This window comes from Pseudomonas matsuisoli, from assembly GCF_014647635.1.
In the GTDB taxonomy this organism is placed as follows: Bacteria; Pseudomonadota; Gammaproteobacteria; order Pseudomonadales; family Pseudomonadaceae; genus Pseudomonas_P; species Pseudomonas_P matsuisoli.
Genome location: NZ_BMPO01000004.1, coordinates 230687 through 288357, shown reverse-complemented (window position 1 = coordinate 288357; position 57671 = coordinate 230687). Strand labels below are relative to the sequence as shown.

Below are 57671 nucleotides of genomic sequence, written 5' to 3'. Positions count from 1 at the left end.
CATTCGGGCAGGCGATTTTGGTGCGGTACCAGCCAGGTGTTGGGGCCAGGCCAGGTGCTGGAGAGCTTGCTGATCCAGGCGGACGGCAGGTCGTCGAGCAGGAAATCGAACTGGTGAATGGAGTCGGCAACGAGAATGACGCCCTTCGACGGCGAGCGTTCCTTGATCGCCAGCAGCCGATAAACGGCCTCTTCATCCCAGGGATCGCATCCCAGTCCCCAAACGGCTTCGGTGGGATATGCGATGACACCGCCGTTACGAACCACGCCCGCCATTCGACTGATACGCCAGTTCACCATAATGCCGCTCCTGCCAGACTTGGATTGCGAAGCAGTCTACCTTCAACGGGGGCGACTGACCCAGAGTCCGTTCTCGCACGCCACGCGCCCGTCGAGCTCCAGTTCAGTCAATGCCACCAGCACTTCGCTCAGGGGTTTGTCGCTCGCCCGAACGATCGCCTCACTGGAGAGCGGGGCAGCCGTAAGCAAGCGGACGAGATAGTGCTCGCTATCCGTGTCCGTCACAGGCGAAACAGGTACGGCGTGCCATCCCCTGAGTTGCCCGAGAATGTCGTCTACCGACTCGACAAGGGTGGCGCCTTCGCGGATCAACTGATGGCAGCCACGGGCACCAGGGTGGTGTATCGATCCGGGAATCGCATACACCTCGCGCCCTTGCTCGGATGCCAGGCGCGCGGTGATAAGTGAACCACTGGATGGGCTCGCCTCGACTACTAGCGTGCCGACGGATAGCCCGCTGATGATGCGATTGCGGCGGGGAAAATTCGCCGCCTGCGGTGCGGTGTCCAAGGGCAACTCCGACACGACCGCACCACCTTGATCGGCGATGTCCTGGGCAAGCGTCACGTGACGTTTGGGATACAGGCATTGCAAACCTGTTCCCAATACCGCAATCGTGGCGCCTTGCGCATCCAGCGCGCCACGATGCGCTGCGCCATCGATTCCGAGTGCCAAGCCGCTTGTTACACAGAACCCGCCAGCAGCAAGGCTGCGGGCAAACGCGAACGCCGTATCCAATCCCGGTTGGCTCGCGCGACGGCTACCGACCATCGCCAACTGCGGCATTTCCAAAATGGCAGGATTGCCCCAAACGAACAACAGCGGTGGCGCGTCGTTCAACTCGGCCAATAACGCGGGATAGCCATCCTCATCCCACATGACCACCGACTGCCCGCGCTGCTCCAACCAATGCAACGAAGCAGCAGCGCGATCCCTTATCGCAGAGTCGCGCCTGGCTTCGGCGCACACGGTGGGTATACCTAACGAACGCCACGCCGAAGCTGGGGCACTCAGCGCCGAGGAGGCGGTTTCAAAAACGGAGATAAGACGGCGAAAGCGGCGGGGACCTACTTCGGGTAGCAGGTGGAGGCGCAAACGCGCCTCTAATTCAGCAGGGGAGTATTTCGACATTCGATCATCCTTGATCGGTTGGGCGTGCGCTTTACAAAGAACGTAACGTTTAGCGGACCAATGCGTGTATTACTCGTAAAGCCGCTCTTCTAAGGAGCTAGCGCAAGCTGGCGATCCGCCCTTCAACGCACCGCCAGCAACCGGGCTCCAACACGCGTACATCCAGGTTAAGGGTTACGCACCTTGTCCATCACGGCGAGCTGGCGACTTGCCGCGAGGACGAGCCCATAGCTGAGCTTGTCGTACGTACGGAACACCATCAGCAAACCGGAACGCTCGTCCGGAATTTTCACGCGGTCGCCAGTCACGCGATCACGAACGGTTTCTCCGGTTTTGTAGACCGCCAACACGCTGCCTTCGACAAGACCGTCACGCTTACCCTTGTTTAACGTCACGACATCGAATTGGCCAATCTGGCTGACTCCACGTGGAACATCTAGGATCAAACCGTCGATAGGCTCGGACGGTTCGCTTGGCAGAAACGTGGAGTTGATCGAACGTTCCTCGGTGGCGAACAGCCGATCGCCTGGGCGGACTTCCTGGGTGGAACGCGAAAGCGTCAGGGTAGCGATGTCATCTTCATCGGTGACCATCGATGCCGTACCGATGTCATCCGCGTTGATACCGAGAAACTCGTCGGTTTTCGGATCACGGTAGGCTTTGCCCTGGCGGAACAGTCCATACACGGATTGGGCGTCCGAGAAATCGCCACGCGCGTACACGCGATCCCCCTTACCGCTGATGACACGTTCGGCATTGCCGGCCACCACGTAAGGCGCCTGCTCGAATGCTTCGGGGGTATCGACGATCCGGTTGCTGATCAGGAAGGCGTTGATCGCTTCAAGGGGAATCGTAGGGATGGCTTCGGCGATCGGTGTGGCGCGGACTTGCGGGGAGAGCTTCACCGTGCCGCGCGAGCTGCCGCGTTCGAGTTGAATGCGTGGCTGACCGTCGATATACACCAATGACAGAACGTCACCCGGATAGATGAGGTGGGGATTATCGATCTGGGGATTCACTTGCCAGATTTCCGGCCACTGCCAGGGCTTATTTAGGAACCGTCCGGATATTCCCCAAAGTGTGTCGCCTTTGACGACGGTATAGCGCTCCGGATGGCCTTCCTTAAGCCCGACAGCCCCGTGAACAACCCCGCTGGCCGCCAGGAATAGCAGGGCCAGTAGTGATTTCCTCATGGAATGAATCCCTTTATGATGTGTCTTCACATGAAACGCCTGGCGTTCAGGTTTCTATCCTTAGTGGACGCCTGGACGTAAAGCTTTCTTCGTTGGCTGCGAGCGATGTTAGCAGCGCGTTTCGACTTTATCCCACAAGTGCGTCACGAACCCATATGGCTATCCTAAACATCCTCGAATTTCCCGATCCACGGCTGAGAACGATCGCCAAACGGGTGGACGTAGTCGATGACGCGCTACGCCAGCTGATCGACGATATGTTCGAGACGATGTACGACGCCCCTGGAATCGGCCTTGCCGCAACTCAAGTCAACGTGCACAAACGCGTTGTGGTAATGGATCTGTCCGAAGACAAAAGCGAACCGCGGGTCTTCATCAATCCCGAGTTCGAAACCCTCACGGACGAGATGGACCAGTACCAGGAAGGCTGCCTGTCGGTGCCGGGGTTTTATGAGAACGTCGACCGCCCGCAAAAGGTGAAGATCACCGCGCTCGATCGCGATGGCCAGCCTTTCGAACTGATCGCCGAAGGTCTGCTCGCCGTCTGCATCCAGCATGAATGCGATCATCTCAACGGCAAACTGTTCGTTGATTACCTGTCGTCGCTCAAACGCGACCGAATTCGCAAGAAGCTGGAAAAGCAACACCGCCAGCAAGCGTAAATCCCTCCCCAAAGGCTTGCCCCGGCAAGCCTTTTTCTTTTTCAGAACGAGATCCACATGCGCATCGTCTTCGCCGGCACGCCGGAATTTGCCGCCAACCACCTTCAGGCCTTGCTCGATACTCCGCATGAGATCGTCGCGGTCTATACGCAACCTGACCGGCCTGCTGGGCGTGGGCAGAAGCTCGTGGCGAGTGCGGTGAAGCAACTGGCCTTGGCCCGCGGCATTCCTGTTTTGCAGCCGGTAAGTCTGCGCAATCAGGAGGCGCAAGCGGAGTTGGCGGCATTGAAACCCGACCTGATGATCGTGGTGGCCTATGGGCTGATACTGCCTCAGGTGGTCCTGGATATTCCAACCCATAGCTGCATCAATAGCCACGCGTCTCTGCTGCCGCGCTGGCGGGGTGCCGCCCCGATCCAACGTGCCATCGAAGCCGGTGACAGCCATTCCGGGGTTACCGTGATGCGCATGGAAGCGGGTCTGGACACCGGTCCCATGCTGCTGAAGGTGGAGACGCCGATCACCGCGCAAGACACCGGTGGCAGCCTGCATGATCGTCTGGCGTCGCTAGGCGCCAAAGCCGTCGTCAGCGCACTCGTGGGAATCGAAGCGGGAACGATCGAGGCCGAACCTCAGGACGATGCACTTGCAACGTATGCGCATAAGCTAAACAAGGACGAAGCCCGCCTCGCCTGGGAGCGTCCAGCAACGGAACTGGAACGTCAGGTGCGAGCCTTCTTCCCCTGGCCCGTTTCCCACTCCACATTGGCCGGCGACCCGATAAAGGTACTCGCCGCCACAGTGCGCGAGGGCAATGGCGAACCCGGCGAAATTCTGGACGCAACACGCGACGGCTTGACCGTTGCGTGCGGGGAAAAAGCATTACTGATCACCCGTCTGCAGCTGCCGGGCGGTAAGCCGCTTGCCTTCTCCGACCTGTTCAACAGCCGTCGCGAACTCTTCACCCCTGGGCAGGTACTCGGCCGATGAATCCACGTCTGGCTGCCGCACGCGCGCTCACGGCTGTCCTAGAGGGCAAGGCCTCTCTCGCCGGAAGCCTGCCGCCAATGCTCGACCGCGTCGATGCCCGCGACCGTGCGTTGACGCAAGACCTCGCGTTTGGGACGGCTCGCTGGCAACCGCGACTGTCCTTGATTGCCGACGCACTGCTGCAAAAGCCCTTCAAAGCCGGTGACCGCGATATCGAAGCCTTACTGTTGGTTGGCCTCTATCAGCTGTTTCATACCCGGATCCCCTCGCATGCCGCCATCAGCGAAACGGTGGGTTGCGCGGACAAGTTGAAAAAGCCTCAAGCGAAGGGCCTGCTCAACGCCGTCCTTCGAAACGCCTTGCGCCAGCAGGAATCTTTGCTCGCCGGCCTCGACCGCGATCCTGTGCTTCACACGGCGCATCCGCGTTGGCTCCAAAAAAGCCTCAAGGCCCTGTGGCCCGAGCAATGGCAAGCCATCTGCGCGGCCAACAATGAGCACCCGCCAATGACCCTGCGCGTCAATCGACGGCATACGGATCGCGATGCGTATCTTGCAACGTTGTCCGTTGCGGGAATCGAGGCACACGCCACCCCGTTCAGCGAAGACGGCATCACCCTGGAAACCCCAATCGATGTGAACCGGTTACCCGGTTTTCAGCAGGGTCATGTCAGCGTGCAAGATGAAGCCGCTCAGCTCGCAGCGGGTTTGCTCGAACTTCAGCCTGGGCTACGCGTACTGGACGCCTGCGCGGCGCCAGGTGGAAAAACCTGTCACCTCTTGGAGCGCGAAGCGACGCTGGACGTGACCGCGGTCGACCTGGAGCGTACCCGGCTCCAGCGGGTCGAGGAGAATCTGAAGCGCCTTGGTCTCTCGGCGACGCTTATCGCCGCAGATGGACGGGCGACGGCCGAATGGTGGGACGGCAAACCATTCCAGCGAATCCTGCTGGATGCACCCTGTTCTGCAACAGGTGTCATCCGACGGCATCCGGACATCAAGCTGACGCGCAACGCCGATGACATTGACAAACTCGCAGCGCTTCAAGGCGAGCTATTGGACGCCTTGTGGCCGACACTCGATGTCGGCGGCATTTTGCTGTACGCCACCTGTTCGGTAATGCCCCCGGAAAACACAGACATCCTCGGCGCGTTTCTGGCCAGAACCCCAGGGGCGCGCGAACTGGATATCGCTGGTGACTTCGGCGTGCGCCAGGCTCACGGTCGCCAGCTGTTCCCACAACCGGACGGGCATGACGGCTTTTATTATGCCAAGCTCGTCAAAGTCGCGGCTTCAGCAACCTCTCCGTAGCAAGCCGGAGAACAGGATCGCGTCGGTGCTGCGCCCGCAGCATCAATCGATGCCGCTAGCCGTAGTTGACCCCTCGTATACGGAGCTGTTGTGAAAATCATCATCCTTGGCGCCGGTCAGGTTGGCGGCACCCTTGCAGAAAACCTCGCGAGTGAAGCCAACGACATCACCATCGTCGATACAGACGGCGACCGGCTGCGCACGCTGAGTGATCGACTGGACATTCGCACGATTCAAGGAAAAGGCTCGTTTCCCACGGTGTTGCGCCAAGCCGGCGCCGATGACGCCGATATGCTCGTGGCAGTGACCAACAGCGACGAGGTGAACATGATCGCCTGCCAGGTGGCCTACACGCTGTTCTCCACCCCGACACGCATTGCCCGCGTGCGGGAAGCGGCTTACCTGACCCGAGGCGATCTGTTCGCTAACGAAGCGATTCCGGTCGACGTGTTGATCAGCCCCGAGCAAGTTGTCACCAACTACATCAAGCGTCTGATCGAATACCCCGGTGCCCTGCAGGTCATCGATTTTGCCGAAGGCAAGGCTCAACTCGTCGGCGTCAAAGCCTATTACGGCGGCCCGTTGGTAGGCCAGCAGCTACGGCAACTGCGTGAACATATGCCGAAGGTAGATGCGCGGGTCGCCGCCATCTACCGCCGAGATCGCCCGATCATCCCACAGGGCAACACCATCATCGAAGCCGATGACGAAGTGTTCTTCATCGCCGCGAAAGATCACATCCTGTCGGTGATGGGCGAGCTTCGACGGCTGGAAGACAGCAACAAGCGCATCGTCATCGCCGGCGGCGGACATATCGGTGAGCGCCTGGCAGAAGCCATCGAAAGCCGTTACCAGGTCAAGATCATCGAGCTGAGCACTGCACGCTGCCGGCACCTGTCCGAAGCGCTCGACCGGACCATCGTGCTGCAAGGCAGCGCCTCGGACCGCGACCTGCTGGTGGAAGAGGGCATTGGCGACACCGACATCTTTCTCGCGCTGACCAACGACGATGAGGCCAACATCATGTCGTCGCTGCTGGCTAAACGTCTGGGCGCCCGAAAGGTCATGGCGCTGATCAACAACACCGCGTACGTCGATCTCATCCAAGGGGGCGAAATCGACATTGCCATCAGCCCACAGCTCGCGACCATCGGCAGCTTGTTGACGCACGTTCGTCGTGGCGATATCGAAAGCGTGCATTCCCTTAGACGCGGCGCCGCAGAGGCGATCGAAGTCGTCGCCCACGGTGATTCGCGTTCTAGCAAGGTCATCGGCCGTATGATCGGTGAGATCGATTTCCCACCCGGCACGACCATTGGCGCCATCATCCGCGAGGAAGAAGTCCTCATCGCACATGACGACGTCACCATCGAATCCGGCGACCACGCGATTCTCTTTCTGACCGAGAAAAAACATATTCGCGACGTCGAACGGCTATTCCAGGCCGGACTTACGTTCTTTTGATTTCACGAGGATATCCGCATGCTCGAATCCCTGGAAAAGATGCTCGCGAAAGGTACCGACAATCCGATGCTTCGCTTCGGCCTTGGCAAAGGCTATCTCGACGCGAACCAGCCGGAGCCTGCCATCGAGCACCTGCGTCAATGCGTTGCGCAAGACGCCAGCTACTCCGCGGCCTGGAAACTCCTGGGCAAAGCACTGGACCAGACTGGCGCCACTGACGCTGCACGCGATGCCTGGAAAAACGGTATCGTCGCGGCGCAGGGCAAAGGCGACAAACAGGCCGAAAAGGAAATGACCGTCTTCCTGCGCAAGCTGGATAAGAAAACGACCCCGAAGGCATAAACCAAAGGGGCCGTTTAGAAGCACTCTGAGCCGGTAGCCTGAAGTGACTACCGGATCGACGTTATCGGAACAGATCAAACATCCAGGTTCGACACTGCCAGCGCGTTGCTCTCAATGAAGTCGCGGCGTGGCTCGACCGCATCGCCCATCAACGTATTGAAGATTTGATCCGCAGCGATGGCGTCTTCGATGGTCACTTGCAGCATCCGGCGTACGTTCGGATCCATCGTAGTTTCCCACAACTGATCCGGGTTCATCTCACCGAGACCTTTGTAGCGCTGGATGGAGTGACGTTTGGTGCTCTCCGTCATCAACCACTCAAGACCTTCCTTGAACGTGGCGATAGGACGCTTGCGCTCCCCGCGCTGCACGTATGCATCGGTATCCAGGAGGCTATTGAGCTGGTCACCCAGCGCCGTGACGGTCTTGTAGTCATTGCTGGCGAAGAAGTCGCGGTTGAACGTGATGTAGTTCGACAAGCCGTGAGCGATGATCTGAACCTCCGGTACATACATCTGACGTTCCTGATCATGTCTCAGGCTCGCAGCGTAGGTTTGTCCGGACTTTTCGGACGCTTTCAAGCGCGCCTTGAAACCATCAAGCCAAGCATTCATCGCGCTTTCGTCGGACAACTGCTCCACGGTGACGCGGGGAAGGTAGACGAAGTGCTCGGTCAACTCGTAGGGATAGAGACGCGAGAGTCGCTTAAGCGTTTTGGTCACGGTGCGGTAATCGTTGACCAACTTCTCCAGTGACGCACCGGCCAACCCAGGCGCATCGGCATTTACATGCAGGCTGGCATCTTCAAGCGCCGACTGGGTCATGTATTCCTCCATGGCCTCGTCGTCCTTGATGTACTGCTCCTGCTTACCGCGCTTGACCTTGTACAGCGGTGGCTGGGCGATATAGACGTAGCCTCGCTCGACCAGCTCGGGGAGCTGACGGAAGAAGAAGGTCAGTAGCAGCGTCCGAATGTGCGAACCGTCCACATCGGCATCGGTCATGATGATGATGTTGTGGTAACGCAGCTTCTCGACGTTGTATTCCTCGCGCCCGATACCACAGCCCAAGGCCGTAATCAGCGTGCCAACCTCTTGAGACGACAGCATCTTGTCGAAGCGCGCTTTCTCAACGTTGAGGATCTTACCCTTGAGAGGAAGAATCGCCTGGGTCCTGCGGTTACGGCCCTGCTTGGCAGACCCGCCCGCGGAGTCACCCTCCACGATGTACAGTTCGGAAAGGGCAGGGTCCTTTTCCTGGCAGTCAGCGAGTTTTCCGGGCAAGCCTGCGATATCGAGTGCGCCCTTCCGGCGCGTCATTTCCCGTGCCTTACGCGCCGCTTCGCGAGCCCGCGCCGCATCGATCATCTTGCCAACGACGGCCTTTGCCTCGTTTGGATTTTCCAACAAGAAGTCAGCAAAGTGTTTGCCCATTTCTTGCTCGACCGCGGTTTTCACTTCTGAGGAAACCAGCTTGTCCTTGGTCTGGGAAGAGAACTTGGGGTCAGGCACCTTCACCGAAATGATCGCGGTCAGGCCTTCCCGGGCGTCGTCGCCGGTGGTGGCAACCTTGAACTTCTTCGCCAGGCCTTCCTGCTCGATGTAGTTGTTCAGGTTACGCGTCAAGGCGGAGCGGAAGCCGGCGAGGTGAGTGCCGCCGTCGCGCTGAGGAATGTTGTTGGTGAAGCAAAGGATGTTCTCGTTGAAGCTGTCGTTCCACTGCAGGGCAACTTCGACACCCACGCCGTCGTCTTCGCGCTGCATATTGAAGTGAAAGACATCGTTGACGGGCGTTTTGTTGACGTTCAGGTATTCAACGAATGCCTTCAGGCCACCCTCGTACTTGAACAGTTCTTCCTTGCCGGTACGCTCGTCGGAGAGGCGAATACCTACACCGGAATTCAGGAAGGACAATTCCCGCAGGCGCTTGGCCAGAATTTCCCAAACGAACTGGATGTTGTTGAAGGTCTCGGAAGAGGCCTTGAAATGCACCTGTGTGCCCGTGGTATCCGTCTCGCCGATAGGGCTCAGGGGCGCCTGTGGAACGCCGTGGTGATACACCTGTTCCCACACCTGCCCGGCACGGCGAATGGTCAGCCGTAGCTCTTCGGAAAGTGCGTTAACGACGGAAACCCCAACCCCGTGCAAGCCACCGGATACCTTATAGGTGTTGTCGTCGAATTTACCGCCCGCGTGCAGCACGGTCATGATGACCTCGGCTGCGGAAACGCCTTCTTCCTTGTGGATATCCACCGGAATACCGCGCCCGTTGTCTTGGACAGTAATGGATTCATCCATGTGGATCGTGATGCTGATCTCTGAACAGAAACCGGCAAGGGCTTCGTCGATGGAGTTGTCCACGACTTCGAAGACCATGTGGTGAAGCCCAGTCCCGTCATCGGTATCACCGATGTACATACCAGGACGTTTACGAACGGCATCCAGCCCCTTCAGGACTTTGATGCTTGAGGAATCGTACGAGTTATTCTCGCTCATGCTTCACTCCGAAAATCTTCACTGACCTTGCCGTGTTCCACGTGGAACATCGCGACCGGTGTCTCCGATCGCCAGCTCTCTTTCAATACGTCCTTTTCCACACAGGTGATGAATACCTGGCACTGCAAATCTTCGAGCAAGCGGCACAACGATCGCCGGTGTCCTTCATCGAGCTCGGAGGGCAGGTCGTCCACGAGGTAAACGCATTGCCCGTGTTTCGTTTGGTTCAGCAAATATCCCTGCGCGATGCGCAAGGCGCTGACTACCAGCTTTTGTTGACCTCGAGACAGGATGTCCGCAGCGTTATGGCCACTGTAGCGAAGGCGGATATCCGCGCGCTGTGGACCTGCTTGCGTAAATCCCATCTGGCGATCGCGTTCGAGGCTCGACTGCAATACATCCTCGATTTCGCGATCCTTGTCCCAACCGCGGAAGTAACTCAGGGACAGCCCTTTCAAATCGATCAATTGCGCCAATACCTGATCGAAAACAGGCTTCAGCGATTGGATATACGCTCTTCTAAATTGATCGATTTCATTCGCGGCTTGGGCCATTTCACGGTCCCATGACGCTTGGATAGCACCGTCGAGTGTACCATGCCGAAGCCACGAATTTCGCTGCCGGAGCGCCTGTTGGAGGCGTTGCCAAGCGCCGATGAAACGTGGTTCCACGTGGAACACGCCCCAATCGAGGAATTGGCGTCGCACCTTCGGCGCGCCTTCGAGAAGCCGGAAGCTATCCGGATTGATCAATTGCAACGGAAGAAGCTCTGCCAACTGCGCCGCACTTCTCGCGTTTTGGCCATCGATACGAATGACAAGATCACCCGCTTTCTCACGCGATATGCCAAGGTTGGCAGCGCGCCCTTCAGCTAACTGCACCTGACCGAATACGGTGCAGATAGGTTGTTCGTGCTGGATGACCGGTTGCAACCGCGCACTACGAAACGAACGTGCTAGCCCAAGCAGATTGATCGCTTCGAGTACGCTGGTTTTGCCGCTGCCATTGGCGCCGTGAAGGATATTGATGCGCGGGGAGGGGAGAAGTGTCACCGCCTGCAAATTACGCACGGCGGTGACAGTAACGCGGGTAAGGGACATTCGTTGTTAGAGGCGCATCGGCATCACGACGTACGACGAATCATCGTTGCCGGCTTCCTGTACCAATGCACTGCTGTTGGCATCAGAGAGCGTCAGGCGAACCTGCTCCGTGGTCATCACGCCCAATACATCCAACAGGTAGCTGACGTTGAAACCGATCTCGAGTGCATCGCCTTCGTAATCGACCGCCACCTCTTCCTCGGCCTCTTCCTGCTCTGGGTTGTTTGCTTGAATTTTTAGCAGACCCGAAGCAAGCGTCAGACGGATACCACGATACTTCTCGTTGGAAAGAATCGCGGTGCGGCTAAACGCTTCCTTCAGCAACTGTCGATCGCCGACGACAAGCTTGTCGCCGCCCTTAGGCAGGACGCGTTCGTAATCGGGAAATTTCCCGTCCACCAGTTTCGACGTAAAAGTGAATTCACCCGTGTTCGCACGGATATGGTGTTGTCCAAGAACGATGCTGACGTCGGTATCCTGCTCGGTAAGAAGGCGTGCGAGTTCGAGGATGCCCTTACGCGGTACGATCACCTGGTGCTTATCCGCTTGCTCTATACCCGCTTGCATTCCACACATGGCTAAGCGGTGGCCGTCAGTTGCGACTGCGCGCAACGATCCCGCGCTGACTTCCAGCAACATGCCATTGAGGTAATAGCGAACGTCTTGTTGAGCCATGGCGAAACCGGTTCGCTCGATCAACCGGCGCAGTTTGGCCTGGGGCAGGCTGAACGTCATCGAGCCCTGGCTTTCTTCGACAGTGGGGAAGTCACCCGCGGGCAGCGTCGACAGCGTGAACCGACTGCGTCCGGCCTTGATCAGCAACTTTTGCTCGTCGACGCGCACGTCAATCGACGTATCGCTCGGTAGGCTTTTGCAGATGTCCATTAGCTTACGCGCGGGCACCGTGATCTCACCGGGTTCGGCAACGTCATCCAAGGTAACGCGCCCCACCAATTCGACTTCCAGATCGGTCCCGGTGAGGGACAACTGCTGGCCTTCGACAACCAGTAGAACGTTGGATAACACCGGCAGCGTCTGACGGCGTTCCACCACGCCGGCAACCAGCTGCAGGGGTTTCAACAGAGCTTCGCGTTGAATGGAAAAGTGCATGGTCTCGTCCCTTGCCTCGTGGGCTGCGTTATCAGGTAGTCAATGTACGCAGCAGGTTCTTGTAGTCCTCGCGGATATCCGCGTCGGACTCCCTCAACTCTCCGATCTTGCGACAGGCATGCAACACGGTCGTGTGATCGCGGCCCCCAAATGCATCGCCAATCTCGGGAAGACTATGATTGGTGATCTCTTTCGACAACGCCATCGCGACCTGTCTGGGGCGAGCCACGGAGCGTGAACGCCGGACCGACAGCAGATCGGATACCTTGATCTTGTAGTATTCAGCCACCGTGCGCTGAATGTTATCGATACTCACCAGTTTATCTTGCAATGCAAGCAGGTCTTTCAGCGACTCGCGGATCAAATCGATGGTGATATCCCGCCCCATGAAATGCCCGTGCGCGATAACCCGCTTCAACGCACCTTCAAGTTCACGCACGTTGGAGCGGATGCGCTGAGCGATGAAGAACGCCGCATCGTGAGGCAAATCAACTTTCGCCTGTTCGGCCTTCTTCATCAGAATGGCAACGCGCGTTTCCAATTCAGGCGGTTCGACTGCAACGGTCAGCCCCCACCCAAAACGCGATTTCAGCCGTTCTTCCAGCCCTTCGATTTCCTTTGGATAGCGGTCGCTCGTCAGGATGACTTGCTGTCCACCTTCAAGCAGCGCATTGAAGGTGTGGAAAAACTCTTCCTGGGACCGTTCTTTGCGGGCAAAAAATTGGATGTCATCAATCAGCAACGCATCGACCGACCGGTAGAATCGCTTGAATTCATTGATCGCGTTCAGTTGCAGCGCTTTGACCATATCCGCGACGAAGCGCTCCGAATGCAGGTAAACGACCTTGGCATTCGGATTCTTCTTTAATAAATGGTTGCCCACTGCGTGCATCAGGTGGGTCTTGCCAAGGCCGACCCCCCCATACAGGAACAACGGGTTGTATCCATGTTTCGGATTGTCCGCCACCTGCCAGGCCGCAGCTCGAGCCAATTGGTTGGACTTGCCCTCAACGAAATTCTCGAAGATGAACGTGCGATTGAGGTAGCTGGTGTGCTTGAGCGCGCCCTCCACTTGAACGGTGCGCTCGGTCTTAACTGCAGGCGTCGAAGGTTCGGGGCCGGTGACCGACGCAGCTTGGCCCGTAACGGGTTCTTCGACGCGTAGGGATGTAACCGAAGGTGCTGCCACGGGCGTGGCTGGAGTGCCGTTGACTGCCTGACCCGATGTCGTCGACACAGATGGGCTTGCACTTCCTACCGCGCGGGCAGCCGCATTGGGGGAGCGGCGGCTTCCAATGAGCAGTGATAAAGCAGGGGGCAGGCCATCGCCTTTTTCCCCCAGCAATTCCAACAGCCGGCTCATGTACTTTTCGTTGACCCAATCGAGCACAAAACGATTAGGGGCATACACACGCAATTCACCGTCGGACGCTTCTACCTGCAGTGGCCGAATCCAGGTATTGAATTGCTGGGCAGGCAGCTCGTCGCGCAACAAATCCACGCACTGCTGCCAAAGTTCGACCGACACGAAATAACCCCCGGATCCAACGTATGGACGCGACTGAAAAACAATCGCGCATTGTACCGACAGGGCCTTTCCTTATCCACAAGCGAAGAAGGACAGCGGTCGCTCCGGGAAATCACTCAACCTTTTCTATCAAGCCCTAAGCGTTGTTGATAACTGCCGCCGGACACTTTGGAAAACCTAGGGCTAAACACTGTGGATAAGTCGACTGTGGATAACACGCTTGGTTATCCACAAAAAATCCCACGCATGTGAACACGGTGATCACCGCAACCTCACAGCGATCAATTTCTCGCAACGCCAATAATGGTCTTGCCTACCGCCGGTTATCCACAGGCTGGACGGTCCTTAAGCATTACTAACGCTTCTATCTTTCTTAAATCATTTCTTCTTTTTTTATTTATCGATCAACGTTACAAATTCTCCGCTGAACGAAAATTGACCTAGCAAAGGGGTTTCACTAGAATTGCCGGTCTCTTTGCACGGGGCCACCTCAGGCTCCTCTTAAATAGCCAGTTGTGATCTCAGGTAACGCATCATGAAACGCACTTTCCAACCCAGCACTATCAAGCGCGCTCGTACCCATGGTTTCCGTGCTCGCATGGCCACCAAGAACGGTCGTCAGGTCATCTCGCGCCGCCGCGCCAAAGGCCGCAAGCGTCTTACTGTCTGACTGCTCGGTTAGGGTGGTGAATCAAGGCTTCGGCCGGGACAAGCGACTGCTCACTCCCCGGCAATTCAAGGCGGTCTTTGATTCACCCTCCAGCAAGGTACCTGGCAAGCATGTCCTGATTCTTGCGCGAGACAACGGCCTCGAGTTTTCCCGCCTGGGGCTCGTGATCGGTAAAAAGAGCGTCAAGCTCTCCGTCGAACGCAACCGCCTTAAACGTCTGATTCGCGATTCTTTCCGGCTTAACCAAGATGACTTGGGGAATCGGGACATTGTGGTCGTTGCACGTAAAGGCCTTGGTGATCTGGACAACCCCGAGCTGCACCGTCAGTTCGGCAAGATCTGGAAACGCCTGGCGCGCAGCCAGCCGCTCCCAGTAGCCCGAACCGACGGCAGCGAAGTGACAGATCCCTCTCATGCGTAAACTGGTCGTTCTTCCTATCCAGTTCTATCGCTACGCCATCAGCCCGATGATGGCGAGTCACTGCCGTTTCTACCCCAGTTGCTCGTGCTACGCGCTTGAAGCCATCGAGGCTCACGGTGCGCTACGTGGCGGCTGGCTGGCAGTGCGCCGTCTAGGCCGCTGCCATCCCTGGAATGCCGGTGGTTATGATCCGGTTCCTCCCGCAGAACAATTCCGACCCACTTCGATGGCCGAGTAACCATGGATATTCAACGCTCGATCCTGATCGTCGCCCTGGCGATCGTGTCCTACTTTCTGGTGCTCCAGTGGAATGAGGACTACGGCCAGGCCGAACTGCCACCGCAGCGCGCCGCTACTGCGCCGGCGACGCCAGGTCTGCCCGATACTGCGGGCAATAACGCCCAAGGCCAAACTGACGTCCCGACGGCAGCCACGTCAAATGACAGCGCCGCGCTGCCTGCAAGCGAAACCCCAACTAGCAGCGATTTGATTCGCGTACGTACAGACGTGCTTGACGTGGCCATCGACCCACGCGGCGGTGACGTGGTCGAGCTCAGCCTGACCCAATACCCACGTCGTCAGGACCGTCCAGATGTTCCGTTCCAGTTGTTCGACAATGGCAACGAGCGTCTCTACCTTGCACAGAGCGGTTTGACCGGTAACAACGGACCAGATGCACGGCCGAACGGGCGTCCACTCTACTCGACCGAACAGCGCAGCTATGAACTAGCAGACGGCCAGGATCAACTTGTCGTAGACCTCCGCTTCAGCGAGAACGGCGTCAACTACATCAAGCGCTTCACCTTCCACCGCGGATTGCGTGCTGACTGCTCGGCAGACGACATTGCCCAGCGCAAAATTGGCTGTGTAACGAAGAACGGTTACACCGTCGATGTCAGCTACCAGATCGACAACCAGAGCGGTCAAGCCTGGACCGGCAACCTCTTCGCACAACTCAAGCGTGACAACAGTGGCGACCCGTCCAGCACCACGGCAACCGGTGTGTCGACCTACCTGGGTGCGGCCATGTGGACCGCGGACGAGCCTTATCGCAAGATTTCCAAAGGCGATATGGATGAGCGTGCGCTGAAACAGACGGTCGACGGTGGCTGGGTCGCTTGGCTGCAGCACTACTTCGTCACCGCCTGGGTCGCGAACAAGGAACAAGCGAATCTGGTGCAAACGCGCAAGGACAGCCAGGGCAACTACATCATCGGCTTCACCGGCCCTGCGCTGAACGTCCCGGCAGGTGCCCAGGGCACGGCCTCGGCAACACTCTATGCCGGTCCGAAGACGCAGGATCACCTTGGTGCGTTGTCGCCAGGTCTGGAACTGACGGTCGATTACGGTTTCCTGTGGTTCATCGCTCAGCCCATCTTCTGGTTGCTGCAACACATCCACGGGTTGCTGGGTAACTGGGGTTGGTCGATCGTCGTACTGACGATCATCATCAAGGGCATCTTCTTCCCGCTATCAGCGGCAAGCTACCGGTCGATGGCCCGTATGCGGGCGGTCTCGCCGAAGATTCAGGCGCTGAAGGACCAGTATGGTGACGATCGCCAGAAGATGTCCCAGGCGATGATGGAGCTGTACAAGAAAGAGAAGATCAATCCGCTGGGTGGTTGCTTGCCAATTCTCATCCAGATGCCAGTCTTCCTCGCCTTGTACTGGACGCTACTGGAAAGCGTGGAGATTCGTCAGGCGCCTTGGATTCTCTGGATCACCGACCTTTCCATCAAGGATCCGTACTTCCTGCTGCCGATCATCATGGGCGTCACCATGTTCATTCAGCAGCAGCTGAATCCGACCCCGCCAGATCCGATGCAAGCGCGCGTGATGAAGATGATGCCGATCATTTTCACCTTCTTCTTCCTGTGGTTCCCAGCCGGTCTGGTGCTGTACTGGATCGTGAACAACACCTTGTCGATCCTGCAGCAGTGGTACATTACCCGGCAGATCGAACGGGCCGCCGCCGCGAAGGCCTGACCACGCAACGTAAAACGAACGCCCCCTCGAGGGGCGTTCTGCTATCTGGGGATTTCTCATGACCCATATTCAAGACACCATTGCCGCCGTCGCTACCGCACAGGGACGCGGCGGGGTCGGTATCGTTCGTGTGTCCGGTCCCAAAGCACGGGACATTGCGCAATCAATCTGTGGAAAAGTACCGCCTGCGCGGTATGCGCTCTACGGCCCCTTCACCGACGAACAGGCGCAGGTCATCGACGAAGGCCTCGCGTTATATTTTCAAGGCCCGCATTCCTTCACCGGTGAAGACGTTCTGGAGCTACAGGGCCACGGCGGACCCGTTGTGCTCGATCTCTTGCTGCGACGGTGCATATCGCTGGGCGCACGTCAGGCACGGCCGGGTGAATTCAGCGAGCGAGCCTTTCTCAACGACAAACTCGATCTTGCGCAGGCGGAAGCCATCGCCGACCTCATCGAGGCGAGCTCGGAGCAGGCCGCGCGCAATGCGCTGCGTTCGCTGCAAGGCGAGTTCTCCCGGCGAGTTCACGCGCTCACCGAGCAGCTCATCGCGCTGCGCATCCATGTCGAGGCCGCGATCGATTTTCCAGAGGAAGAGATCGACTTTCTTGCGGATGGTCATGTCCTAGGCCTGCTAGATGGGGTTCGCGCCGCGTTAGGCTTGGTCGTGAAGGAAGCATCGCAGGGCGCGCTATTGCGCGAAGGTATGAACGTGGTGATTGCCGGTCGGCCCAATGCAGGCAAATCGAGCCTGCTTAACGCCCTTGCCGGCCGTGAAGCCGCTATCGTCACTGACATCGCTGGCACAACGCGGGATGTCTTGCGCGAACATATCCACATCGACGGCATGCCGCTGCATATCATCGACACTGCAGGCCTGCGAACGACTGACGATCAGGTCGAGCGCATCGGCGTCGAGCGCGCGCTGGACGCGATTCATAATGCCGACCGCGTCCTGCTGGTAGTGGATTCCACGGCGCCCGAAGCCATAGATCCCTTCGCGTTGTGGCCCGAGTTTCTTCAAAGTCGACCCGTACCTACCAAAGTTACGCTCATACGCAACAAGGCGGACCTCAGCGGTGAGTCCTCGTGCCTCTCTAGCAACACCAACGGCGCAGTATCGCTTGCGCTGTCCGCCCGCGATGGCGTGGGAATCGATCTCTTGCGGGAGCACTTGAAGGCTTGCATGGGGTTCGAGCAAACCGCGGAAAGCGGTTTCAGCGCGCGCAGACGGCACCTGGATGCGCTCAGGCGTGCTGCGGATCATCTGGAACACGGACGCGGCCAACTCATTGGCGCGGGCGCCGGAGAGCTGCTCGCCGAAGACCTACGCCACGCTCAGCAAGCGTTGAGTGAAATCACTGGTGCTTTCAGCTCTGATGATCTACTGGGCCGCATTTTTTCCAGTTTCTGCATCGGCAAATAACCTCACGCCATACGCCCGGTGCAATGCCGGGCACATACTCGCATCGCTTTATCCTCTTTTTACCCCTGAATTCCCTTCGTAAGGCCTGTGGAAAACCCGCCTTCAGCTCGGTCGATAACACGTGTCAAAAACGGTGGATATATCTGCCTGTGGATAAGCGGGCTGCTTATGCACATCTTGTCACCGGCTTGCGCAGAGGATCCGCAGGGCTTTGTCACAGCGTTCAACCATCAGCCTAGCCCACGAATGATGGCGCATGTAGCGATCTATCCACAGAAAACCGCCGCCCTATACATAGCTGTAAAAACCAAGCTTTATAAACCTTCTTTTCTTTTTTCTATTCTTAACCACTCATGCCATAACGCTACTGTCTATTTTTTGTTCAAGACCCTTCATTCGTCCGACCTAAATCCCTATACTTGCCGCCTTTTCTCTTTCCCCCTTCCGGAACAGGCACGAGGTGCGTGGTGGATTTCCCTTCCCGTTTTGACGTGATCGTGATCGGCGGTGGTCATGCCGGTACCGAGGCTGCGCTCGCGGCAGCACGTATGGGCACAAGGACGCTGCTACTGACCCACAATGTCGAGACGCTCGGCCAGATGAGTTGCAACCCGGCCATTGGCGGTATCGGCAAGAGCCATCTGGTCAAGGAGATCGATGCGCTTGGTGGCGCCATGGCGGTCGCTACCGACAAGGGCGGCATCCAATTTCGCGTGCTCAACAGCCGCAAAGGGCCCGCCGTAAGGGCCACGCGCGCTCAAGCCGATCGCGTGCTCTACAAAGCAGCGATTCGCGAAACGCTCGAAAACCAGCCGAACCTGTGGATATTTCAGCAAGCCTGCGATGACCTGATCGTCGAAGCGGATCAAGTGCGTGGTGTCGTGACCCAAATGGGCCTGCGCTTTCATGCCGACAATGTCGTCCTCACGACCGGGACCTTCCTGGGAGGACGCATCCACATCGGGCTGGAAAACTACTCGGGCGGCCGAGCCGGTGACCCGCCAGCCATTGCGTTGGCTAGCCGTTTACGAGAGTTGCCGCTGCGTGTGGGCCGTTTGAAAACCGGTACGCCACCGCGCATCGATGGCCGTTCGGTAGATTTCACCGCGATGACCGAGCAACCCGGTGACACGCCGATTCCGGTGATGTCCTTCCTCGGCTCGAGGGAACAGCACCCGCGCCAGGTGAGTTGCTGGATTACCCACACCAACACCCGAACCCACGAGATCATCGCCGCCAACCTCGACCGCTCGCCGATGTACTCCGGTGTGATCGAAGGCATCGGACCGCGCTATTGCCCGTCTATCGAAGACAAGATTCACCGCTTTGCGGACAAGGACAGTCACCAGGTCTTCCTGGAGCCAGAAGGCTTAACCACGCACGAGCTCTATCCAAATGGGATTTCGACCTCGTTGCCGTTCGATGTGCAATTGCAGGTCGTGCAAAGCATTCGTGGTATGGAGAACGCCCACATCGTTCGCCCGGGTTATGCGATCGAATACGATTTCTTCGACCCCCGTGACCTTAAGTACAGCCTGGAAACCAAGGTTATCGGCGGGCTGTTTTTTGCCGGGCAGATCAATGGCACCACCGGCTACGAAGAAGCGGGCGCACAAGGCTTGCTCGCGGGGGCGAACGCAGCGTTACGTTCCCAGGGACGTGAAAGCTGGTGCCCGCGGCGGGACGAGGCGTATCTCGGCGTACTCGTGGACGATTTGATCACCCTAGGCACTCAAGAGCCTTACCGGATGTTCACCTCGCGTGCGGAGTACCGCTTGATTCTTCGCGAGGACAATGCGGACTTGCGGCTGACCGAGAAAGGCCGCGAGATCGGTCTTGTGGATGACGTTCGCTGGGCCGCGTTCGAGGCCAAGCGCGAAGCGATCCTGCGTGAAGAGCAGCGGCTCAAGAGCACGTGGGTGCGACCGAACACGGCTGAAGGCGATGCCATCGCGGCGCGCTTTGGCACGCCCCTGACCCACGAGTACAACTTGCTGAACCTGCTAAGCCGCCCCGAAATCGACTACCTTGGCCTTACGGACGCCACGGGCGGTGGAGTTGCGGATGCACAGGTCGCCGAGCAGGTCGAGATCAAGACCAAGTACGCCGGCTACATCGAGCGGCAGCAGGACGAGATTCTCAAACTGCGGGCCAGTGAAGACGTGCGTCTGCCCGCGGATATCGACTACGCCGGCATTTCCGGACTGTCCAAGGAAATTCAGCACAAGCTCAGCAGTGGGCGTCCGGAAACCCTCGGCCAGGCATCGCGTATTCCAGGTGTCACACCGGCTGCAGTATCGCTATTGATGATCCATCTGAAAAAGCGTGGCGCCGGACGCCAATTGGAGCCGAGCGTTTGATGGTTATCGTCGAACGGCATGCGGAAGAACTCGCCGCAGGTATTCGCACGTTGGGTTTGTCGGTCAGCGTGTCGCAGCAGGCGTCGTTGTTGGCATACCTAGCGCTGCTGGTCAAATGGAACAAAGCCTACAACCTCACGGCCGTTCGCGATCCCGATGAAATGGTCTCGCGCCATTTGCTGGATAGCCTGAGCGTGGCACCGTTTGTGGATAACCTGGGGCCGCGCTGGCTCGATGTGGGAAGCGGCGGGGGCATGCCGGGGATTCCCTTGGCGATTCTGTTCCCTGAACGTCAGTTCACGCTGTTGGATTCGAACGGCAAGAAGACTCGCTTCCTGACTCAGGTCAAGCTGGAGCTCAAGCTCGCCAATGTCGAGGTGATCCACGGTCGAGTCGAAGCGTTCCAGCCAGAACGTCCGCTCGATGGCATCGTCTCGCGGGCTTTCAGCAGTCTGGCGGACTTCACCGACTGGACACGGTGCCTGGGTGATGCGGATACGCGTTGGCTGGCCATGAAGGGCATTCATCCAGACGACGAGCTGCAAGCATTGCCGGACGATTTCCAGCGTGAAGCCACCCACGTGCTGACAGTCCCCGGTTGCCAAGGTGAACGCCATCTGCTGATACTGCGCCGCACGTTTTCGGAGGGACCCTAGTCATGGCCAAGGTTTTCGCGATCGCTAACCAGAAGGGCGGGGTGGGCAAGACCACCACCTGCATCAATCTGGCCGCATCGCTGGTGGCCACGAAACGTCGGGTGCTGTTGATTGACCTTGATCCACAGGGCAACGCCACCACGGGCAGCGGCGTCGATAAGGTGTCTCTGGAACATTCGATCTACGACGTCCTGGTCGGCGACTGCAGTCTGATCGACGCCATGCAGTTTTCCGAGCACGGTGGCTACCAGCTGTTGCCGGCCAACCGGGATCTGACCGCCGCGGAAGTCGCGTTGCTGGAAATGCCTGCGAAGGAAAACCGGTTGCGCGAAGCGCTGGCACCGATTCGTGAGAACTACGATTACATTCTCATTGACTGTCCGCCGTCTCTGTCGATGCTGACGATCAATGCCTTGGTCGCCTCCGACGGGGTGATCATCCCGATGCAATGCGAGTATTACGCACTGGAAGGGCTGACCGACTTGATCAACAGCATTCAGCGCATCGGCGCCTTGCTCAATCCGAATCTCAAGATCGAAGGACTGCTGCGCACGATGTACGACCCGCGCATCAGCCTAACCAACGACGTCACCGCGCAGCTCAAGCAGCATTTCGGCGACAAGCTCTACGATGCGGTCATTCCGCGCAACGTGCGCCTGGCCGAGGCACCGAGTTTCGGCATGCCGGCGCTGGTGTACGACAAACAATCCCGCGGAGCTGTCGCCTATCTGGCGCTAGCTGGTGAACTGGTCCGACGCCAGCGCACCCGCGGCAGAACGGCTACCGCTTAAGGAATCCGCATGGCTGCGAAGAAACGAGGACTCGGACGGGGGCTCGATGCACTCCTGGGTAACACCAGCGTGCCGAAACTGGAAGAACAAGCCCTGCAGACGGATCGTCGCGAATTGCAGGAATTGCCACTGGAACGTATCCAGCGCGGCAAGTATCAACCGCGCCGTGACATGGATCCGGCTGCGCTGGAGGAACTGGCGCAATCCATCAAGGCGCAAGGCGTCATGCAGCCGATCGTCGTACGTCCCATCGGCAAGACCCGTTACGAAATCATCGCCGGCGAGCGTCGCTGGCGCGCCAGTCAGCAGGCTGGGCTCGAGCGAATTCCCGCCATCGTCCGCGAAGTGCCGGATGAAGCAGCGGTCGCGATGGCGCTCATCGAGAACATCCAGCGCGAAGACCTTAATCCGCTGGAGGAGGCGATCGCACTCCAGCGTCTGCAGCAGGAATTTCAACTAACCCAGGCCCAAGTAGCCGAGGCCGTTGGCAAATCCCGGGTGACCATTAGCAACCTCTTGCGCCTCATCGCGCTCCCTGAAGAGGTCAAGACGATGCTTTCCCATGGCGATCTGGAGATGGGGCATGCGCGTGCGCTGCTGGGACTGCCCGTTGATCAGCAAATTGAAGGGGCGCGACACGTTGTCGCACGCGGTCTGACGGTTCGGCAAACGGAAGCGCTGGTGCGTCAATGGTTGAACGGTAAACCGAAGGCGACTGAGGCGCCGGTCGCAGACCCTGACATCAGTCGTCTGGAACAGCGCCTGGCAGAGCGTCTGGGGTCTCCGGTCCAGATCAAGCATGGGCAGAAAGGCAAAGGCCAGCTCGTGATCCGCTACAGTTCGCTGGATGAGTTGCAGGGCGTTCTGGCCCACATCCGCTGAAACAATTGGCGCTGTAGCGCCAATCGGAAAAGGCTACCCAGCAGTTGAATGGGGTGTGTGTGGCCCCTATACTCTGCGCGCATTTTGGCCGCCGCATCCAATGCCAAATCACGAACTGGCGCACTCTACAGAAAGCCAGAGGAAATCTGCCGAGATGGACATTCGCACGCCCAATCGCCTGCCGCTCCATCGCCTTCCGGTCTTTCCCGTTTTAGTGGCTCAGCTAGGCTTCGGCCTGCTGGCATCGGTCGTGGTCTGGTTGTTTTTCGGTGGTGTCGCCGGTTATTCAGCACTTCTAGGGCTGATGATCGCTTGGCTGCCCAACGTGTATTTTGCCTGTAAGGCCTTTCGCTTTGGCGGGGCTCAGGCTGCTCAAGCCATCGTTCGGTCGTTTTACGCTGGCGAGGCTGGGAAACTGATTCTAACGGCAGTGCTCTTTGCACTGACGTTCGCGGGCGTGAAGCCATTGGAACCGCTGGCTGTGTTTGGTGTGTTCTTCCTGACCCTATTGGTCAGCTGGTTCGCCCCGCTGCTGGTGAAGAAAAGAATTTCAAGACCTTAGACGTTGAGGGATATATGGCTGAACAAACCGCCTCGGGCTATATCCAGCATCACCTGACGAATCTGACCTATGGTCAGCATCCGGTGAATGGCTGGAGTTTCGCCCACAGCGCTCAAGAAGCTCAGGAGATGGGTTTCTGGGCTTTCCATGTCGATACGCTGGCGGTTTCGGTGGTCCTTGGACTGCTGTTCATCCTGCTGTTCCGTTCCGCTGCCAAACGGGCGACCTCCGGTCAGCCTGGCGCGCTGCAAAATTTCGTCGAAATCATGGTCGAGTTCGTCGATGGCAGCGTGAAAGACACCTTCCATGGCCGTAACGCCCTGATCGCGCCCCTGGCGTTGACGATTTTCGTCTGGGTGTTCCTGATGAACCTGATGGACTTGGTGCCAGTGGATTGGTTGCCGATGACCGCTGCCACACTGGCTGGCGATCCGCACCTGTTCTTCCGCGTCGTGCCGACGACCGATCCAAACGCTACTCTGGGTCTCGCACTGTCCGTGTTCGGCCTGATCCTGTACTACAGCATCAAGGTAAAGGGCCTCGGCGGCTTCCTCGGTGAGTTGACTCTGCATCCGTTCAGCAGCAAGAACATGTTGGTCCAGATCATCCTGATCCCGGTTAACTTCTTGCTCGAGTTTGTCACGCTGATCGCCAAGCCGGTTTCGCTGGCCCTGCGACTGTTCGGTAACCTCTATGCGGGCGAGCTGATCTTCATCCTCATCGCCATCATGTTCGGCGGCGGTCTGCTGCTGGGCGCACTGGGTATCGCATTGCAGTGGGCGTGGGCGGTGTTCCACATCCTGATCATCGTGCTGCAGGCCTTCATCTTCATGATGCTGACCATCGTGTACCTGTCGATGGCGCACGAAGATAATCATTAAAAGGGTTTTGCCGTTGCCTTGCGTGCCAGGGCGGCGGCTGACGAAAACGTTTCAAACGCTTCACCACAACTAACCAATACGACGCACAAGTCGGGAGGAAAAATGGAAACTGTAGTTGGTCTGACCGCGATCGCTGTTGCACTGCTGATTGGTCTGGGTGCCCTGGGTACCGCTATCGGCTTCGGTCTGCTCGGCGGCAAATTCCTGGAAGGTGCTGCTCGTCAGCCTGAAATGGTTCCAATGCTGCAGGTCAAAATGTTCATCGTCGCGGGTCTGCTCGACGCCGTAACCATGATCGGTGTTGGTATCGCCCTGTTCTTCACCTTCGCAAACCCCTTCGTTGGTCAGATCGCCGGCTAATCCACTCTTCATTGAGAGGATTGGTTTGGATGGACAACGAACGAGCGAGGTGTTGGCGTGAACATTAATGCAACCCTGATTGGCCAGTCCGTTGCCTTCTTCATCTTCGTGCTGTTCTGCATGAAGTTCGTGTGGCCTCCGGTCATCACGGCTTTGCGCGAACGCCAGAAGAAGATCGCTGATGGTCTGGACGCTGCCAGCCGTGCGACTCGTGACCTGGAGCTAGCCCAAGAGAAAGCGGGCGAGCAACTGCGCGAGGCGAAGGCCCAGGCGGCAGAAATCATCGAGCAGGCCAAGAAGCGTGCTAACCAACTCGTCGACGAAGCCCGTGAACAGGCTCGTGACGAAGCGGAGCGCGTGAAAGGTCAAGCTCGTGCGGAGATCGAACAGGAACTCAATGGCGTCAAGGATGCCCTGCGTGCCCAAGTGGGCCTGCTGGCTGTCTCTGGCGCCGAGAAGATTCTCGGTTCCAGCATCGATCAAAACGCACATGCGGAGCTGGTTAACAAACTGGCCGCCGAAATCTAAGCGAGGGCGACATGGCAGAACTGACCACGCTGGCCCGACCTTACGCCAAGGCTGCCTTCGAGCATGCCCGGGCACAGCAGCAACTGGCCGCTTGGTCGGCCATGCTGGCCCTGGGTGCTGCCGTGTCGCAAGACGACATCGTGCAGCGCATGCTCAAGGCTCCGCGTTTGACGAGTACAGAAAAAGCCGCTGCCTTCAACGAGGTGTGTGGCGACGAGCTCAATGCACAGGTCCAGAACTTCATTCAGGTTCTCGCCGAGAACGAGCGTCTCCTGCTTCTGCCTGAGATCGCATCGCTGTTCGAACTGTACAAGTCCGAACAGGAAAAATCGGTGGACGTGGAAGTGACCAGTGCCTTCGCATTGAGCGCAGATCAGCAAGACAAACTCGCCAAGGTTCTCAGCGCACGGCTCAGCCGGGAAGTGCGTCTGCACGCCGCGGAAGACCCCGCCCTCATCGGTGGTGTCGTGATCCGCGCCGGCGACCTGGTTATCGATGGCTCGGTTCGCGGCAAAATCGCGAAGCTGGCCGAAGCGTTGAAATCTTGAGTTTGAAGGGGCAGCAGAGCAATGCAGCAACTCAATCCTTCCGAAATTAGTGAAATCATCAAGGGACGTATCGAGAAACTCGACGTCTCTTCCCAGGCCCGTAACGAAGGCACCGTCGTCAGCGTTTCTGACGGTATCGTGCGCATATTCGGTCTCGCCGACGTCATGTACGGCGAAATGATCGAGTTCCCGGGCGGCGTCTACGGTATGGCGCTCAACCTCGAGCAGGACTCCGTCGGTGCGGTAATCCTCGGTGCCTACACCAGCCTTCAAGAAGGCATGAGTGCCAAGTGCACCGGCCGTATTCTTGAAGTGCCGGTCGGTCCGGAAATGCTGGGTCGCGTCGTCGACGCCCTCGGCAATCCGATCGATGGCAAGGGTCCGATCAATGCCAGCGCTACCGATGCGGTCGAGAAAGTCGCCCCGGGCGTGATCTGGCGTCAGTCGGTCGACCAGCCGGTTCAAACCGGTTACAAGTCGGTCGATGCGATGATCCCGGTCGGCCGTGGCCAGCGTGAGCTGATCATCGGTGACCGTCAGATCGGTAAGACCGCCATGGCGGTCGACGCGATCATCAACCAGAAGAACAGCGGTATCCGTTGCGTCTACGTTGCTGTCGGTCAGAAGCAGTCGACCATCGCCAACGTGGTTCGCAAGCTGGAAGAGAACGGCGCGCTGGCCAACACCATCGTCGTCGCCGCTTCGGCTTCCGAATCCGCAGCGCTGCAGTTCCTGGCTCCTTACGCCGGCTGCACCATGGGCGAATACTTCCGTGACCGCGGTGAAGATGCACTGATCGTGTACGACGACCTGTCCAAGCAAGCTGTCGCTTACCGTCAGATCTCCCTGCTGCTGCGCCGTCCGCCGGGCCGCGAAGCCTACCCAGGTGACGTGTTCTATCTCCACAGCCGTCTGCTGGAGCGCGCATCCCGCGTATCCGCCGACTATGTCGAGAAGTTCACCAATGGTGCCGTAACTGGCAAGACTGGCTCGCTGACGGCACTGCCGATCATCGAAACCCAGGCGGGTGACGTTTCCGCGTTCGTTCCGACCAACGTAATCTCCATCACCGACGGTCAGATCTTCCTGGAAACCGGCCTGTTCAACTCGGGTATCCGTCCTGCGGTCAACGCCGGTGTGTCGGTATCCCGCGTTGGTGGCGCCGCGCAGACCAAGATCATCAAGAAGCTGTCAGGTGGTATCCGTACGGCACTGGCCCAGTACCGTGAACTGGCGGCATTCGCCCAGTTCGCATCGGACCTGGACGAGGCGACCCGCAAGCAGCTCGAGCACGGTCAGCGTGTAACCGAGCTGATGAAGCAGAAGCAGTACGCGCCTATGTCCATCGCCGAGATGGCCCTGAGCCTGTACGCCGCTGAGCGTGGCTTCCTGACTGATATCGAGCTGGCCAAGATCGGCAGCTTCGAAGCCGCTTTGATCGCCTACTTCAACCGTGATCACGCCGAGCTGATGGCGAAGATCAACGAGAAGGGTGACTTCAACGACGATATCGATAAAGGCATCAAGGCCGGCATCGAGAAGTTCAAGTCCACCCAGACCTGGTAAGCGGCGGTGGGGGCGTAAGCCCCCTCCTGCTAACCGATAGGTGACCTATATAGGTGTTGCATGGCAGGCGCAAAAGAGATTCGAGGCAAGATCGCGAGCATTAAAAGCACGCAAAAGATCACCAGCGCCATGGAAAAAGTGGCGGTCAGCAAGATGCGCAAGGCGCAACAGCGGATGGCCTCCAGCCGTCCCTACGCCGAGCACATCCGGCAGGTGATTGGTCATCTGGCCAACGCCAATCCGGAATACCGTCACCCGTTCATGATCGAACGCGAGATGAAGCGTGTCGGCTATATCGTCGTCACCTCCGATCGCGGTTTGGCAGGTGGTCTGAACACCAACCTGTTCAAAGCCTTGATCAAGGACATGAGCAGCAAGCGCGAACAGGGCGTTGAAATCGACCTGGGCGCGATTGGTAGCAAGGGCGCTTCGTTCTTCCGTAGCTACGGCGGAAACGTCGTCGCGGCGATTAGCCACCTGGGTGAAAACCCATCGATCAACGACTTGATCGGTAGCGTCAAGGTTATGCTCGACGCCTACCTGTCCGGCCGCATCGATCGTCTGTACGTCGTCTCGAACAAGTTCGTGAACACCATGACGCAGAAGCCTACCGTGGAGCAGTTGATTCCGCTGGTGGCCGAAGACAGCAAGGAACTGAAACACCACTGGGACTACTTATACGAACCCGACGCCAAGCAGCTGCTCGATGGCTTGCTGGTGCGTTATGTGGAGTCGCAGGTATACCAAGCGGTGGTCGAGAACAACGCAGCCGAGCAGGCCGCTCGTATGATCGCGATGAAGAATGCCACCGACAACGCCGGTGAAATTATCAGCGAATTGCAGCTGATCTATAACAAGGCGCGTCAGGCAGCGATCACCCAGGAAATTTCGGAAATCGTCGGCGGCGCTGCCGCGGTTTAAGAACGGTTCAACTATTGAGGACCCTGAGATGAGCAGTGGACGTATCGTTCAAATCATCGGCGCCGTCATCGACGTGGAATTCCCACGTGACCAGGTACCGAACGTTTATGAGGCGCTGAAAGTTGTCGGCGCCGAGACCACGTTGGAAGTTCAGCAGCAATTGGGCGACGGCATCGTTCGTACCATTGCGATGGGTTCCACTGAAGGTCTGAAGCGCGGCCTCGACGTCGCCAACACGGGCGCGGCTATCCAGGTACCGGTCGGGGTCAAGACCCTGGGCCGTATCATGGACGTGCTGGGCAACCCGATCGACGAAGCCGGCCCGATTGGCGAGGAAGAGCGTTGGGGCATTCACCGTCCTGCGCCGTCCTACGCGGAGCAAGCAGGCGGCAACGATCTGCTGGAAACCGGCATCAAGGTCATCGACCTGGTTTGCCCGTTCGCCAAGGGTGGTAAGGTCGGTCTGTTCGGTGGTGCCGGTGTCGGCAAGACCGTAAACATGATGGAGCTGATCCGTAACATCGCCATCGAGCACAGCGGTTATTCCGTGTTCGCGGGTGTGGGTGAGCGTACTCGTGAGGGTAACGACTTCTACCACGAGATGAAGGACTCCAACGTTCTCGACAAGGTCGCCCTGGTCTACGGCCAGATGAACGAGCCGCCGGGGAACCGTCTGCGTGTGGCCCTGACCGGCTTGACCATGGCCGAGAAATTCCGTGACGAAGGCCGTGACGTACTGTTGTTCGTCGACAACATCTACCGTTACACCCTCGCCGGTACTGAAGTATCCGCACTGCTGGGCCGTATGCCGTCCGCGGTAGGTTATCAGCCGACCCTGGCCGAAGAGATGGGCGTTCTGCAAGAGCGCATCACCTCCACCAAGTCCGGTTCGATCACCTCGATCCAGGCTGTCTACGTTCCTGCGGATGACTTGACTGACCCATCGCCGGCGACGACCTTCGCCCACTTGGACGCCACCGTGGTTCTGTCCCGTGACATCGCTTCGCTGGGTATCTACCCCGCGGTCGATCCGCTGGATTCCACGTCGCGCCAGCTGGACCCGAACGTCATTGGCCAGGAGCATTACGAAACCGCTCGCGGTGTTCAGTACGTGCTGCAGCGCTACAAGGAACTGAAGGACATCATCGCGATTCTGGGTATGGACGAGCTGTCCGAGTCGGACAAGCAACTCGTATCCCGTGCGCGTAAGATCCAGCGCTTCCTGTCGCAGCCGTTCTTCGTGGCCGAAGTCTTCACCGGTGCGCCGGGCAAGTACGTCAGCCTGAAAGACACCATTGCGGGTTTCAGCGGCATCCTCAAGGGCGACTACGACCACCTGCCAGAACAAGCGTTCTACATGGTCGGCGGCATCGAAGAAGCCATCGAGAAAGCCAAGAAGCTCTAAGTGAACCCGGGCGCTCTTATCGGGCGCCCAGGTCGATACGAGGTTAAAGATGGCTATGACTGTCCATTGCGATATCGTCAGCGCAGAAGGCGAAATCTTCTCCGGTCTGGTCGAGATGGTGATTGCGCACGGCAACCTGGGTGACTTGGGTATTGCACCCGGCCACGCGCCGTTGATCACCGATCTCAAGCCGGGTCCGGTTCGCCTGGTCAAGCAGGGCGGTGAGGAGGAGGTGTTTTACATCTCGGGTGGTTTCCTCGAAGTCCAACCTTCCATCGTGAAGGTGCTGGCTGATACGGCTTCACGTGCCGGTGATCTCGACGAGGCGGCAGCGCAGGAAGCGGTCAAGGCCGCTGAACAGGCGCTGGCTGGAAAGAACGCCGACTTCGACTACGGCACCGCGTCGGCCCAGCTGGCCGAAGCAGCCGCACAGCTGCGTACCATTCAGCAATTGCGCCGCCAGGCCAAGCGCTAAGCATACGCACTCGCGAAAAGGCAGCCTCGGCTGCCTTTTTTCGTTTTTGGAATCCGCTACCGTGATGGTCAACGTCGCGGCGGCCTCGATAGAATCCCCTTTTTTCGCTGAGACGCTGGTCGTCAGGAGAAGCTCATGTCGTTGGATATCGTCATTCTTGCCGCCGGCCAAGGTACCCGGATGCGCTCCTCGCTGCCGAAGGTGCTCCACCCGGTCGCTGGCAAGGCGATGCTGTCCCACGTCTTGGACTGCGGACGTTCGCTGGAGCCAATGAGCCTCCAAGTGGTCATTGGCCATGGCGCAGAGAAAGTGCGGGAACGCCTCCAAGGTGCCGATGTAAATTTCGTTCTGCAGGCCGAACAACTGGGTACCGGTCATGCCGTCGCCCAAGCGCTTCCGCATCTGAGTGCCGATCGCGTACTGATCCTCTACGGTGATGTCCCGCTGATTGAGCGCGATACCCTCGATCGCCTGCTGGCGAAGGTCACTGATGATCGAATCGCGTTGCTGACCGTCGTGCTGGACGATCCTACTGGCTACGGGCGTATCGTTCGGGATGAATCGGGTTCCGTTCAGGCAATCGTCGAACAAAAGGATGCCAGCGAGGCGCAACGTGCTATTCGGGAGGGCAACACAGGCATTCTTGCGGTGCCGGGCAAGCGCCTCGCTGAGTGGTTGGGACGACTGTCGAACAACAATGCGCAGGGCGAGTATTACCTGACCGACGTCATTGCCATGGCCGTAGCCGACGGTCTTGTCGTCGAAACCGTGCAGGCGCTCGACCCAATGGAAGTGCTCGGTGCGAATGACCGTTTCCAGCTCGCACAGCTCGAGCGCCACTACCAATTCCGCGCGGCGAAACGCCTCATGGCGCAAGGCGTGACACTTTTGGATCCGGCACGCTTCGATGTCCGCGGTGAAGTCACGGTCGGGCGTGATGTGCTGATCGACGTCAACGTCATTCTCGAAGGCAAGGTGCTCATCGAGGACGGGGTACAGATCGGACCGAATTGCGTCATCCGCGACAGCGTGCTGCGGCAGGGTGCGATCGTCAAAGCCAACTCGCATCTCGAAGGTGCAGAATTGGGCGAAGGTGCCGACTGTGGTCCCTTCGCGCGTCTACGCCCCGGTGCCGTGCTTGGCGCTCGTGCCCACGTGGGCAACTTCGTCGAACTGAAAAACGCCCGCATGGGCGAGGGTGCCAAAGCCGGTCATTTGAGCTACCTGGGCGATGCCGACATCGGCGCACGGACCAATATCGGCGCCGGCACCATCACCTGCAACTACGATGGGGCGAACAAGCACCGTACCGTAATGGGTGAAGACGTGTTCATAGGCTCGAACAGCGCGTTGGTCGCGCCGGTGACGCTGGGCGATCGGGTCACGACCGGAGCGGGTTCGACGGTCACGCAGGATGTACCCGCAGATACCTTGGCGGTGGGACGTGCCCGCCAGCGCAATATCGAAGGCTGGGCCCGCCCAACCAAGACGAAAAAGTAGCAGGCAGCTGGTTTATTTAGATCGCGCTTAAGGCAGGGCCCTGCCCGCAACTGCGGCAGACCCGCCTTCGGGGCAATTTGAGTACCTGACGGCTTCGACCGTAGGCCAGCACTTGCGATCGTCCACTTCGTATGTTTTGATTCGCGCCATTAACTTTCGAATCGAAACATCTGTATGTCGAAACGCAACACACCGCAACGTCGTCACACGATCCTTGCGCTGCTAACTGAGCAGGGCGAGGTCAGTGTCGACGCGTTGGCCAAGCGTTTCGCCACGTCCGAAGTGACCATCCGTAAGGATCTCGCCGCTCTCGAAACGAACGGGTTGCTGCTGCGTCGCTACGGCGGTGCAGTCCCGTTGCCGCAAGAATTGATGGTCGACAGCACCCAGCCCATCTCTCCGTACAAACGCGCGATCGCCCGCGCAGGCGTCGAACGCATTCGCGAACACGCACGCATCATCATCGACAGCGGCACCACCACCGCTGCGATGATCCCCGAGCTGGGCTACCGGCACGGGCTCGTGGTGATGACCAATTCCCTGAACGTCGCCAACGCACTTCGTGATATCGAGCATGAGCCGGTACTGTTAATGACCGGCGGCACCTGGGATCCGCATTCGGAATCCTTCCAGGGCCAGGTCGCCGAGCAGGTGTTGCGCTCCTACGATTTCGATCAGCTGTTCATCGGTGCGGACGGCATCGATCTGGATCGAGGCACCACCACGTTCAACGAATTGCTGGGTTTGTCGCGCGTCATGGCAGAAGTCGCCCGAGAGGTGATCGTCATGGTTGAAAGCGACAAGATCGGGCGACGCATCCCCAATCTGGAGCTGCCCTGGAGCAGCGTCCAGACATTGATAACCGATGACCGCCTGGACAGCCAGGTGGCCGAACAGATCCGCGCGCGGGGCATTAACCTGATCCTCGCTGCGCCCGCCGGAGGAGCATAACCATGTGTGGCATCGTAGGCGCCATTGCTGAACGCAACATTACCGCCATCCTGGTCGAGGGCCTCAAGCGGCTCGAATACCGTGGCTACGACAGCGCGGGTGTGGCGGTCCTGAGCGCCGCAGGTGACTTGCAGCGTCGGCGCCGCGTCGGCAAGGTGTACGAACTCGAGCAGGCGTTGGCGAGCGAGCCCCTTACCGGCAGCCTAGGTATCGCGCACACCCGTTGGGCGACCCACGGTGCACCAAGCGAGCGTAACGCTCACCCGCATTTCTCCGGTGAGCAGCTGGCGGTGGTCCACAACGGCATCATCGAGAACCACGAAACGCTGCGTGAACGCCTGAAAGGCCTTGGCTACGTCTTCACGTCGGACACCGACACCGAAACCATCGTCCACCTGCTACACCACACGCTAGCCGAATGCGGCGGTGACCTCACCGCCGCGCTCAAAGCCGCCATTCCCGAGTTGCACGGCGCCTACGGCTTGGCGGTCATCAGCGGCAGCCAGCCGGATCGCTTGCTCGCCGCACGCAGCGGCAGCCCGCTGGTGATCGGCCTGGGGCTTGGCGAGAACTTCCTCGCGTCCGACCAGCTCGCTCTGCGCCAGGTCACCGATCGCTTTATGTATCTGGAAGAAGGCGATATCGCCGAGATCCACCGTGACAGCGTACAGATCTGGGATGCCAGCGGCGCGCCTGTACAACGCGAGACCGTGCAGTACCACGATGGTGCGGAAGCCGCGGACAAGGGCGAATATCGCCACTTCATGCTCAAGGAAATCCATGAACAGCCCAAGGTCGTGCAGCGCACGCTGGAAGGCCGGTTAGGCAACGATCATGTACTGGTGCAAGCCTTCGGCCCGCAGGCCGAGGCGCTGTTCGCCGGGGTGCGTAATGTCCAGATCGTCGCCTGCGGCACCAGCTACCACGCCGGAATGGTCGCTCGTTACTGGCTGGAAGAGTTGGCTGGCATCCCATGCCAGATCGAAGTTGCCAGCGAATTCCGCTACCGCAAGGTGGTGGTGCAGCCGGATACCCTGTTCGTCACCATTTCCCAGTCCGGCGAAACCGCCGATACCCTGGCCGCGTTGCGCAACGCCAAGCAACTGGGCTATCTCGCAAGCCTCGCCATCTGCAACGTTGGCACCAGCTCGCTGGTCCGTGAATCCGACCTTACATTGCTCACCCAGGCCGGTCCGGAAATCGGCGTTGCCTCGACTAAAGCGTTTACGACGCAGCTGGTCGGGCTGATGCTTCTGACGTTGGCGCTAGGCCGTGCGCGGGGCAATTTGGAAGCGACCATTGAAGCCGAGCTGGTAGAAGAACTTCGTCGACTGCCCACCCGTTTGGGTGAAGCGTTGGCCATGGACAAGATTATCGAGAAGGTCTCGGAGTTGTTCGCGGAAAAACACCACACCCTGTTCCTCGGCCGCGGCGCGCAATACCCGGTGGCGATGGAAGGCGCACTCAAGCTCAAGGAAATTTCCTACATTCACGCCGAGGCCTACCCGGCAGGCGAGCTCAAGCACGGGCCGCTGGCACTGGTCGATGCGGACATGCCGGTGGTAACCGTTGCACCGAACAACGAGCTGCTGGAAAAGCTGAAGTCCAATCTCCAGGAGGTTCGCGCGCGCGGCGGCGAGCTTATCGTCTTCGCTGACACCAAGGCCGCTATGAGCAATGGCGAAGGAACCCACGTCGTGAACATGCCCCACATCCACGATGCACTCGCGCCGGTGTTGTACACCCTTCCGCTGCAGTTGCTCTCGTACCACGTGGCCGTCCTGCGCGGCACCGACGTCGATCAGCCGCGTAACTTGGCCAAGAGCGTGACGGTCGAGTAATAAGCGGGGCATCCAGGTTTCCAACAGCGAGCGCGAGCAGCTGCCCATAGCTGACGCTAGGACAGTTGCCTAATTGCTAGAGAAAAGGCGTGCTTAGATCTCATTCAACCAGGAGTACGCTGGTTTGAATCCGAGCACTCGCTTGGCCTTTTCATTCGAAAGAAGCACTTGGTTACCCGTAATTTCCTTCCGGCGCTCAATATTCGGATAGTGAGCATCAAGTAGCGCGCTGCTCGGCGTTCGCATCACCGTCTCGTCATTCGTAATAAAGAACTCGTCTTTGCCACGTGCCTCATGGTGAAGAGCCAATTCGATAGCCTGGGCAACATCACGGTTATCGACGTACGTCCAGAAATTCCATAGGCGTACAGTGGGATCGTCCTGCCACGTTTCGAACTTGGCGTACTCCTCCGGATCCATAACATTCGAGAGGCGCAGGCAGGTGATCCTCAATGAAGGGTCATTGAGACAAAATTGACGGGCCATCTCCTCCCCAAGCACTTTGGTCAACGCGTAGACGTTGTAACCCCGCATGGGGTAGTCCTCATCTACAGGTACGTAAGGCGCATCGGTCTTGTCGTAGGGGACCCCGGTACCTACCTCGCTTGCCGCCCAGATGATGTCTTTGATACCGAGACGGCGAGCCGCTTCAAAGACGTTATAGGTCGTGACCATGTTCACGCGGAATTCGTCGCTGTCAGGAATCATCCGAGGATGCGGCATGCTAGCTAAGTGGATGACCGCATCGAACGCTTTTGGCTCTGGACGTCCATAGACGTCTTTCCCGACCGAAGATAAGGCATCCAGAGTCTGACCAAAATCTTCGAGGTCGACCTGCATCATGGGCTCTTCGAGATCCAATGGGCTGTCTCGGTCGATTACAAATACATCGTGCCCGCATTTTTTCAGGTAAGGAACCAGACGCTTTCCTACCTTGCCATGACCACCGGTGACAGCTACGCGTTTAATCGATTGCGACATTATTCCTCCAGACTTAATCGGCAACTTATCTTGCCGAGTCTCTTGAATTGACCAGATAGGAACAGGATCAACCCTTTGCTTAGAGTCAATGCCTGAGTGAACGTAATTCAACGATCTGAGCAGTTGAGGAGGGTCCAACAATCTTTAATACGCGGACTCACTGCGTGACCAAGACCTGCACATTTGAATGGAGAAACCGCTATGCAATTTGTGAAGCTAGGTACATCCGGTCTAGATGTCTCACGGCTCTGCCTTGGATGCATGACGTTTGGCGACCCTGGTTCGGGCGCTCACTCATGGACGTTGAGCGAAGAGAAAAGCAGGCCGATCATCAAGCATGCAGTCGATCGAGGGATCAATTTTTTCGACACGGCTAACAGCTACTCCGCTGGAACGTCCGAAGCGATAGTCGGGAAGCTGTTAAAGGAGTTCACTCGCCGCGAGGAGGCGGTAATCGCGACCAAGGTTTTCTTTCCTCCTGACGGCGGAGGCGGCACCCGAAAACCGAACGCCCAAGGCCTATCTCGTAAGACAATCATGGCCAGTATCGACGCAAGCTTGGCGAGGCTTGGAACGGATTACGTCGACCTGTACCAGATACATCGCTGGGATTACCAGACGCCAATCGAGGAAACGATGGAGGCGCTTCATGATGTCGTGAAAGCCGGTAAAGCTCGCTATATCGGTGCGTCATCCATGTATGCGTGGCAGTTTGCGAAGGCCCAGCATGTGGCGGTCAGCCATGGTTGGAGCCGATTTGTCTCAATGCAAAATTATCTCAACTTGCTTTACCGAGAGGAGGAGCGAGAGATGATTCCTCTATGTATCGATCAAGGTGTCGGCGTGATGCCTTGGAGCCCACTGGCACGGGGGATGTTGACCCGTCCCTATGGCCAGAAGACTGAACGAGCAAGGACTGACGCGGTTTCCCAAAAACTGTACGAGGCAACCGAAACTGAAGATGCCAAAGTAATTGCGGAGGTGGAACGTCTTTCGGCTGAGCGCGGCGTTCCAATGGCCCAGATCGCCTTGGCTTGGGTTCTGTCGAAGTCTGGCGTGTCTGCTCCTATCGTTGGGGCCTCCAAGATTGAGCAGCTTGATGATGCAATTTCGGCCTTGGATATCACGCTAAGCAACGACGAAGTTGCAAGGCTGGAGCAGCCTTACGTGCCGCACGCAGTGGTCGGTTTTTCGTAGTCAGAAGAAAGTTGCTTGCCGGTGACTGCACACCCATGCGATCGCCGACGAGCACACTGAATTCAGTGTCCGTTACGTCAATTCCATAGGATCAGGCCCTAAACGCTTACCGCTATGTAAACCTGCAATCGCGGCCAAATCAGAAGCGTCCAGGCTGAAGTCGAAGACGTCGAGGTTTTCTCGGATACGCGCCGCAGTAACTGACTTCGGGATCGCTATTAGGCCCAGTTCTACATGCCACCGAATGATGACCTGCGCAGCCGATTTTTCGTACTTCTCCGCGATTTTCAGGATTACGGGATCGCTTAACGCGCTGCCCTGTCCGAGAGGACTCCAAGATTGCGTAAGGATATCGAGTGCTTTGTGATCATCTCTGAGCTGTTTCTGATTAAAGAAAGGGTGAAGCTCAATTTGGTTTAACACCGGAGCAAAGCCAGTTTCGCTAATCAGCCGTTCCAGATGATCGCGATTGAAGTTGGAAACACCGATAGAGCGAGCCTTGCCTTCTCGTTGGATTTCCATAAGCGTTTGCCAGGTTTCTACGTATTTGTCCTTGCTCGGCACTGGCCAGTGGATCAGCAGCAGATCGACGTATTCAACGTCGAGGCGCTTCAAACTCGCCTCGACTGCCGCTCTGGTTAGCGTCTCACCATGCGAGTCATTCCAGACCTTTGTGGTTACGAAGATTTGTTCGCGGGGAACGCCGGACTCACGGAGCCCTTGTCCAACGCCTTCCTCGTTCTCGTATACGGCAGCTGTATCTACGTGCCGATAACCCATCTCAATGGCAGCTCTGACCGCTGAGCGAGCTTCATCCTGACTTGCCTGCCATACACCTAGACCAAGTTGTGGGATTTGGTATCCATTGGACAACTTAAAATGGGTTTGCTTATCGGGCATGCGAAGCTCCTATGAATAGACAAATGAATTGAGCTACAGCCATTTTCGACATGGCCGCGGAATTGAATTAAAGGGAGATGATTTGGACGGATGCCCATAGCTAGAAAGCAGGGGTAATTACGTCGTTGATCGTTTCTGAACGGAAACCGAAACAGCGAAAAACACGATGCCGAGCGCGGCAAGAGCGGCGCCGACCCAACCTGTCGAAGCCCAGCCAAGACCGTTGGCAATCGCAAGGCCTCCAAGCGTCGCACCGAGTGTTTGCGCGTCCCCCGCAACATCCATCAGACGAACCTGAAGGGCGGGCACAAGCGCGAACCCGCAACCCACCAGGAAAAGCACTGCGAGACTGGCAATCCACGAAGCAGCGAAGACTGAAAATAGCGCCAGGAAAACGACATTCCAGATCATGATGCAAAAGATGGCTGGCACTAACCCACGGTCTGCCAGCCATCCTCCTACCAGGTTGCCAGCGATCATTCCCAGGCCCCAGAACGCCAGAACCATCGGAACTTGGCCGGCCTGAAATCCTGCCACCTCAGTCAATGTCGGAGTGATGTAGCTATACACCGAGAACATCCCGCCGAAACCAATAGAAGCGGTGGCAAGCGTGAGCCAGACTTGCGGTTTCTTTAAACCGCTCAGCTCCGACGCTGGGCTGGCAGAGGCATTCGCCGGCGTCGAGGGGATGAATATCCAGAACAGCGCCATTGCTATACCGCCCCCCGCCGTCAATGCCGCAAATGTCCCGCGCCAACCAACCACCTGGCCAATCCAGGTAGCAACAGGAACGCCGATCACGTTAGCGGCTGCGAGGCCTGCCATGACGTAGCCTGCAGCCTGAGCCTTCTTGTTCTCCGCGACCATCGCCGCCGCGACTAAGCAAGCCACGCCGTAATACGCGCCATGAGGTAGTCCCCCGATGAATCTTGCCACCAACAAACTGGCGTGATTCCAGGCCAGGGCGCTGGCGCCATATCCGAAACAGAACAGCGCAAGTAACGCGATCAGCAACCCTTTGCGAGGCCACCTCGCAGCCAGGATTGCAATAAGCGGTGCGCCCACCACGACACCGAGGGCGTAAGCGGTGATATAGCCGCCTGCAACGGGGATCGTTACATCAGTGCTAGCAGCCAAGCCTGGCAACAAGCTCATAGAGGCAAACTCACCGGTTCCTATGAATAGCCCGCCAAGTCCAAGCACCGTTATTGCGGAGGCAACCCCATGGGGCGCCCGCGCGATCGTATTACCGCCAGATGTGGCGGTGTCCGTCATTGATTGATTTGTCATCAAATACCTTCCGCTCAGGCGGTGCGTCTGCACTGCCTGATTTAGGAAAAAGGGATGATTGATTAGGCCGTAACGCCTCGGGACGCGTGTCGCCGACGCGGTGAGAGGAAAAGCCCCTTACTTGGGGCTATCGCGGAGTAGGCGCTATTTGGCTATATCCGCGATGTACGCCTGGAACTGACGCTCATAATCCTGATGCCAGCGAGAGAGTGGCGGACGTTTCTGAATGAGGTCGTCAGCGGCCCATTGCATACGACGCTGATCCAGCTCCCAGCTCGCCTCGTTGTCTTCACAGAAAATGTAGAAGTCGGCTGCTGACATTCCTTCGATAAGGCGATCAGCCACTTGATCCGCCGTCCACGGAGCATCGGGCTTTGCTGTAGCGGCGGTCATGCCAGGGAAGTTCATCGGTGTGAACGTGTACCCGGGGATTAACAGGTGCGCGGTGACTCGATCGCCAACCTTTTCGCGAAGTTCATGTGCCAGCTGTTCGGTCAGCACTTTGATTGCTGCTTTCGATACCGAATAAGCTGCGTTTCCAGGCCGGGTGGTTATGCCCTCTTTGGATCCCAAGTTAACGATCGCAGCGCTACCTTCTTGGGAGATCATCGTTTCAACGAACATCTGCTGCAGGTTAAGAACGCTCCAGAAGTTGATCTCCATTAGGGCACGCCACCTTGAGGTTTCGTGCCATGGGCCAGCTCCCTGAATAATTGCTGCGTTGTTTACCAAAAGGGATACCTGGCCGAGTTCAAAGGATCGTCCATATAACGTACGAAGATCCGGCTCCGAACTCACATCACCCTGAATCGGCAAGACAGACACGTCAGGTGACTCCGCTCGGATTTGCTCGACAGCTGATTCGAGTGCTTGAAGGTCTTTGTCGAAGAGCACAACGTTCATACCTTCCTTCGCGACTCGCTTGGCAATCGCGAAGCCGATACCTGCTGCCGCGCCGGTAATGACTGCGACAGCATCTTTGCGGATGGCGGGATGACTCATCAGAGATTCTCCTATGCAGGTTTTATTGGGCAGATGGGCGTGCACGCAAAACGAACTCGGTAATCTCGGACGGGACACCCAGGCGAATAGGGAAACCATTCCAAAGCGCCGTACCGTTACTGACATAAAGCTTCATGGCTCCAACCTGGTACATCCCGGAAACAAATCCTCCGTTGGCGTATTGGCCGATAAGGTCGAGCCCCTTGATCATTCCGCCGTGGGTATGCCCTGATAATTGAAGGCCAACCCCCTTCGCAGCGGAGAGTGAAGAGCCAATAGGGCGGTGCTTCAGCAGAATGACGGGCAGACCTCGATCCAAACCCTGCAGCGCAATATCCAGGTTGGGCCCATCCATACCGAACGAAGGCGCGGCTTCATCCGTTACGCCTGCGACAGCGAGCACACCTCCGTTGCGTCCAAGCGTCACATTACTGTTCGTCAGCACCCGCATACCGAGCCGCTCCAGCTCAGCGATCCACTCTTTTGCGCCGAAGTAGTACTAATGGTTGCCTGGGATGGCGATGACACCCATCGGGGCATGCAGATCCGCAAGGGGCGCAACGTCATGACGGCGCGCCTCAACGGTTCCATCGATCACATCCCCAGTGACGAGGATCAGGTCAGGATTCAGCGCGTTGGTGCGTTCAACGACCTTTCCGACCCAATCAGCCTGGAAGGCCTTGCTGATATGAAGGTCAGTAAGTTGCACGACACGTAGCCCATCGAGCGCCTGGGGTAATCCAGGCAGCTCTAACTCCACTCTCTGTACGCCGGGAAGCTGGACGGCCTGATAGGTGCCAGCACCTGACAGGCACAGGGCAAGCAGCACGATGACAAGCCTTGCCTTACCGCCAATGAAATATGCGACCGACTTTCTGCATAGCAGAGCAACTGCGCCAGCTACCAGATCACTTAGCAGCGTGAAGATGAAGAGGAGGGCGAAGGCGCAGAATAGCCACCCGGCAAGCAATACCAACGGTCTCGGAAACTCTGGCGAGAACATCGTGCCGTAGAGCCCAATCAGGATCAGGTGGTACTTCGAGACAGCGAAAAGGGCTATGGCGATAACCGCGCGCCAGCTTCGGCTAATTGGCAGCGGTACGACGAAGCGCCAAAGCACGTATAGGTAGGCGATCGTCAGGTAGATATGGAACAAGTCGTCGGGCCTCAGCAATAAATATCGAGAGTCATGGTTGAATAGAATTGATGTTAACTTAGAGAAGTGGCGGTATTAATTAGTTAAACTGCACGGACTATTGAATCCCACTCAATAATGGATTGTTGAAATGCCATCGTTGCCGACGACACGCCTGTCACGTGCGGACCTTGCAGATTTAAATTCCTTCCTCGTAGTCGAGCGGCTGAGAAGCTTCACCCAGGCCGCTGTCGAACTCGGAATCACGACCTCTGCACTAAGCCACGCCGTCCGGAACCTGGAGACGCGACTTGGCGTAAGACTACTCAATCGTACGAGCCGCACCGTATCGCCTACCGACGCCGGAGCTGCGCTGGCTAAGCGCCTTACTGTGGGCTTTACAGAGATCAGCGGAGCATTAGCGGCGCTCGATCGTCACCGCGACAGGCCTTCAGGGAAGCTTCGTTTGAATGTCTTGAGCGACGGTGCCCGATTGCTTTTCACCCAATACCTGCCCCGGTTCCTCGAGACTTACCCCGAGGTATCCGTTGAGGTCGCGGTAGATGACCGCATGGTCGACATAGTGTCGGCGGGGTTCGACGCGGGCATCCGATTCGGAAACACGATCCCAGAAGATTTCATTGCGGTGCGTATCAGCAATGAACTGCGTTGGGTCGCGGTGGCGTCGCCCAAGTACCTGAACAGCAATCCGCGCATCATGGAGCCCGAGGATCTAAAACGTCATAACTGCATCCAGATTCGCATGGGCAATGGCGTAATCTATCGGTGGGATTTCGAGAGAAACGGGGATCACCGCTGCATTGAGGTCCCCGGGCAGCTCTGCGTGAATGAAACCGCGTTCGGTATTGAAATGGCGCTCGCCGATCGTGGGATCACCTACTGCCTAGAGGACCGAGCTCGAGCTCACCTCGATAAAGGCGAGCTACAGGTCGTACTACCCGACTGGGCACCGATCGAGCCGGCGTTCCATATTTACTACCCTGGGCGAAGACAAATGCCACCGGGCCTGCGTGAGCTCATTGATTCGTTTCGCGAGGGGCTTACGTCGTAAGCCCCGTGCGGCATCGAGAAAAAACTTCGCAGTGTGTCAACAAGCTCGGCTGGCTTCGCAAGCGCCAGAACGTACCCGCATGAGTCGAAGACCAGATGGCGCGCAAGCGCTATGCCCAACGCAGAAGCGCTTTTGCGTAAGGCCACTAAAGAAATGATCAACGCTCACGCTCCTTGGCAGCTAGATCCTCAAAGCGGAGAAGAAGATCCATGGCAATTGGGGCATATAAGGCGGAATCGTACCGATCTCGTGGCGGTAAAGACGTCTGTCTGCAAGCCGGTGCTTTTCGGCTAAATAGGCATTTTTTCCCGCACCATGAGAATCGATCTCCTAACTTGAGAATTTATTCTTATAGTGCCCCCATGAATGACCCGCAGACCCCAAGTACTGTCGATCGCGTCCTGCAGGTGCTGACCTGTGTCGCCAAGGCGGGGAAACCGATTGCGGCCAAGCGCATCGCCGCGCAGCTACAGATGCCGTTGAGCACCGTCTATCGACACCTGGCTTCGCTGAAGAAGTGGGGATTGTTGCAAGAGCACATGAGCGCCGGGCTGTACGAGCCGGGCGCGACCGGTGTGCAGTTGGCCTGGGGGTTTGACCAGACGTCGAACTTGATCAGTCAGAGCCGCGACGAGATCAGCGCGTTGGCCGAGCGCACCGGCGAAAGTGTCGGTTTGCTGGTGTACAGCAATGGCCAGATGGTGTGCATCGCCATGGAAGAAAGCAGCAGTTCCCTGCGCTGCTCGTTCACCAAGGGCAGGGCACACTCCATGTTGCAGGGGGCATCGGCCAAAAGCCTGTTGTCGTTCCTGCCCGAGCCAATCCAGAACTCGCTTCTCGAAGCGCATGCAGAACCGGATTCAGTCGACCTCTCTGCCCTTAGAAAAGAGATCGCGCGGATTCGCAAGAAAGGTTACGCCACCAGTGACAGTGAGGTCGATCAAGGTGTTTGGGGTGTAAGCGTTCCGTTGATTTCAGCGGAGGGCGCACTGGAGGGCACCATCACTCTGATGGCGCCTTCACTGCGCGTTGGCCCACGGGAGGCTGAGTTGATCAGCCTGACCAGAAAAGCAGCCAGCCGCATTAGCAATCGTTTTTAACTGCCGCCTAATCCATGTTCCGGCTCATGTCAGAACTATCTCCGCCGAAGGAATTCGTGATGAAAGCGTTCAAGTTGTTCACTCCCGTGGCTGCGGCATTTGCCCTGATTGCCTCGCTCTCCGTCCCAGCACAGGCAGCCGATTCGGTCATGCGCGTCGGCACCGACGCAACTTTTCCACCCATGGAGTTCGTGCAGGACGGCAAGCGCACCGGATTCGATGTCGAGCTGATCGAAGCCATCGGCAAGCAATTGGACAAGAAAGTCGAATGGGTAGACATCGGCTTCAAAGGGTTGATACCGGGGTTGATCTCAAATCGATTCGATGTGGCTGCCTCGGCGATCTACATGACCGAGGAACGCCAAAAGGTGGTGAACTTCACTGACTCCTACTATCGCGGTGGCTTGGCCGTGCTTGTGCTCAAGGATGACACCAGCATCAATACCCCAGCCGACTTGGTGGCGGGCAAGAAGGTGTCCGCCCAGGTAGGTACCAAGTCCATCGAGTTCCTGAAAAACAACTACCCGGCAGTCAATGTGGTGGAGGTCGAGAAAAACCAAGCCATGTTTGACCTTTTGGCCATTGGTCGCGTCAATGCTGCGGTCACAGGACGTCCGGCGGCGGTGGAATATGCCAAGCGCCAGCCCAAGGTCCGCGTGTTGGATGAAGGTTTGACTACCGAGTTGTACGGCTTCGCCATCCGCAAAAGCGATACCGAGCTGCAGCAGCAGATGAACAAGGCGTTGCAAACCCTGCGTAACAACGGCGAATACGCAGCGTTGACTCAGAAGTGGTTCGGCACGACCAAAGAATAAACAGCCGATAGAAGTCCGTGCTGGCTGCGCCGCCGGACTTCCGCACACCACGCTTCAACCGTATGCCTCAGCGGAGTACTCCATGAATCTTGATTTTTCCCCGGTCTGGGAAGGCTGGCGCGCGCTCGCTTCCGGCACCTTGATCACCATCGAAATCACAGCCTCGGCGCTCGTGCTGGGTTGCCTATTAGGGCTTCTGATCGGCCTGGGGCGATTGAATCCCAAGCGCACCGTCATCTATGGCCTATGCACGACTTACCTCACGCTGATACGCGGCACGCCACTGCTGGTGCAACTGTTCATTCTGTTCTTTGGCTTGCCGCACTTTGGTATTCAGTTACCGGCCTACATGTGCGGGATTTTCGGGTTGGGCATTTACAGCGCCGCCTACGTGTCCGAAATCGTCCGCGGCTCGATCCAGTCGGTGGAAAAAGGTCAGATGGAAGCCGCTCGCTCATTGGGACTGCCGCACAAATTGGCGATGCGCAAGGTCATCCTGCCGCAGGCATTCGTTCGCATGATTCCCGCCCTGGGCAACGAATTCATCGCCTTGATCAAGAACTCGGCACTGGTGTCACTGCTGACAATTGCGGATGTCATGCATGAAGGCGAGAAGATCATTAGCGTGTCTTATCGCTCGCTCGAGGTGTATCTCGCCATCGCCTTTATCTATCTGATGCTCACCAGCATCACGACCTTGATCCTGCGTCGCACTGAAAAGGTGCTACGCGCCGACGGGAGAGTGTAATGGGCGCTGCCATTATCGATATCCAGAACCTGAGCAAATCGTTCGGCAACCATCAGGTGCTGCACGACATCACTTTCAGTGTTCAAGCCAGCCAAGTGATCGTCGTGATCGGGCCCAGCGGATCGGGTAAGAGCACTTTTCTGCGCTGCATGAACGGTCTGGAAACCGCTGAAGGCGGGACCTTGCGCGCTTGCGGACATACCGTGGTAGAGCAGGGCAGGATGATGTCCGAAAAGAATCTCGACGCGTTGCGCAGTGAAGTGGGCATGGTGTTCCAGTCGTTCAATCTGTTTCCACATCTGAACGTGCTGCACAACATTACCTTGGCGCCCATGGCGTTGCGCGGTAAGTCCCGTCAAGAGGCCGAAGAGCATGGGCTACGCCTGCTGGATAAGGTCGGTCTCAAGCACAAGGCTCAGGTCTTCCCAGGTACATTGTCCGGCGGCCAGAAGCAGCGGGTCGCCATCGCGCGTGCATTGGCCATGGAACCCAAGGTCATGCTGTTCGACGAGCCTACTTCGGCACTGGATCCGGAACTGGTGGGCGAGGTATTGCAGGTCATGAAGACGTTGGCGAACGAAGGCATGACCATGGTTATTGTCACCCATGAAATGGGGTTCGCCCGGGAAGTGGCCGACGTCGTAGTGGTCATGGATCAAGGCGCTATCGTCGAGGCCGCGCCCCCGGCCCAGTTGTTCACCGCACCCCAAGAAGCGCGTACCCGCCGTTTCCTGCAGAACGTGTTGTCACGTGACGCGGCGCCGGTTCTCTGACCGTTTTTGCTCGATCCATTGCCCAAGAGGCCCACGTGGATACATCTATGGATTCTCCGACTGTCCAAGCCCACGGCAGCCTGTTCGCTCACGATGCTTTGCTGCCTGACGGTTGGCGGCGCAACGTCCTGTTTGCTTGGAGCGCGGCTGGCGACTTAACTGCGGTCAGCGTCGATGCGACCCCGCCAAAGGGGACGCCGATTGCCCCGGGGCTGGTGCTCGGCGGCATGCCGAACCTGCATTCGCATACCTTCCAGCGCGCCATGGCTGGGTTGACCGAAACCCTGGGCGATCCCGCTGACTCATTCTGGAGCTGGCGTACGCTGATGTATCGATTCGCCCAGCGTTTGCAACCGCATCACCTGCAAGCCATTGGCCGACACCTGTACATCGAGATGCTCAAGGCCGGCTATACCTCAGTGTGCGAGTTTCATTACGTGCATCACGGCGCTGACGGCCAGCCCTACGCCAACCCGGCCGAGCTGTCCTTGCGCGTCGTGCGCGCCGCGGCGGACGTCGGTATCGGCATGACCTTGCTGCCGGTGCTGTATCAGTACGGCGGTTTTGGTGGGGCCGAACCGTTGCCGCATCAGCGGCGCTTCATCAATTCTCCGGAGTGGATCCTGTCGTTGCGGCAGCAGTTGGAAAAGGCCATGCCGCAGAACGGTAATCTGCGTTATGGAGTCGCACCGCACTCGTTGCGCGCGGTCAGCGAAGATTCGCTCTCGCGGTTGATCGAGGGTCTCGACGCGCAGGATGCGCGGGCGCCGGTGCATATTCACATTGCCGAACAAACGCGTGAGGTGGACGATTGCCTGGCGGTGCTGGGCCAGCGGCCGGTGGCGTGGCTAATGGATCGCCATGCCCTGGACGACCGGTGGTGCCTGGTGCACGCGACGCATATGGACGACCGTGAATACGCCGCGTTGGCGCGCACGGGCGCGACCGTAGGCCTGTGCCCTACCACGGAAGCCAATTTGGGCGACGGTCTGTTCGATGCCCAGCGTTTCCTGGCCGCCGATGGCCGCTGGGGCGTCGGTTCCGACAGCAATGTGGCGGTCAATCCGTGGTCCGAACTGCGCCTTCTTGAATACGGCCAGCGGTTGCTGCACCGCCGTCGGAACGTGCTTGCCAGCCCTGTCGCGCCCGTCGTGGCGGACCGGTTGTTCAGTCAGGCGGTGAACGGCGGAGCCGCGGCCACTGGCCGCCCGGTCGCCGGGCTAAAAGTAGGTCAGCGCGCTGACCTGGTGATCATTGATCCAGAAGCCCCCAACGTCGACTCGGCTAATCCGGCGCGGCTGTTGTCTTCGTTGGTGTTCTGCGAGCACGGCGGCCAGCCGGTACGCGATGTCTTTGTCGGGGGCAGGCGGGTTATCGAAAACGGTCGGCATGCGCTGGAAGAGTACGCCTTGCAGGGGTATCGCGCCGCGCTGGTCGAATTACTGGAGCATGACGAATGAAAGACCATCGCACCTTCGATCTGCACAAGGGCCAGGGCCCTTTGCTGATCTCCATGCCGCACCTAGGCACTGCGCTGCCCGCAGAACTGGAAGCGCGCTACAGCCCGGTCGGCCAAGCCGTAGACGATACGGACTGGCACCTCGATACGCTCTATGGCTTCGCGACGGCGCTGGGCGCATCGGTACTGCGTCCGCGTTACTCGCGCTACGTGATCGACCTGAACCGACCACCCGATGGCGCCAACTTGTATCCGGGGCAAAACACCACAGGGCTGTGCCCGCTGACCACGTTCGACGGTTTGCCCTTGTATCAGCCAGGCGAGGAACCCGACGCCGCTGAAATCGAGAGGCGCCTCGAACAGTTCTGGCAGCCTTACCATCGTGCGTTGCAGGGCGAGCTGGAGCGGATCAAGGCGGTCCATGGCTACGCGCTGCTGTGGGAGGCGCACTCCATTCGGTCGATCATCCCGCGCCTGTTCGAGGGCGAGCTTCCGGTGTTCAACTTGGGCACGGCGGACGGCAGTGCCTGTGCAGCGGGTGTCGGCGAGGAACTGCTGGCATTGGCGCAACGACTGGCACCCGAGATGCCCGCCGTGCTGAACGGGCGATTCAAGGGCGGGTACATCACCCGCCGGTATGGCGATCCTGCTCTCGGGGTGCATGCGGTTCAGTTGGAGCTGGCGCAGCGTGCGTATATGCAGGAAGCCGCACCTTACGCTCTGGAAGACGCCAAGGCCAAGGCATTGCAGCCGGTACTGAAAGCGCTGATCACACAATTCATGGCGTTCACCCCAGCGTGATGCTGGGCCTATCCAGCGAGGGAGTCCGATGAGCGATTGGCGTGTGTACGACCCTCTGCACTACACGGCCATGCCGTGGAAGAACGGTGCGGGCACCACGTTGGAAATCGCCAAGGAGGGTGCTGGCGAAGACGGTGAATACGACTGGCGTCTATCCCTCGCCCAGATTGACGCCGATGGGCCCTTTTCCACTTTTCCCGGCTACCGGCGGATCATCACGGTACTCCAGGGCGATGGGATGGTGCTCAACGTGGATGGGGCGGACAGCGATGAGCTCGGGCCATACCAGCCCTTCGGTTTTGAGGGCGCGGCAACGGTGAACTGTCGCCTATTGGGTTCGGCGATCGAGGACTTCAATCTGATCTACCGGCCTGATCGTGTTCAGGCATCGCTGCGCTGGGTCGACTGCGAGGGTGCACCCACATTACTCTCGGCAGCGACCGAACTCTTGCTGTTCAACGCATCGACGGCGGCCGTCGCCGTCACCCATTCCAGCAACGGACGCCGGTGCGTGCTTGGCCCGCGTGCGACCGGGCGCTGCACGAACAGGTCCGGCGAGCCATTGGAATACGGCTTGGAAGGCCGTGCGGGGCGAGTATGCATAGTGGAACTCCATCAGCCGATCAGCCACTATCTCGTTCACTCCGCATCGGAATGAATACACGCTCTCGTTTCGCGCATCTGCCTCGACCGGTGTCGGTAGGAGGTGGCTGCGCGTTCTTGGAATGACAACAATGAACACGATGGTCGCAGGATGAAGAGCCAAGCCAAACTCGTTCAGTTGGGACCGATCGCGCAGCTGCGTGCCGGTAAGTTGTTTCGACGGCTGGTGCAACTTGCCGTGGGTCTCGCCTTTTTCGGCATGTCCATCGGCATGATGATTCGCGGCAATCTCGGCCTGGCGCCTTGGGATGCCCTTCACGTGGGCCTGAACGAATACTTGCCCGTGAGCTTTGGCTGGATCGTGGTCGGTGTTTCGTTCGTCATCCTGTTGTTATGGATCCCGCTGCGGGAGATGCCGGGGATCGGTACGCTCGCGAATGCCGTGGTGGTCGGTGCCGTCGCCGACCTTACGATGCGGGTTCTAAACACACCGGATACGTTCATCATGCGCCTGCTGCTCACGGTCGGCGGTGTGTTCGTATGCGGGTTGGGCTCTGCGCTGTACATCGGCGCGCAGCTGGGTCGCGGCCCGCGCGATGGGCTGATGACAGGCCTGCATCGCGTATCCGGCCTGTCTCTGCGCGCTGTTCGCACGGCACTGGAGTTGGCGGTATTGTTCCTTGGTTTATTGCTGGCGGGCTATGAGGTCCTGGGCATCGGCACGGTGCTGTTCGCGTTGTGCATCGGGCCACTGACGCAAGCGATGTTGCCGTGGGCGTTGGTCAGGTTCGATGCCGATGCCGATGCCGATGCCGATGCCGATGCCGATGCGTGAAAGTGTCGGAGTGAGGCGCGGTCATTCAGGTAACAACGGCAACCCGCGTCTGCTCATCCGGCCGTAAGGTCAGCACCCGTACACCGTCTGCCGTTACCGCCACCGTGTGCTCGAACTGCGCTGAAAGCGCGCCATCGCGGGTCACCACGGTCCATCCATCACGCAGGGTTTTCACCTCGGATTTGCCCGCGTTGATCATCGGTTCGATGGTGAAGACCATGCCTTCGCGCAGGACGACACCGGTTCCGGGTTTCCCCCAGTGCAACACCTCGGGCGGTTCGTGCATTTCTCGTCCGATGCCATGGCCGCAATATTCCCGCACCACCGAGCAGCCGTGAGCATGGGCGTACCGCTGAATGGCGTGGCCAACGTCGCCCAGCCGTCCGCCAGGGCGCACCGCACCGATGCCCTGCCACAGCGCTTCGTAGGCGATGTCGGCAAGTCTTTGCGCCGCAGGTGAAACGGCGCCGATCGGGTAAGTCTTGCTGGAGTCGGCGATATAGCCGTTCTTCTCCAAGGTGATATCCAGGTTCACCAGGTCGCCGTCCTGCAGGTACCTGCTCGCGGAGGGCACACCGTGACACACGACCTCATTGCACGAGGCATTGAGGGCATAGGCGTAGCCGTATTGCCCCTTGCTGGCGGGACGTGCCTGCAAATCATTGACGATGAAAGCCTCGACAAGGTCATTGATCTGCAGGGTCGACTGACCCAGCAGCGTCATCCCGTCCAGATGGGTGAACACGCTGGCGAGCAGTCGTCCGGACTCGGCCATCAATTCAATTTCTTCGGGTGTCTTGGTCATGCGATTTCGACCGCGCTTGGAACCGCGACACCTGCTGCGCGCAATTCGGCTGCCATCACCTCGTTGAAAGAAAGGTCTGGGTTCATTTCGCACAGCATGCCGATACGAATCCAGAACCCAGCCTGGGCATTGATGGAACGGCAGGAGACTGTGCTGGCGCGGCGGATTTGATCATGCAATTGGTCTTCGATGTTGACGATGCCCATGGCGCTTATCCTATATGAAACATATATGCACCATATATAAACACAGCATTTCGCCTAATCGCAAAATAGCCAGGGGTCTTGCGGCAGCGCTTACAGTTGTAATGGGAACGATTCGCGATTAATGTGCGCGCGGCTGCCATGCGCGCACATGGCCTTTCTTGCATGACTTCCGAGTGTCCACCATGGCTGTCCACGAGGCGGATTCCATCGTCCCTTTCGACGTGTTGTACGGCACGCATCACGGCTGGCTTCAGAGCTGGCTGCGGCGCTCGGTCGGCTGTTCGCAACAAGCGGCCGACCTTGCGCAGGATACGTTCTTGCGTGTGTTGGTCCGCGGTCGTCCCGTTGATAACAGCGCGCCGAAAGCGCTACTGGCACGTATCGCCCGTGGCTTGGTGATCGATCATTGGCGTCGCGATGCATTGGAGAGGGCCTATCTCGAAGCGCTGTCGCAGCTGCCGCAAGAGGGTTATCCCTCACCTGAAGTCCGCCATGAAGCTCTGCAATGCCTGGAGCGTATTTCGGCATTACTCGATGGCCTCAAGCCGGCGACGCGCGAGGCCTTCCTGCTGTATCAGCTTGGCGGACTGACCCATGTACAGATCGCCCAACGACTCGGTCTTTCTAGCCGTACCGTAGAGCGCTACGTCGCCAGTGGCTTGTTGCACTGCTACCGCGCCTGTTTCGAATCCGCCTGATGAACGCCGGGCAACGTCTTCCTGAGCCCATCGTCAGCGCCGCGATCGGCTGGCAAATGCGCCTGCGCACGCATGCCGGAAACGATGAGGTGCGTGGTCAGCTACAGGACTGGCTGGACCGTGATGCGCGTCATCAGCTGGCGTGGACGCGGCTGCAGCAGATGGATCGCATGTTTCATGCGGGCGCTTTGCCCGGCGCCACGCACACCATCCCGATGTTGCAGCGAGCAGAAGCGGAACTAAGTCGCCGAAGAGCGTTGAAGCTACTGGGCGTAGGTGTGACGCTCGGAGGTGCCGGCTGGCTCTCCACGAAGGCCATGCCTAATTGGCGGGCGGACTATGCCACCACGACGGGCGAGCGCCGGCGCGTGGCGCTCGGTGCGACGGGCAGCGTGTGGCTCAATACCAATAGTGCGTTGGACCATAGCGGTGGTGAGTGGGTATTGCGTTCGGGTGAGGCGCTCGTCAGCGGCGATGGGTGGCGCCTGCGTTGCCGTTTTGCCGTTTGTGAGGGGCACGACGCCAGCGTGCTGCTACGCGACCACGACGACTACAGTGAAATCCGGGTTCAGGCGGGAGAGGTTCAGGTGACCACGCGCGCCGGCACCACACGGCTTTCTGTGGGCGAAAGCGCAAGCGTATCGGCGCGGGGTGTCGATGCGCTTGCGAGGGGGCCGATCGACCCCTTTGCCTGGTCACGCGGCTTGCTCATCGTCAGTGATATACGGTTGGCCGATTTTCTTGCGGAGGCGGGACGCTATCGGAGCGGATGGCTCGGCTGCGATCCGAAAGTGGCCGATTTGCGCTTGTCGGGCGTTTTTCAGCTGGATGATCCCGTCGCGATGCTTGGCAACATCGTCCATCTATTGCCGGTGGAAATCATCGAGCGCACGCGCTGGTGGGTGCGCGTGGTACCTGTCGCATAAGTAATCATGGGTACGTCGAATCGAATAACAGGTTGCCTGAAAGAAATTGTCGGATTTCCACAGCTCGTCCGGTTAGGGGGAATCGCTCCCTCGAAACGGATACCGCCATGCGCCTCAGCCACAACGCCTTACCGCTCGCCATTTCTCCACGCCGCATACTGCCTGCCGCCATCTGCATGGCCTTGGCCCTGCTTGCGGGCACCCCAAGCCTGTCGGCACGAGCCGCAACGCAAGCGAATGCTGAGGTTTCCCCCCGCGTTCCAGCCGGCTCGCTGGAGCAGGCGCTGAGCGCATTCGCCGAAGGCGCCGGCATTACCTTGTCGTATTCACCCGAGGCCGTGCGGAACGTGCGTAGCCCCGGCTCCAGCGGTGGCGGTACGCTGGAGGAGGGCCTGGCAGCGTTGTTGGCGGGCAGTGGACTGGTGGCGCAAAAGACCGCGTCCGGCTATGTCGTCCTGCCCGGCAAGGCAGATTCCAGCGTGCAACTCGCGCCGACCAGCGTGGATGCGACGGCCGTGCAAAGCGCGTTCGCGCCGGTATCCGGGTACTTCGCCAGTTCCGCGAGTAGTGCGACGAAGACCGACCGGCCCATCACCGAGACCGCGCAAAGCATCAGCGTGGTGACCGCCGAGCAAATGGCCGACCGCAAGGTCAATCGCGTCGAAGACGCCGTGGCCTATACCGCCGGGGTGCGGGTGGGCGGTTCGGGGCTGGACCCGCGTTTCGACACCATTGCCGTTCGCGGCTTCGCCACGACCGAAAGCGCCGACTTTCTCGACGGATTGCGCCAAGCGGGCAGCGGCTGGCTGGCACTGCCTTCCTTGGAGGCCTATAGCCTCGAGCGCGTCGAGGTGCTCAAAGGGCCGGCTTCCGTGCTGTATGGCCAGATCAGCCCCGGCGGCATGGTCAACCGCGTCAGCAAGCGGCCCAGCTTGGACGCGAAGAACGAAGTGCAAGTGCAAGCCGGCAACTACAACCATCGACAGGGGCAATTCGATGTTGGCGGCAAGCTGGACGCGGCGGGTGATGTGCTGTTCCGGACGGTGGGGGTCTACCGGGACGCCGAATACTCTACCGAGCAGATGAACAACGACACCCGTCTGCTGGCGCCATCGCTGAGCTGGCAGATCGATCCGGACACCAACCTGACGGTGCTGGCGCAATACCAGGAACGCGAGACTGCCGGATCGCCGATGTTTTACAAGGAGGGGGACCACCTCACCGATTTCTGGCCGGGAGACGAGTACTTCGACAAGCTCGAACAGCGCAAATGGACGGTGGGCTACGAGTTCGAGCATGCCTTCAACGAGACGTTCAGCTTTCAGCAGAACCTGCGCTACGGCCGGCTGGACACGACCAACCAATACCTCGATTTCACCGTGAACGACGATGGGCACACGTTCGATCGCGTTGCGTCGGGCAGTTACGAAGACATGTCCTCTCTTGCTACCGACACCCGCTTGGTCAGCCGTTTCGCCACCGGTGATCTGCAGCACACACTGGTGAGTGGAGTTGACTATGCCTGGCTCGATACGGCGCTCGAATATGCGTTCGGCGCTGCGCCTTCCATCGACCGCAATGCGCCGGACTACCACCAACCCGTGGCTCGACCTGGCACGGTGCTGGTCGATCGGGATGGGTTAGAACATCGCGCCGGGCTGTACCTTCAGGATCAGATCGAACTCGATCGCTGGCGGCTGTCCGCGGGCGTGCGCCGCGATTGGGTGCATGTGCGCTACGACGACAATCTGAACGGCAACGACAGCAACACCAAGACCAGCGATTCCGCGACCACCGGACAAATCGGAGCGCTGTACCTGTTCGACAATGGGCTGGCGCCTTACGCCAGCTATGCGACGTCCTTCTTGCCGCAGAGTGGCAGCGACATCAATGGATCGCCGTTCAAGCCGACCGAAGGCGAGCAGTATGAAATCGGTTTGAAGTACCAGCCACCGGGTACGCGAACGATGCTGACCGCGTCGCTCTTCCATCTGACCCAGACCGATGTGCTGAGCCGTGATCCGGTCAACGCCCTCTACAGCGTGCAAACGGGAGAGCAGGTCTCGAAGGGACTCGAACTGGAAGCGGTCTCCGATCTCACCGACAGCCTGCGCCTACAAGCCAGCTACAGCTTCAACGATGCGGAGGTCACCAAGGACAGTGACTACAAAGGCAAGACACCGAAGAACGTACCGCGCCACCTAGCCACGCTGTGGCTGGACTACCGCCTGCCCATGGGCCTGGGCGTATCGGCCGGCGCGCGGTATACCGGCAGCACCTACGGGGACGGCGACAATACGTTCAAGAACGAGGACTACGCACTGATCGACGCCGGCGTTCACTACGATTTTGGCGGCGGAATGGATGGTGTCCGGGTCGCGCTCAACGCGCGCAATCTGACGGACAAGCGCTACATCAATTGCCAGGATGGTTACTGCTATCGCGGTGAGGCCCGTAGCGTCGTCACCAGCGTGAGCTATCGCTGGTAGCCCCGGGCGCGGCAGGACAAGGATGTCCGTCTTGGTGCAACGGCTCGAATCCGAAATGCGCTAGCGCAGTCGCGCTGATAACGCCAGCGAGCCGGTGATTTACAGGCGAAAAAGTTGAGTTAATCTGTGTCGGATTGTGACATGGAGGATGGCCGATGCTCGCTCAATTTCCTGTTGCGGTAAAAGACCTAAACATTCCACTGCGTATCAAACTGCCTGAGGGCCCGCCGATCGAACTGGGCCGTGATCCGATCGTGACCCTCACGGTGAACGATCCCACCCTGTTGACTCAATTGTCTCAACCCAGCCTAGGGTTACTGGGCGCTGCCTACGTCGAAGGGCGAATCGACCTGCACGGCTCGATTCGCGAAGTCATCCGGATCGGCGATGAGCTGTGCCGAACGCTTGTCGGGGATGACCTCGGCGCGTTTCCCGAACGTACCGAACATGACCGGCAAACCGATGCCGACGCTATTTCCTACCACTACGATGTGTCCAACGCGTTCTATGGGCTCTGGCTCGATCAGGACATGGTTTATTCCTGTGCCTATTTCGAAACGGGAAACGAGTCCCTCGCGCAGGCGCAGCAGGCCAAGCTGCGCCATCTGTGTCGGAAACTTCGCCTCAAATCGGGTGAGCGGCTACTCGATGTCGGTTGCGGATGGGGTGGGCTCACGCGCTTCGCCGCGCGGGAGTTCGATGTCGACGTTTTCGGTATCACGCTGAGCCAGCAACAGCTTGTGCTGGCGCGGGAGCGTGTCGAGCAAGAGGGGTTGAGCCACCGGATACATCTCGAATTCATGGATTACCGCGACCTGCGGGCGGATGGACGCTTCGACAAGGCGGTGAGCGTGGGGATGTTCGAACACGTCGGCCTGGCTAATCTCGGACAGTACTGCCAGTCGCTGTATGGGGCCGTTCGCGAGGGGGGATTGATCCTGAATCACGGCATTACCGCGCTGCGTACCGACGGCCGCCAGGCGCGGAATGGCGCTGGTGAGTTCATCGATCGCTACGTCTTTCCCAATGGCGAGCTGCCGCATCTGGCAACGATGACCGCCGAGATCAGCGATGCTGGTATGGAAGTGGTCGACGTTGAAAGCCTGCGCCTGCACTACGCGCGGACGCTGGAGCATTGGAGCGATCGGTTGGAGGCGAAGCTGGAGCAGGCGGCCCGCGAGGTACCGGCGGAAGTGCTGCGTATCTGGCGACTCTATCTGGCGGGGTGCGCCTACGGGTTTCGCCGTGGCTGGGTCAATATCCATCAGATCCTGGCGGCCAAACCTCATGCCGACGGTTCGCTCGAGACGCCGTGGTCCCGGGCGGATCTGTATACCTGAAGGGGGCGAGCGGGGTTCGCCTTGGCGACTAAAGTCGCCCCTACAGGAATCGGTGCGTTTCGTTATCGTCATCATGATCGCCAGCAAACTGATCGCGGCCCGGCTGGCTCCTACAGCAAAGGTAGGCACGCCGCCATACGCTGTAGGAGCCAGCTTGCTGGCGATCGCGGATACGAATCTTCCACTTATTCGACGTAATCCACCGTTCCCATCGGCGCGGCGGCGTTGTAGTCAAACCCCATGGCGCCGCACTAGGATGCTCCGATTGAACAATAAGAAATGGAACGATCATGCCGAGTACCCCCCGGCGACCCTTCGTATGGGCGTGCGTGTCGTTGGTCAGCATCGGGTTGTTGCTGAGCCTTGGGATCGCTGATCGCTACGCGCAGCAGCAGTTGCTGGAAGAGCGCCGCGACGAAGCGCGCGCACAACTGCAACTCTATGCGCAGAACATCCATATCCTCGTGGAGCGTTATCGTGCGGTGCCCGCGCTGCTCGCGTTGGACAGCGATATCCACGAGGCGCTGCGCCAACCCGAGGACCACGCGCGGCTCCATCGGCTCAACCTGCGGCTGCATACGCTGAACAAGACCGGCGGCTCGGCGGTGCTTTATCTGCTGGACGCCAATGGCATCACGCGTGCGGCGAGCAACTGGGACGAGCCCTCCAGTTTCGTTGGGCATGACTACAACTTTCGGCCTTACTTTCAGGCGGCCCGCACGCACGGCTCCGGTCGTTATTTCGCGGTGGGCGTGACCACGGGGGTGCCCGGCTATTTTCTTTCGCATGTCGTCAAAGACGAGGATGGCGCGATCCTAGGGGTCCTCGTGCTGAAGCTGGAGCTCGAAGAGCTGCAACGGGAATGGCTGCATCAGGACGGGGTGCTGCTGGTGACCGACAACCACGGCATCGTGATCCTCTCCAATCGGCCCGGTTGGCGCTTTGGCTATGTCGGTGCGCTGTCGCAGGCAGATCAGCAACGTATCGCGGATGCGCGCAAATACGCGCGCGAGACGCTTAAGCCATTGCCCAATCGCGTCGTCCGCCAGCTTGGTGATAACGCGACTCTCAGCGAAGTCGACGCCTCCGGTGGTGCTGCGCAATACGTTTGGCAGCGGCATCGCTTGCCGGAGGAGGGCTGGGAGCTTCATCTGCTGCTCGAACCCCGAGGTGCGAATGCCCTGCGGACCACCTACCGCTTAGCCACCGCCGCCATGTGGTTAACACTGGCGTTCCTGCTGCTTTACCTCTACCAGCGCCGTAAGAACCAACGACTGCAGGCCCGCAATCGAGCCGAACTCGAAGAATTGGTCGAAGCACGGACGGCCGAACTGCGCACGGCGCAGGAGGAGCTGGTGCAGGCCGCGAAGATGGCAGCACTTGGGCAAATGTCCGCGGCATTGGCGCATGAGATCAACCAACCGCTGACGGCCATGCACGTCCAGCTCGGATCGCTGCGGCTGTTGCTCGATGGGGGACGCTACGAGCAGGCGCGTAGCAGCGTGCAGCAGATCGATGGGCTGCTCGTGCGCATGTCGTCCCTGACGACTCACCTGAAGACCTTCGCCCGTAAGAGTCCAGGCGGGTTGCGCGAGCGGCTCACACTGAATCATGTTATCGACCAGGCGCTCGCGCTGCTCGAACCGCGCATACGCCGGGATGAGGTCGAGATTGTCATGGGACTCGAGCCGTCCGCGTGCGTGCTGGGCGACTCCATTCGACTCGAGCAAGTGCTGCTCAATCTGCTGCATAACGCGCTGGATGCCATGCGCTCCGTATCGCCACGCCGTTTGCAGCTTCGCGCCACGCAGGTCGACGACTTCTGGCAACTGCAGATCGAAGACAGCGGCCCCGGCATCGCGCCTGAGCACTTGCCGCACGTGTTCGATCCGTTCTTCACCACCAAACCGGTCGGCGAAGGCCTCGGCCTAGGGTTGGCGGTGTCCTACGCCATCGTGCGTGAATTTGGGGGGGCGCTCGAAGCAGGCAACGGCGTACAGGGCGCCTGCTTCACACTGCGTCTTCCAGCGTGTACCTACAGCCCTGCAGGGGGCCTGCATGAAGGGGAGCTTGCATGAACGGTGAAGTGATATTCGTCGACGACGAGGGCGCCATCCGCGACGCCGTTCGCCAATGGTTGGA

Annotated in this window: 55 protein-coding genes and 1 pseudogene (2 of these 56 running past the window's edge); 42 read left to right on the top strand and 14 right to left on the bottom strand. The window is 58.8% G+C overall.

Features of this window, described 5'->3' with window-relative positions:
- From tsaC to IEY47_RS10645, 3 genes are all read right to left on the bottom strand, one after another.
- On the bottom strand, positions 1-299 hold the 5' portion of the coding sequence (tsaC, locus tag IEY47_RS10655; RefSeq protein ID WP_373293561.1) for an L-threonylcarbamoyladenylate synthase type 1 TsaC. It extends 253 nt beyond the left edge of the window; the window shows 299 of its 552 coding nt (coding positions 1-299); the start codon lies at positions 297-299; its stop codon lies beyond the left edge, outside the window.
- 42 nt (positions 300-341) lie between these two features.
- Entirely contained in the window at positions 342-1430 is a 1089-nt protein-coding gene (dprA, locus tag IEY47_RS10650) for a DNA-processing protein DprA (protein WP_188983202.1), read from the bottom strand.
- A gap of 167 nt (positions 1431-1597) precedes the next feature.
- Entirely contained in the window at positions 1598-2623 is a 1026-nt protein-coding gene (locus IEY47_RS10645; RefSeq protein ID WP_188983201.1) for a LysM peptidoglycan-binding domain-containing protein, read from the bottom strand.
- Between the two features lie 155 nt (positions 2624-2778).
- Between IEY47_RS10645 and def the strand changes: the two genes are divergently transcribed.
- The 5 genes from def to IEY47_RS10620 all read left to right on the top strand — a co-directional run bounded on the left by def (position 2779) and on the right by IEY47_RS10620 (position 7391).
- On the top strand, positions 2779-3285 hold the full coding sequence (gene def / locus IEY47_RS10640; RefSeq protein ID WP_188983200.1) for a peptide deformylase: 507 nt from the start codon (positions 2779-2781) through the stop codon (positions 3283-3285).
- A gap of 57 nt (positions 3286-3342) precedes the next feature.
- The gene (fmt, locus tag IEY47_RS10635; protein ID WP_188983199.1) at positions 3343-4275 is read left to right on the top strand and encodes a methionyl-tRNA formyltransferase; all 933 of its coding nucleotides are present in this window, start codon (positions 3343-3345) and stop codon (positions 4273-4275) included.
- Positions 4272-5585, top strand: a complete 1314-nt coding sequence (gene rsmB, locus IEY47_RS10630; protein WP_188983198.1) for a 16S rRNA (cytosine(967)-C(5))-methyltransferase RsmB — start codon at positions 4272-4274, stop codon at positions 5583-5585. Before fmt ends, rsmB begins: the two co-directional genes overlap by 4 nt.
- A 90-nt stretch (positions 5586-5675) precedes the next feature.
- On the top strand, positions 5676-7049 hold the full coding sequence (gene trkA, locus IEY47_RS10625) for a Trk system potassium transporter TrkA (RefSeq protein ID WP_188983197.1): 1374 nt from the start codon (positions 5676-5678) through the stop codon (positions 7047-7049).
- A gap of 18 nt (positions 7050-7067) precedes the next feature.
- Positions 7068-7391: a tetratricopeptide repeat protein gene (locus tag IEY47_RS10620; protein ID WP_188983196.1), complete on the top strand. Its 324-nt coding sequence runs from the start codon at positions 7068-7070 to the stop codon at positions 7389-7391.
- A gap of 74 nt (positions 7392-7465) precedes the next feature.
- On the opposite strand, the gene gyrB is transcribed toward IEY47_RS10620, so the two are convergent.
- The 4 genes from gyrB to dnaA are packed head-to-tail and all read right to left on the bottom strand — an operon-like array spanning position 7466 to position 13624.
- The gene (gyrB, locus tag IEY47_RS10615) at positions 7466-9886 is read right to left on the bottom strand and encodes a DNA topoisomerase (ATP-hydrolyzing) subunit B (protein WP_188983195.1); all 2421 of its coding nucleotides are present in this window, start codon (positions 9884-9886) and stop codon (positions 7466-7468) included.
- Complete coding sequence (gene recF, locus IEY47_RS10610; protein WP_188983194.1) at positions 9883-10986, bottom strand: DNA replication/repair protein RecF; 1104 nt, start codon at positions 10984-10986, stop codon at positions 9883-9885. Before recF ends, gyrB begins: the two co-directional genes overlap by 4 nt.
- Positions 10987-10992: 6 nt before the next feature.
- A complete protein-coding gene (dnaN, locus tag IEY47_RS10605) occupies positions 10993-12096 on the bottom strand; it encodes a DNA polymerase III subunit beta (protein ID WP_188983193.1) in 1104 nt (367 codons plus the stop codon).
- Between the two features lie 31 nt (positions 12097-12127).
- A complete protein-coding gene (gene dnaA, locus IEY47_RS10600) occupies positions 12128-13624 on the bottom strand; it encodes a chromosomal replication initiator protein DnaA (protein ID WP_188983192.1) in 1497 nt (498 codons plus the stop codon).
- 535 nt (positions 13625-14159) lie between these two features.
- Here dnaA and rpmH point away from each other — a divergent pair.
- From rpmH to glmS, 21 genes are all read left to right on the top strand, one after another.
- Positions 14160-14294 (top strand): 50S ribosomal protein L34, encoded by a 135-nt coding sequence (rpmH, locus tag IEY47_RS10595; protein ID WP_003284870.1) that lies wholly within the window; start codon positions 14160-14162, stop codon positions 14292-14294.
- A 13-nt stretch (positions 14295-14307) separates the two neighbouring features.
- On the top strand, positions 14308-14715 hold the full coding sequence (rnpA, locus tag IEY47_RS10590) for a ribonuclease P protein component (RefSeq protein WP_229779372.1): 408 nt from the start codon (positions 14308-14310) through the stop codon (positions 14713-14715).
- Positions 14708-14953 (top strand): membrane protein insertion efficiency factor YidD, encoded by a 246-nt coding sequence (yidD, locus tag IEY47_RS10585; RefSeq protein WP_188983191.1) that lies wholly within the window; start codon positions 14708-14710, stop codon positions 14951-14953. Before rnpA ends, yidD begins: the two co-directional genes overlap by 8 nt.
- Before the next feature lie 2 nt (positions 14954-14955).
- Entirely contained in the window at positions 14956-16701 is a 1746-nt protein-coding gene (yidC, locus tag IEY47_RS10580) for a membrane protein insertase YidC (protein WP_188983190.1), read from the top strand.
- A 58-nt stretch (positions 16702-16759) separates the two neighbouring features.
- Positions 16760-18127, top strand: a complete 1368-nt coding sequence (gene mnmE / locus IEY47_RS10575) for a tRNA uridine-5-carboxymethylaminomethyl(34) synthesis GTPase MnmE (RefSeq protein ID WP_188983189.1) — start codon at positions 16760-16762, stop codon at positions 18125-18127.
- 467 nt (positions 18128-18594) lie between these two features.
- Complete coding sequence (gene mnmG / locus IEY47_RS10570) at positions 18595-20487, top strand: tRNA uridine-5-carboxymethylaminomethyl(34) synthesis enzyme MnmG (RefSeq protein WP_188983188.1); 1893 nt, start codon at positions 18595-18597, stop codon at positions 20485-20487.
- The gene (rsmG, locus tag IEY47_RS10565; RefSeq protein WP_188983187.1) at positions 20487-21143 is read left to right on the top strand and encodes a 16S rRNA (guanine(527)-N(7))-methyltransferase RsmG; all 657 of its coding nucleotides are present in this window, start codon (positions 20487-20489) and stop codon (positions 21141-21143) included. Before mnmG ends, rsmG begins: the two co-directional genes overlap by 1 nt.
- Positions 21144-21145: 2 nt before the next feature.
- On the top strand, positions 21146-21934 hold the full coding sequence (locus tag IEY47_RS10560; RefSeq protein ID WP_188983186.1) for a ParA family protein: 789 nt from the start codon (positions 21146-21148) through the stop codon (positions 21932-21934).
- Between the two features lie 9 nt (positions 21935-21943).
- Complete coding sequence (locus tag IEY47_RS10555) at positions 21944-22816, top strand: ParB/RepB/Spo0J family partition protein (RefSeq protein ID WP_188983185.1); 873 nt, start codon at positions 21944-21946, stop codon at positions 22814-22816.
- Between the two features lie 154 nt (positions 22817-22970).
- Positions 22971-23378 (top strand): F0F1 ATP synthase subunit I, encoded by a 408-nt coding sequence (locus IEY47_RS10550; protein ID WP_188983413.1) that lies wholly within the window; start codon positions 22971-22973, stop codon positions 23376-23378.
- A 14-nt stretch (positions 23379-23392) separates the two neighbouring features.
- Positions 23393-24259: a F0F1 ATP synthase subunit A gene (gene atpB, locus IEY47_RS10545; RefSeq protein ID WP_188983184.1), complete on the top strand. Its 867-nt coding sequence runs from the start codon at positions 23393-23395 to the stop codon at positions 24257-24259.
- 102 nt (positions 24260-24361) lie between these two features.
- The gene (atpE, locus tag IEY47_RS10540; protein ID WP_003097235.1) at positions 24362-24619 is read left to right on the top strand and encodes a F0F1 ATP synthase subunit C; all 258 of its coding nucleotides are present in this window, start codon (positions 24362-24364) and stop codon (positions 24617-24619) included.
- Positions 24620-24676: 57 nt separating this feature from the next.
- Positions 24677-25147, top strand: a complete 471-nt coding sequence (locus IEY47_RS10535; protein ID WP_188983183.1) for a F0F1 ATP synthase subunit B — start codon at positions 24677-24679, stop codon at positions 25145-25147.
- Between the two features lie 11 nt (positions 25148-25158).
- Complete coding sequence (locus IEY47_RS10530; RefSeq protein ID WP_188983182.1) at positions 25159-25695, top strand: F0F1 ATP synthase subunit delta; 537 nt, start codon at positions 25159-25161, stop codon at positions 25693-25695.
- Positions 25696-25716: 21 nt separating this feature from the next.
- Positions 25717-27261, top strand: coding sequence for a F0F1 ATP synthase subunit alpha (gene atpA / locus IEY47_RS10525; RefSeq protein ID WP_188983181.1), 1545 nt, complete (start codon positions 25717-25719; stop codon positions 27259-27261).
- A 60-nt stretch (positions 27262-27321) separates the two neighbouring features.
- Entirely contained in the window at positions 27322-28182 is an 861-nt protein-coding gene (gene atpG, locus IEY47_RS10520; RefSeq protein ID WP_188983180.1) for a F0F1 ATP synthase subunit gamma, read from the top strand.
- Between the two features lie 28 nt (positions 28183-28210).
- Positions 28211-29587, top strand: a complete 1377-nt coding sequence (gene atpD, locus IEY47_RS10515; protein ID WP_188983179.1) for a F0F1 ATP synthase subunit beta — start codon at positions 28211-28213, stop codon at positions 29585-29587.
- Between the two features lie 49 nt (positions 29588-29636).
- Positions 29637-30062, top strand: a complete 426-nt coding sequence (locus IEY47_RS10510; protein ID WP_188983178.1) for a F0F1 ATP synthase subunit epsilon — start codon at positions 29637-29639, stop codon at positions 30060-30062.
- Between the two features lie 135 nt (positions 30063-30197).
- A complete protein-coding gene (glmU, locus tag IEY47_RS10505; RefSeq protein WP_188983177.1) occupies positions 30198-31562 on the top strand; it encodes a bifunctional UDP-N-acetylglucosamine diphosphorylase/glucosamine-1-phosphate N-acetyltransferase GlmU in 1365 nt (454 codons plus the stop codon).
- A gap of 174 nt (positions 31563-31736) precedes the next feature.
- Positions 31737-32513, top strand: a complete 777-nt coding sequence (locus IEY47_RS10500) for a DeoR/GlpR family DNA-binding transcription regulator (protein ID WP_188983176.1) — start codon at positions 31737-31739, stop codon at positions 32511-32513.
- 2 nt (positions 32514-32515) lie between these two features.
- Positions 32516-34354, top strand: a complete 1839-nt coding sequence (gene glmS, locus IEY47_RS10495) for a glutamine--fructose-6-phosphate transaminase (isomerizing) (RefSeq protein ID WP_188983175.1) — start codon at positions 32516-32518, stop codon at positions 34352-34354.
- A gap of 93 nt (positions 34355-34447) precedes the next feature.
- Here the strand turns inward: glmS and IEY47_RS10490 are convergent, their stop codons facing one another.
- Positions 34448-35335, bottom strand: coding sequence for an NAD-dependent epimerase/dehydratase family protein (locus IEY47_RS10490; RefSeq protein WP_188983174.1), 888 nt, complete (start codon positions 35333-35335; stop codon positions 34448-34450).
- 201 nt (positions 35336-35536) lie between these two features.
- Between IEY47_RS10490 and IEY47_RS10485 the strand changes: the two genes are divergently transcribed.
- Entirely contained in the window at positions 35537-36532 is a 996-nt protein-coding gene (locus tag IEY47_RS10485) for an aldo/keto reductase (protein WP_188983173.1), read from the top strand.
- Between the two features lie 72 nt (positions 36533-36604).
- Here IEY47_RS10485 and IEY47_RS10480 read toward each other — a convergent pair whose 3' ends face one another.
- From IEY47_RS10480 to IEY47_RS20640, 4 genes and pseudogenes are all read right to left on the bottom strand, one after another.
- Entirely contained in the window at positions 36605-37432 is an 828-nt protein-coding gene (locus IEY47_RS10480) for an aldo/keto reductase (RefSeq protein WP_188983172.1), read from the bottom strand.
- A 117-nt stretch (positions 37433-37549) separates the two neighbouring features.
- Positions 37550-38707: an MFS transporter gene (locus IEY47_RS10475; protein ID WP_373293567.1), complete on the bottom strand. Its 1158-nt coding sequence runs from the start codon at positions 38705-38707 to the stop codon at positions 37550-37552.
- A 159-nt stretch (positions 38708-38866) separates the two neighbouring features.
- Positions 38867-39724: an SDR family NAD(P)-dependent oxidoreductase gene (locus tag IEY47_RS10470; protein ID WP_188983170.1), complete on the bottom strand. Its 858-nt coding sequence runs from the start codon at positions 39722-39724 to the stop codon at positions 38867-38869.
- 22 nt (positions 39725-39746) lie between these two features.
- Positions 39747-40880: pseudogene (locus tag IEY47_RS20640) on the bottom strand (metallophosphoesterase).
- Between the two features lie 130 nt (positions 40881-41010).
- Between IEY47_RS20640 and IEY47_RS10460 the strand changes: the two are divergent.
- The 9 genes from IEY47_RS10460 to yczE all read left to right on the top strand — a co-directional run bounded on the left by IEY47_RS10460 (position 41011) and on the right by yczE (position 49065).
- Positions 41011-41931: a LysR family transcriptional regulator gene (locus IEY47_RS10460; protein ID WP_188983169.1), complete on the top strand. Its 921-nt coding sequence runs from the start codon at positions 41011-41013 to the stop codon at positions 41929-41931.
- 362 nt (positions 41932-42293) lie between these two features.
- Complete coding sequence (locus IEY47_RS10455; protein WP_188983168.1) at positions 42294-43031, top strand: IclR family transcriptional regulator; 738 nt, start codon at positions 42294-42296, stop codon at positions 43029-43031.
- A gap of 59 nt (positions 43032-43090) precedes the next feature.
- Positions 43091-43846, top strand: a complete 756-nt coding sequence (locus IEY47_RS10450) for a transporter substrate-binding domain-containing protein (protein ID WP_188983167.1) — start codon at positions 43091-43093, stop codon at positions 43844-43846.
- Between the two features lie 82 nt (positions 43847-43928).
- The gene (locus IEY47_RS10445) at positions 43929-44594 is read left to right on the top strand and encodes an amino acid ABC transporter permease (RefSeq protein ID WP_188983166.1); all 666 of its coding nucleotides are present in this window, start codon (positions 43929-43931) and stop codon (positions 44592-44594) included.
- The gene (locus IEY47_RS10440; protein WP_308426286.1) at positions 44594-45367 is read left to right on the top strand and encodes an amino acid ABC transporter ATP-binding protein; all 774 of its coding nucleotides are present in this window, start codon (positions 44594-44596) and stop codon (positions 45365-45367) included. Before IEY47_RS10445 ends, IEY47_RS10440 begins: the two co-directional genes overlap by 1 nt.
- A gap of 47 nt (positions 45368-45414) precedes the next feature.
- Positions 45415-46827, top strand: a complete 1413-nt coding sequence (locus IEY47_RS10435) for a formimidoylglutamate deiminase (protein WP_188983165.1) — start codon at positions 45415-45417, stop codon at positions 46825-46827.
- Positions 46824-47627, top strand: coding sequence for an N-formylglutamate deformylase (gene hutG, locus IEY47_RS10430; RefSeq protein WP_188983164.1), 804 nt, complete (start codon positions 46824-46826; stop codon positions 47625-47627). Before IEY47_RS10435 ends, hutG begins: the two co-directional genes overlap by 4 nt.
- A gap of 28 nt (positions 47628-47655) precedes the next feature.
- Positions 47656-48285, top strand: a complete 630-nt coding sequence (locus tag IEY47_RS10425; protein ID WP_188983163.1) for a HutD/Ves family protein — start codon at positions 47656-47658, stop codon at positions 48283-48285.
- Between the two features lie 96 nt (positions 48286-48381).
- Entirely contained in the window at positions 48382-49065 is a 684-nt protein-coding gene (yczE, locus tag IEY47_RS10420; RefSeq protein WP_188983162.1) for a membrane protein YczE, read from the top strand.
- A gap of 25 nt (positions 49066-49090) precedes the next feature.
- Here the strand turns inward: yczE and map are convergent, their stop codons facing one another.
- Positions 49091-49870, bottom strand: a complete 780-nt coding sequence (gene map, locus IEY47_RS10415) for a type I methionyl aminopeptidase (RefSeq protein ID WP_188983161.1) — start codon at positions 49868-49870, stop codon at positions 49091-49093.
- Positions 49867-50076, bottom strand: coding sequence for a ParD-like family protein (locus IEY47_RS10410; RefSeq protein ID WP_188983160.1), 210 nt, complete (start codon positions 50074-50076; stop codon positions 49867-49869). The genes map and IEY47_RS10410 overlap by 4 nt, the downstream gene beginning before the upstream one ends.
- A 182-nt stretch (positions 50077-50258) precedes the next feature.
- On the opposite strand from IEY47_RS10410, the gene IEY47_RS10405 reads away from it, so the two are divergent.
- The 6 genes from IEY47_RS10405 to IEY47_RS10380 all read left to right on the top strand — a co-directional run.
- Positions 50259-50774, top strand: coding sequence for a sigma-70 family RNA polymerase sigma factor (locus tag IEY47_RS10405; protein ID WP_188983159.1), 516 nt, complete (start codon positions 50259-50261; stop codon positions 50772-50774).
- Entirely contained in the window at positions 50774-51700 is a 927-nt protein-coding gene (locus tag IEY47_RS10400) for a DUF4880 domain-containing protein (protein ID WP_229779364.1), read from the top strand. The genes IEY47_RS10405 and IEY47_RS10400 overlap by 1 nt, the downstream gene beginning before the upstream one ends.
- Before the next feature lie 107 nt (positions 51701-51807).
- Positions 51808-54189 carry a TonB-dependent siderophore receptor gene (locus IEY47_RS10395; protein ID WP_188983158.1) on the top strand — a complete coding sequence of 794 codons (2382 nt, stop codon included), beginning with the start codon at positions 51808-51810 and terminating at the stop codon, positions 54187-54189.
- Positions 54190-54344: 155 nt separating this feature from the next.
- Complete coding sequence (cfaB, locus tag IEY47_RS10390; protein WP_188983157.1) at positions 54345-55529, top strand: C17 cyclopropane fatty acid synthase CfaB; 1185 nt, start codon at positions 54345-54347, stop codon at positions 55527-55529.
- A gap of 290 nt (positions 55530-55819) precedes the next feature.
- Positions 55820-57607, top strand: coding sequence for a sensor histidine kinase (gene mifS / locus IEY47_RS10385; RefSeq protein ID WP_188983156.1), 1788 nt, complete (start codon positions 55820-55822; stop codon positions 57605-57607).
- A protein-coding gene (locus IEY47_RS10380) for a sigma-54-dependent transcriptional regulator (RefSeq protein ID WP_188983155.1) crosses the window boundary here: on the top strand, positions 57604-57671 show its 5' portion. The gene runs 1276 nt beyond the window's last position; the window shows 68 of its 1344 coding nt (coding positions 1-68); the start codon lies at positions 57604-57606; its stop codon lies beyond the right edge, outside the window. The genes mifS and IEY47_RS10380 overlap by 4 nt, the downstream gene beginning before the upstream one ends.

Excerpts from the sequence above, each read along its gene's own strand:
- IEY47_RS10450 (WP_188983167.1), top strand. The coding sequence starts at position 43,091 with ATGAAAGCGTTCAAGTTGTTCACTCCCGTGGCTGCGGCATTTGCCCTG.
- map (WP_188983161.1), bottom strand. The coding sequence starts at position 49,870 with ATGACCAAGACACCCGAAGAAATTGAATTGATGGCCGAGTCCGGACGA.
- dnaN (WP_188983193.1), bottom strand. The coding sequence starts at position 12,096 with ATGCACTTTTCCATTCAACGCGAAGCTCTGTTGAAACCCCTGCAGCTG.
- yidD (WP_188983191.1), top strand. The coding sequence starts at position 14,708 with ATGCGTAAACTGGTCGTTCTTCCTATCCAGTTCTATCGCTACGCCATC.
- IEY47_RS10480 (WP_188983172.1), bottom strand. The coding sequence starts at position 37,432 with ATGCCCGATAAGCAAACCCATTTTAAGTTGTCCAATGGATACCAAATC.
- gyrB (WP_188983195.1), bottom strand. The coding sequence starts at position 9,886 with ATGAGCGAGAATAACTCGTACGATTCCTCAAGCATCAAAGTCCTGAAG.
- hutG (WP_188983164.1), top strand. The coding sequence starts at position 46,824 with ATGAAAGACCATCGCACCTTCGATCTGCACAAGGGCCAGGGCCCTTTG.
- mifS (WP_188983156.1), top strand. The coding sequence starts at position 55,820 with ATGCCGAGTACCCCCCGGCGACCCTTCGTATGGGCGTGCGTGTCGTTG.
- atpE (WP_003097235.1), top strand. The coding sequence starts at position 24,362 with ATGGAAACTGTAGTTGGTCTGACCGCGATCGCTGTTGCACTGCTGATT.
- fmt (WP_188983199.1), top strand. The coding sequence starts at position 3,343 with ATGCGCATCGTCTTCGCCGGCACGCCGGAATTTGCCGCCAACCACCTT.
- rpmH (WP_003284870.1), top strand. The coding sequence starts at position 14,160 with ATGAAACGCACTTTCCAACCCAGCACTATCAAGCGCGCTCGTACCCAT.
- IEY47_RS10645 (WP_188983201.1), bottom strand. The coding sequence starts at position 2,623 with ATGAGGAAATCACTACTGGCCCTGCTATTCCTGGCGGCCAGCGGGGTT.
- IEY47_RS10470 (WP_188983170.1), bottom strand. The coding sequence starts at position 39,724 with ATGAGTCATCCCGCCATCCGCAAAGATGCTGTCGCAGTCATTACCGGC.
- IEY47_RS10560 (WP_188983186.1), top strand. The coding sequence starts at position 21,146 with ATGGCCAAGGTTTTCGCGATCGCTAACCAGAAGGGCGGGGTGGGCAAG.
- IEY47_RS10435 (WP_188983165.1), top strand. The coding sequence starts at position 45,415 with ATGGATTCTCCGACTGTCCAAGCCCACGGCAGCCTGTTCGCTCACGAT.
- IEY47_RS10500 (WP_188983176.1), top strand. The coding sequence starts at position 31,737 with ATGTCGAAACGCAACACACCGCAACGTCGTCACACGATCCTTGCGCTG.
- IEY47_RS10455 (WP_188983168.1), top strand. The coding sequence starts at position 42,294 with ATGAATGACCCGCAGACCCCAAGTACTGTCGATCGCGTCCTGCAGGTG.
- IEY47_RS10395 (WP_188983158.1), top strand. The coding sequence starts at position 51,808 with ATGCGCCTCAGCCACAACGCCTTACCGCTCGCCATTTCTCCACGCCGC.
- yczE (WP_188983162.1), top strand. The coding sequence starts at position 48,382 with ATGAAGAGCCAAGCCAAACTCGTTCAGTTGGGACCGATCGCGCAGCTG.
- recF (WP_188983194.1), bottom strand. The coding sequence starts at position 10,986 with ATGTCCCTTACCCGCGTTACTGTCACCGCCGTGCGTAATTTGCAGGCG.
- IEY47_RS10440 (WP_308426286.1), top strand. The coding sequence starts at position 44,594 with ATGGGCGCTGCCATTATCGATATCCAGAACCTGAGCAAATCGTTCGGC.
- IEY47_RS10460 (WP_188983169.1), top strand. The coding sequence starts at position 41,011 with ATGCCATCGTTGCCGACGACACGCCTGTCACGTGCGGACCTTGCAGAT.
- IEY47_RS10550 (WP_188983413.1), top strand. The coding sequence starts at position 22,971 with ATGGACATTCGCACGCCCAATCGCCTGCCGCTCCATCGCCTTCCGGTC.
- def (WP_188983200.1), top strand. The coding sequence starts at position 2,779 with ATGGCTATCCTAAACATCCTCGAATTTCCCGATCCACGGCTGAGAACG.
- yidC (WP_188983190.1), top strand. The coding sequence starts at position 14,956 with ATGGATATTCAACGCTCGATCCTGATCGTCGCCCTGGCGATCGTGTCC.
- IEY47_RS10410 (WP_188983160.1), bottom strand. The coding sequence starts at position 50,076 with ATGGGCATCGTCAACATCGAAGACCAATTGCATGATCAAATCCGCCGC.
- IEY47_RS10485 (WP_188983173.1), top strand. The coding sequence starts at position 35,537 with ATGCAATTTGTGAAGCTAGGTACATCCGGTCTAGATGTCTCACGGCTC.
- IEY47_RS10405 (WP_188983159.1), top strand. The coding sequence starts at position 50,259 with ATGGCTGTCCACGAGGCGGATTCCATCGTCCCTTTCGACGTGTTGTAC.
- rsmG (WP_188983187.1), top strand. The coding sequence starts at position 20,487 with ATGGTTATCGTCGAACGGCATGCGGAAGAACTCGCCGCAGGTATTCGC.
- IEY47_RS10530 (WP_188983182.1), top strand. The coding sequence starts at position 25,159 with ATGGCAGAACTGACCACGCTGGCCCGACCTTACGCCAAGGCTGCCTTC.
- mnmE (WP_188983189.1), top strand. The coding sequence starts at position 16,760 with ATGACCCATATTCAAGACACCATTGCCGCCGTCGCTACCGCACAGGGA.
- cfaB (WP_188983157.1), top strand. The coding sequence starts at position 54,345 with ATGCTCGCTCAATTTCCTGTTGCGGTAAAAGACCTAAACATTCCACTG.
- glmU (WP_188983177.1), top strand. The coding sequence starts at position 30,198 with ATGTCGTTGGATATCGTCATTCTTGCCGCCGGCCAAGGTACCCGGATG.
- IEY47_RS10555 (WP_188983185.1), top strand. The coding sequence starts at position 21,944 with ATGGCTGCGAAGAAACGAGGACTCGGACGGGGGCTCGATGCACTCCTG.
- atpB (WP_188983184.1), top strand. The coding sequence starts at position 23,393 with ATGGCTGAACAAACCGCCTCGGGCTATATCCAGCATCACCTGACGAAT.
- atpD (WP_188983179.1), top strand. The coding sequence starts at position 28,211 with ATGAGCAGTGGACGTATCGTTCAAATCATCGGCGCCGTCATCGACGTG.
- glmS (WP_188983175.1), top strand. The coding sequence starts at position 32,516 with ATGTGTGGCATCGTAGGCGCCATTGCTGAACGCAACATTACCGCCATC.
- IEY47_RS10620 (WP_188983196.1), top strand. The coding sequence starts at position 7,068 with ATGCTCGAATCCCTGGAAAAGATGCTCGCGAAAGGTACCGACAATCCG.
- atpA (WP_188983181.1), top strand. The coding sequence starts at position 25,717 with ATGCAGCAACTCAATCCTTCCGAAATTAGTGAAATCATCAAGGGACGT.
- IEY47_RS10490 (WP_188983174.1), bottom strand. The coding sequence starts at position 35,335 with ATGTCGCAATCGATTAAACGCGTAGCTGTCACCGGTGGTCATGGCAAG.
- IEY47_RS10425 (WP_188983163.1), top strand. The coding sequence starts at position 47,656 with ATGAGCGATTGGCGTGTGTACGACCCTCTGCACTACACGGCCATGCCG.
- IEY47_RS10475 (WP_373293567.1), bottom strand. The coding sequence starts at position 38,707 with ATGACGGACACCGCCACATCTGGCGGTAATACGATCGCGCGGGCGCCC.
- rsmB (WP_188983198.1), top strand. The coding sequence starts at position 4,272 with ATGAATCCACGTCTGGCTGCCGCACGCGCGCTCACGGCTGTCCTAGAG.
- IEY47_RS10445 (WP_188983166.1), top strand. The coding sequence starts at position 43,929 with ATGAATCTTGATTTTTCCCCGGTCTGGGAAGGCTGGCGCGCGCTCGCT.
- IEY47_RS10510 (WP_188983178.1), top strand. The coding sequence starts at position 29,637 with ATGGCTATGACTGTCCATTGCGATATCGTCAGCGCAGAAGGCGAAATC.
- IEY47_RS10400 (WP_229779364.1), top strand. The coding sequence starts at position 50,774 with ATGAACGCCGGGCAACGTCTTCCTGAGCCCATCGTCAGCGCCGCGATC.
- atpG (WP_188983180.1), top strand. The coding sequence starts at position 27,322 with ATGGCAGGCGCAAAAGAGATTCGAGGCAAGATCGCGAGCATTAAAAGC.
- dprA (WP_188983202.1), bottom strand. The coding sequence starts at position 1,430 with ATGTCGAAATACTCCCCTGCTGAATTAGAGGCGCGTTTGCGCCTCCAC.